This window comes from Streptomyces sp. DH10 (genome assembly GCF_029813805.1).
In the GTDB taxonomy this organism is placed as follows: Bacteria; Actinomycetota; Actinomycetes; order Streptomycetales; family Streptomycetaceae; genus Streptomyces; species Streptomyces coeruleofuscus.
Genome location: NZ_JARVKU010000006.1, coordinates 280,201 through 335,575, shown reverse-complemented (window position 1 = coordinate 335,575; position 55,375 = coordinate 280,201). Strand labels below are relative to the sequence as shown.

60 protein-coding genes, 2 pseudogenes and 1 riboswitch are annotated in these 55,375 nt (G+C 69.1%); of the genes and pseudogenes, 28 read left to right on the top strand and 34 right to left on the bottom strand.

All coding sequences use genetic code 11. The annotated features are described in order from the left end of the window. Positions 1–127: 127 nt before the first annotated feature. The 7 genes and pseudogenes from QC385_RS15955 to QC385_RS15925 all read right to left on the bottom strand — a co-directional run bounded on the left by QC385_RS15955 (position 128) and on the right by QC385_RS15925 (position 5,169). On the bottom strand, positions 128–1,669 hold the full coding sequence (locus QC385_RS15955) for a DUF2637 domain-containing protein (protein WP_279541959.1): 1,542 nt from the start codon (positions 1,667–1,669) through the stop codon (positions 128–130). Positions 1,670–2,011: 342 nt separating this feature from the next. Then, on the bottom strand, positions 2,012–2,161 hold the full coding sequence (locus tag QC385_RS15950; RefSeq protein WP_279541958.1) for a hypothetical protein: 150 nt from the start codon (positions 2,159–2,161) through the stop codon (positions 2,012–2,014). Positions 2,162–2,420: 259 nt separating this feature from the next. Further along, positions 2,421–2,609 (bottom strand): annotated as a pseudogene (locus QC385_RS15945) (DUF5999 family protein); the annotation flags it as partial. A 156-nt stretch (positions 2,610–2,765) separates the two neighbouring features. After that, on the bottom strand, positions 2,766–3,086 hold the full coding sequence (locus QC385_RS15940) for a WhiB family transcriptional regulator (protein WP_279541957.1): 321 nt from the start codon (positions 3,084–3,086) through the stop codon (positions 2,766–2,768). Positions 3,087–3,259: 173 nt separating this feature from the next. After that, positions 3,260–3,763: an ATP-binding protein gene (locus QC385_RS15935; RefSeq protein WP_279541956.1), complete on the bottom strand. Its 504-nt coding sequence runs from the start codon at positions 3,761–3,763 to the stop codon at positions 3,260–3,262. A gap of 339 nt (positions 3,764–4,102) precedes the next feature. Continuing rightward, complete coding sequence (locus QC385_RS15930; protein ID WP_279541955.1) at positions 4,103–4,543, bottom strand: hypothetical protein; 441 nt, start codon at positions 4,541–4,543, stop codon at positions 4,103–4,105. 14 nt (positions 4,544–4,557) lie between these two features. After that, on the bottom strand, positions 4,558–5,169 hold the full coding sequence (locus tag QC385_RS15925) for a hypothetical protein (protein WP_279541954.1): 612 nt from the start codon (positions 5,167–5,169) through the stop codon (positions 4,558–4,560). Positions 5,170–5,873: 704 nt separating this feature from the next. On the opposite strand from QC385_RS15925, the gene QC385_RS15920 reads away from it, so the two are divergent. From QC385_RS15920 to QC385_RS44235, 5 genes are all read left to right on the top strand, one after another. Next, the gene (locus QC385_RS15920) at positions 5,874–6,629 is read left to right on the top strand and encodes a GntR family transcriptional regulator (RefSeq protein WP_279541953.1); all 756 of its coding nucleotides are present in this window, start codon (positions 5,874–5,876) and stop codon (positions 6,627–6,629) included. A 726-nt stretch (positions 6,630–7,355) separates the two neighbouring features. After that, positions 7,356–7,955, top strand: a complete 600-nt coding sequence (locus tag QC385_RS15915) for a hypothetical protein (protein ID WP_279541952.1) — start codon at positions 7,356–7,358, stop codon at positions 7,953–7,955. 23 nt (positions 7,956–7,978) lie between these two features. After that, positions 7,979–8,542, top strand: a complete 564-nt coding sequence (locus QC385_RS15910) for an isochorismatase family cysteine hydrolase (RefSeq protein WP_279541951.1) — start codon at positions 7,979–7,981, stop codon at positions 8,540–8,542. A 68-nt stretch (positions 8,543–8,610) separates the two neighbouring features. Then, the gene (locus QC385_RS15905) at positions 8,611–9,468 is read left to right on the top strand and encodes an oxidoreductase (protein WP_443032914.1); all 858 of its coding nucleotides are present in this window, start codon (positions 8,611–8,613) and stop codon (positions 9,466–9,468) included. After that, positions 9,465–10,136: a GIY-YIG nuclease family protein gene (locus QC385_RS44235; RefSeq protein ID WP_443032913.1), complete on the top strand. Its 672-nt coding sequence runs from the start codon at positions 9,465–9,467 to the stop codon at positions 10,134–10,136. Before QC385_RS15905 ends, QC385_RS44235 begins: the two co-directional genes overlap by 4 nt. Positions 10,137–10,282: 146 nt before the next feature. On the opposite strand, the gene QC385_RS15900 is transcribed toward QC385_RS44235, so the two are convergent. Continuing rightward, positions 10,283–10,924 carry a hypothetical protein gene (locus QC385_RS15900; protein WP_279541949.1) on the bottom strand — a complete coding sequence of 214 codons (642 nt, stop codon included), beginning with the start codon at positions 10,922–10,924 and terminating at the stop codon, positions 10,283–10,285. 563 nt (positions 10,925–11,487) lie between these two features. Here QC385_RS15900 and QC385_RS15895 point away from each other — a divergent pair. After that, on the top strand, positions 11,488–14,343 hold the full coding sequence (locus QC385_RS15895; protein WP_279541948.1) for a hypothetical protein: 2,856 nt from the start codon (positions 11,488–11,490) through the stop codon (positions 14,341–14,343). Positions 14,344–14,695: 352 nt separating this feature from the next. Continuing rightward, positions 14,696–14,995 (top strand): hypothetical protein, encoded by a 300-nt coding sequence (locus tag QC385_RS15890; RefSeq protein WP_279541947.1) that lies wholly within the window; start codon positions 14,696–14,698, stop codon positions 14,993–14,995. A gap of 57 nt (positions 14,996–15,052) precedes the next feature. Here the strand turns inward: QC385_RS15890 and QC385_RS15885 are convergent. From QC385_RS15885 to QC385_RS15875, 3 genes and pseudogenes are all read right to left on the bottom strand, one after another. Further along, a pseudogene (locus QC385_RS15885) lies at positions 15,053–15,250 on the bottom strand (transcriptional regulator); the annotation flags it as partial. A 50-nt stretch (positions 15,251–15,300) separates the two neighbouring features. After that, positions 15,301–16,626: a HEPN/Toprim-associated domain-containing protein gene (locus tag QC385_RS15880; protein WP_279541946.1), complete on the bottom strand. Its 1,326-nt coding sequence runs from the start codon at positions 16,624–16,626 to the stop codon at positions 15,301–15,303. Between the two features lie 47 nt (positions 16,627–16,673). Further along, on the bottom strand, positions 16,674–16,979 hold the full coding sequence (locus QC385_RS15875; RefSeq protein WP_279542083.1) for a hypothetical protein: 306 nt from the start codon (positions 16,977–16,979) through the stop codon (positions 16,674–16,676). Positions 16,980–17,016: 37 nt separating this feature from the next. Here QC385_RS15875 and QC385_RS15870 point away from each other — a divergent pair, with 37 nt between their 5' ends. Then, entirely contained in the window at positions 17,017–17,370 is a 354-nt protein-coding gene (locus QC385_RS15870) for a hypothetical protein (protein WP_336621296.1), read from the top strand. Between the two features lie 104 nt (positions 17,371–17,474). Then, positions 17,475–18,176 (top strand): class I SAM-dependent methyltransferase, encoded by a 702-nt coding sequence (locus QC385_RS15865; protein ID WP_279541945.1) that lies wholly within the window; start codon positions 17,475–17,477, stop codon positions 18,174–18,176. Positions 18,177–18,185: 9 nt separating this feature from the next. Here the strand turns inward: QC385_RS15865 and QC385_RS15860 are convergent, their stop codons facing one another. Next, positions 18,186–19,760, bottom strand: a complete 1,575-nt coding sequence (locus QC385_RS15860; RefSeq protein WP_279541944.1) for a hypothetical protein — start codon at positions 19,758–19,760, stop codon at positions 18,186–18,188. A gap of 880 nt (positions 19,761–20,640) precedes the next feature. Between QC385_RS15860 and QC385_RS15855 the strand changes: the two genes are divergently transcribed. The 3 genes from QC385_RS15855 (at position 20,641) to QC385_RS15845 (ending at position 22,522) form a co-directional block, all read left to right on the top strand. Then, on the top strand, positions 20,641–21,225 hold the full coding sequence (locus QC385_RS15855; RefSeq protein WP_279541943.1) for an RNA polymerase sigma factor: 585 nt from the start codon (positions 20,641–20,643) through the stop codon (positions 21,223–21,225). Then, the gene (locus QC385_RS15850) at positions 21,222–22,037 is read left to right on the top strand and encodes a hypothetical protein (protein ID WP_279541942.1); all 816 of its coding nucleotides are present in this window, start codon (positions 21,222–21,224) and stop codon (positions 22,035–22,037) included. The genes QC385_RS15855 and QC385_RS15850 overlap by 4 nt, the downstream gene beginning before the upstream one ends. Before the next feature lie 101 nt (positions 22,038–22,138). After that, on the top strand, positions 22,139–22,522 hold the full coding sequence (locus QC385_RS15845) for a hypothetical protein (protein WP_279541941.1): 384 nt from the start codon (positions 22,139–22,141) through the stop codon (positions 22,520–22,522). 126 nt (positions 22,523–22,648) lie between these two features. Here QC385_RS15845 and QC385_RS15840 read toward each other — a convergent pair whose 3' ends face one another. Further along, positions 22,649–23,299 (bottom strand): uridine kinase family protein, encoded by a 651-nt coding sequence (locus QC385_RS15840; RefSeq protein ID WP_279541940.1) that lies wholly within the window; start codon positions 23,297–23,299, stop codon positions 22,649–22,651. A 473-nt stretch (positions 23,300–23,772) separates the two neighbouring features. Between QC385_RS15840 and QC385_RS15835 the strand changes: the two genes are divergently transcribed. The 5 genes from QC385_RS15835 to QC385_RS15815 all read left to right on the top strand — a co-directional run bounded on the left by QC385_RS15835 (position 23,773) and on the right by QC385_RS15815 (position 27,772). Next, positions 23,773–23,940, top strand: coding sequence for a hypothetical protein (locus tag QC385_RS15835; protein ID WP_279541939.1), 168 nt, complete (start codon positions 23,773–23,775; stop codon positions 23,938–23,940). A gap of 78 nt (positions 23,941–24,018) precedes the next feature. Further along, complete coding sequence (locus tag QC385_RS15830; RefSeq protein WP_279541938.1) at positions 24,019–24,735, top strand: RapZ C-terminal domain-containing protein; 717 nt, start codon at positions 24,019–24,021, stop codon at positions 24,733–24,735. 335 nt (positions 24,736–25,070) lie between these two features. Then, on the top strand, positions 25,071–25,925 hold the full coding sequence (locus tag QC385_RS15825; protein ID WP_279541937.1) for a hypothetical protein: 855 nt from the start codon (positions 25,071–25,073) through the stop codon (positions 25,923–25,925). 61 nt (positions 25,926–25,986) lie between these two features. Continuing rightward, positions 25,987–27,198, top strand: coding sequence for a hypothetical protein (locus QC385_RS15820; RefSeq protein WP_279541936.1), 1,212 nt, complete (start codon positions 25,987–25,989; stop codon positions 27,196–27,198). A 292-nt stretch (positions 27,199–27,490) separates the two neighbouring features. Continuing rightward, the gene (locus QC385_RS15815; RefSeq protein ID WP_279541935.1) at positions 27,491–27,772 is read left to right on the top strand and encodes a hypothetical protein; all 282 of its coding nucleotides are present in this window, start codon (positions 27,491–27,493) and stop codon (positions 27,770–27,772) included. A gap of 228 nt (positions 27,773–28,000) precedes the next feature. On the opposite strand, the gene QC385_RS15810 is transcribed toward QC385_RS15815, so the two are convergent. Beyond that, complete coding sequence (locus QC385_RS15810; RefSeq protein ID WP_279541934.1) at positions 28,001–28,996, bottom strand: XRE family transcriptional regulator; 996 nt, start codon at positions 28,994–28,996, stop codon at positions 28,001–28,003. A 511-nt stretch (positions 28,997–29,507) separates the two neighbouring features. Between QC385_RS15810 and rfbB the strand changes: the two genes are divergently transcribed. The 3 genes from rfbB to QC385_RS15795 are packed head-to-tail and all read left to right on the top strand — an operon-like array spanning position 29,508 to position 32,945. Further along, positions 29,508–30,530 (top strand): dTDP-glucose 4,6-dehydratase, encoded by a 1,023-nt coding sequence (gene rfbB, locus QC385_RS15805; protein ID WP_279541933.1) that lies wholly within the window; start codon positions 29,508–29,510, stop codon positions 30,528–30,530. After that, complete coding sequence (locus QC385_RS15800; protein WP_279541932.1) at positions 30,520–31,776, top strand: ATP-grasp domain-containing protein; 1,257 nt, start codon at positions 30,520–30,522, stop codon at positions 31,774–31,776. Before rfbB ends, QC385_RS15800 begins: the two co-directional genes overlap by 11 nt. Positions 31,777–31,808: 32 nt before the next feature. Further along, positions 31,809–32,945 (top strand): DegT/DnrJ/EryC1/StrS family aminotransferase, encoded by a 1,137-nt coding sequence (locus QC385_RS15795; RefSeq protein WP_279541931.1) that lies wholly within the window; start codon positions 31,809–31,811, stop codon positions 32,943–32,945. 13 nt (positions 32,946–32,958) lie between these two features. On the opposite strand, the gene QC385_RS15790 is transcribed toward QC385_RS15795, so the two are convergent. From QC385_RS15790 to QC385_RS15770, 5 genes are all read right to left on the bottom strand, one after another. Further along, positions 32,959–34,134: a UDP-N-acetylglucosamine--N-acetylmuramyl-(pentapeptide) pyrophosphoryl-undecaprenol N-acetylglucosamine transferase gene (locus QC385_RS15790; protein WP_279541930.1), complete on the bottom strand. Its 1,176-nt coding sequence runs from the start codon at positions 34,132–34,134 to the stop codon at positions 32,959–32,961. Between the two features lie 159 nt (positions 34,135–34,293). Then, on the bottom strand, positions 34,294–35,190 hold the full coding sequence (locus tag QC385_RS15785; protein ID WP_279541929.1) for a hypothetical protein: 897 nt from the start codon (positions 35,188–35,190) through the stop codon (positions 34,294–34,296). Between the two features lie 217 nt (positions 35,191–35,407). Continuing rightward, a complete protein-coding gene (locus QC385_RS15780) occupies positions 35,408–35,842 on the bottom strand; it encodes a hypothetical protein (RefSeq protein ID WP_279541928.1) in 435 nt (144 codons plus the stop codon). Between the two features lie 103 nt (positions 35,843–35,945). Then, complete coding sequence (locus QC385_RS15775; protein WP_279541927.1) at positions 35,946–37,160, bottom strand: hypothetical protein; 1,215 nt, start codon at positions 37,158–37,160, stop codon at positions 35,946–35,948. 114 nt (positions 37,161–37,274) lie between these two features. Continuing rightward, complete coding sequence (locus tag QC385_RS15770) at positions 37,275–37,586, bottom strand: hypothetical protein (RefSeq protein ID WP_279541926.1); 312 nt, start codon at positions 37,584–37,586, stop codon at positions 37,275–37,277. A gap of 164 nt (positions 37,587–37,750) precedes the next feature. Here QC385_RS15770 and QC385_RS15765 point away from each other — a divergent pair, with 164 nt between their 5' ends. Next, the gene (locus QC385_RS15765; protein ID WP_279541925.1) at positions 37,751–38,053 is read left to right on the top strand and encodes a hypothetical protein; all 303 of its coding nucleotides are present in this window, start codon (positions 37,751–37,753) and stop codon (positions 38,051–38,053) included. A gap of 339 nt (positions 38,054–38,392) precedes the next feature. Beyond that, positions 38,393–38,553, top strand: a riboswitch (cyclic di-AMP (ydaO/yuaA leader). Positions 38,554–38,956: 403 nt separating this feature from the next. Further along, on the top strand, positions 38,957–39,217 hold the full coding sequence (locus tag QC385_RS15760) for a hypothetical protein (RefSeq protein WP_279541924.1): 261 nt from the start codon (positions 38,957–38,959) through the stop codon (positions 39,215–39,217). Here QC385_RS15760 and QC385_RS15755 read toward each other — a convergent pair. Next, positions 39,183–40,109: a PIN domain-containing protein gene (locus QC385_RS15755; protein WP_279541923.1), complete on the bottom strand. Its 927-nt coding sequence runs from the start codon at positions 40,107–40,109 to the stop codon at positions 39,183–39,185. The genes QC385_RS15760 and QC385_RS15755 overlap by 35 nt on opposite strands. Before the next feature lie 65 nt (positions 40,110–40,174). Between QC385_RS15755 and QC385_RS15750 the strand changes: the two genes are divergently transcribed. Then, positions 40,175–40,909 carry a prepilin peptidase gene (locus QC385_RS15750; protein ID WP_279541922.1) on the top strand — a complete coding sequence of 245 codons (735 nt, stop codon included), beginning with the start codon at positions 40,175–40,177 and terminating at the stop codon, positions 40,907–40,909. A 302-nt stretch (positions 40,910–41,211) separates the two neighbouring features. Here QC385_RS15750 and QC385_RS15745 read toward each other — a convergent pair whose 3' ends face one another. Beyond that, positions 41,212–41,616 carry a GNAT family N-acetyltransferase gene (locus tag QC385_RS15745; RefSeq protein WP_279541921.1) on the bottom strand — a complete coding sequence of 135 codons (405 nt, stop codon included), beginning with the start codon at positions 41,614–41,616 and terminating at the stop codon, positions 41,212–41,214. 296 nt (positions 41,617–41,912) lie between these two features. Between QC385_RS15745 and QC385_RS15740 the strand changes: the two genes are divergently transcribed. Next, positions 41,913–42,062, top strand: a complete 150-nt coding sequence (locus QC385_RS15740) for a hypothetical protein (RefSeq protein WP_279541920.1) — start codon at positions 41,913–41,915, stop codon at positions 42,060–42,062. An 86-nt stretch (positions 42,063–42,148) separates the two neighbouring features. On the opposite strand, the gene QC385_RS15735 is transcribed toward QC385_RS15740, so the two are convergent. The 3 genes from QC385_RS15735 to QC385_RS15725 all read right to left on the bottom strand — a co-directional run bounded on the left by QC385_RS15735 (position 42,149) and on the right by QC385_RS15725 (position 44,690). After that, positions 42,149–42,757 carry a helix-turn-helix domain-containing protein gene (locus tag QC385_RS15735; RefSeq protein ID WP_279541919.1) on the bottom strand — a complete coding sequence of 203 codons (609 nt, stop codon included), beginning with the start codon at positions 42,755–42,757 and terminating at the stop codon, positions 42,149–42,151. A gap of 22 nt (positions 42,758–42,779) precedes the next feature. Beyond that, entirely contained in the window at positions 42,780–43,100 is a 321-nt protein-coding gene (locus QC385_RS15730; RefSeq protein WP_279541918.1) for a hypothetical protein, read from the bottom strand. Between the two features lie 756 nt (positions 43,101–43,856). Further along, the gene (locus tag QC385_RS15725; protein ID WP_279541917.1) at positions 43,857–44,690 is read right to left on the bottom strand and encodes a hypothetical protein; all 834 of its coding nucleotides are present in this window, start codon (positions 44,688–44,690) and stop codon (positions 43,857–43,859) included. Between the two features lie 459 nt (positions 44,691–45,149). Between QC385_RS15725 and QC385_RS15720 the strand changes: the two genes are divergently transcribed. Next, on the top strand, positions 45,150–45,680 hold the full coding sequence (locus QC385_RS15720) for a hypothetical protein (RefSeq protein WP_279541916.1): 531 nt from the start codon (positions 45,150–45,152) through the stop codon (positions 45,678–45,680). After that, positions 45,677–45,991, top strand: coding sequence for a hypothetical protein (locus tag QC385_RS15715; protein WP_279541915.1), 315 nt, complete (start codon positions 45,677–45,679; stop codon positions 45,989–45,991). Before QC385_RS15720 ends, QC385_RS15715 begins: the two co-directional genes overlap by 4 nt. Here the strand turns inward: QC385_RS15715 and QC385_RS15710 are convergent. The 7 genes from QC385_RS15710 to QC385_RS15680 form a co-directional block, all read right to left on the bottom strand. Further along, on the bottom strand, positions 45,970–46,647 hold the full coding sequence (locus QC385_RS15710; protein WP_279541914.1) for a hypothetical protein: 678 nt from the start codon (positions 46,645–46,647) through the stop codon (positions 45,970–45,972). The two genes, QC385_RS15715 and QC385_RS15710, sit on opposite strands and share 22 nt — an antisense overlap. Before the next feature lie 90 nt (positions 46,648–46,737). Continuing rightward, positions 46,738–47,547 carry a hypothetical protein gene (locus QC385_RS15705; protein WP_279541913.1) on the bottom strand — a complete coding sequence of 270 codons (810 nt, stop codon included), beginning with the start codon at positions 47,545–47,547 and terminating at the stop codon, positions 46,738–46,740. Between the two features lie 19 nt (positions 47,548–47,566). Further along, positions 47,567–48,472 (bottom strand): aldo/keto reductase, encoded by a 906-nt coding sequence (locus QC385_RS15700; RefSeq protein ID WP_279541912.1) that lies wholly within the window; start codon positions 48,470–48,472, stop codon positions 47,567–47,569. Next, entirely contained in the window at positions 48,469–49,641 is a 1,173-nt protein-coding gene (locus QC385_RS15695; protein ID WP_279541911.1) for a JmjC domain-containing protein, read from the bottom strand. Before QC385_RS15695 ends, QC385_RS15700 begins: the two co-directional genes overlap by 4 nt. A gap of 20 nt (positions 49,642–49,661) precedes the next feature. Then, a complete protein-coding gene (locus QC385_RS15690; RefSeq protein ID WP_279541910.1) occupies positions 49,662–49,802 on the bottom strand; it encodes a hypothetical protein in 141 nt (46 codons plus the stop codon). Between the two features lie 447 nt (positions 49,803–50,249). Beyond that, positions 50,250–50,489, bottom strand: coding sequence for a hypothetical protein (locus tag QC385_RS15685; protein WP_279541909.1), 240 nt, complete (start codon positions 50,487–50,489; stop codon positions 50,250–50,252). Beyond that, positions 50,486–50,899: a hypothetical protein gene (locus QC385_RS15680; RefSeq protein WP_279541908.1), complete on the bottom strand. Its 414-nt coding sequence runs from the start codon at positions 50,897–50,899 to the stop codon at positions 50,486–50,488. Before QC385_RS15680 ends, QC385_RS15685 begins: the two co-directional genes overlap by 4 nt. 244 nt (positions 50,900–51,143) lie before the next feature. Between QC385_RS15680 and QC385_RS15675 the strand changes: the two genes are divergently transcribed. Both QC385_RS15675 and QC385_RS15670 read left to right on the top strand, forming a co-directional pair. Beyond that, complete coding sequence (locus QC385_RS15675; RefSeq protein ID WP_279541907.1) at positions 51,144–52,397, top strand: hypothetical protein; 1,254 nt, start codon at positions 51,144–51,146, stop codon at positions 52,395–52,397. Next, positions 52,382–52,933 carry a GNAT family N-acetyltransferase gene (locus tag QC385_RS15670; RefSeq protein WP_443032911.1) on the top strand — a complete coding sequence of 184 codons (552 nt, stop codon included), beginning with the start codon at positions 52,382–52,384 and terminating at the stop codon, positions 52,931–52,933. Before QC385_RS15675 ends, QC385_RS15670 begins: the two co-directional genes overlap by 16 nt. 758 nt (positions 52,934–53,691) lie before the next feature. Here the strand turns inward: QC385_RS15670 and QC385_RS15665 are convergent. The 3 genes from QC385_RS15665 to QC385_RS15655 form a co-directional block, all read right to left on the bottom strand. Further along, positions 53,692–54,093, bottom strand: coding sequence for a hypothetical protein (locus QC385_RS15665; protein ID WP_279541905.1), 402 nt, complete (start codon positions 54,091–54,093; stop codon positions 53,692–53,694). A gap of 91 nt (positions 54,094–54,184) precedes the next feature. Further along, positions 54,185–54,703, bottom strand: coding sequence for a hypothetical protein (locus QC385_RS15660; RefSeq protein WP_279541904.1), 519 nt, complete (start codon positions 54,701–54,703; stop codon positions 54,185–54,187). 31 nt (positions 54,704–54,734) lie between these two features. Then, a complete protein-coding gene (locus tag QC385_RS15655) occupies positions 54,735–54,950 on the bottom strand; it encodes a hypothetical protein (RefSeq protein ID WP_279541903.1) in 216 nt (71 codons plus the stop codon). Positions 54,951–55,375: the final 425 nt, after the last annotated feature.

The following is a 55,375-nucleotide window of genomic DNA, read 5'->3' as shown; positions in this document are numbered from 1 at the left end:
ACCTTCCTGACGGGCAGGTTGGGGTGAGAGGGTGGGACCCGGCGCTTCGGCGCCTTCACCGTGTCCCCGAGGTGTTGACGTCATCTCGGGGGCCGGTGGAGCCGTCGAAGGGGCTCGTTTCCGCTGGTCAGGCGGCCTGCTGCTCGTCTCCTTCCTGCTGCTCCTGCTGCTCCTGGAGGTACTCCAGCGCCCGGGTCTTGCGCTCGTGGGCGGTCGTCTGGGAGACGCCCAACTCGCGCACGATCATCGGAAGGGTCACGGCCTTCGGGTCGCCCCCGGCCTCGACGATCATCCGGGCGACCTTGCGGGCGTCCCGCTCCGGCAGCGTGAGCCGGGCTTCCGCCTCGGCCTCGGCCGCGGCCTGGTCGTCTTCGGCCGCGCGGCGGCGGGCTTCGGCGGCCACCTGCAGGTCTTCTGCCGTACGGCGCTCGGCAGCAGCACGCTCGGCTTCCGCTTCGGCGGCCTTCCGCTCGGCTTCGACGGCGTCGCGGGTGGCTTCGGCGGCCCGGTGACGTTCTTCGGCGGCCTCCCGGTCTGCCTTCGCGGCCGCCAGCGCCGCCTCCTTGGCCTCCTGGTCGGCTCGCGCCTCACGAGCCCGCGCCTCAGCCGCCTCAGCCGACTCGAAGGCCTCGGTCTCCTGCTGCAACTGCCGCTGTCGCGCGGCCCACTTGACCTGCTCTTCCTGCCGCTCACGCTCGGCGCGCAGGCGATCGGCCTCGGTCTGGCTCTCCAGCCGCTGAATCTCGGCGTCGGCCTCCGCCCGCTGCACCCGAAGGCGCTCTTCGGATCGCCGAATCTCAAGATCGGCGGCGTTTGCGGCCTCGGCTTCAGCGGCCTTCAACCGGCCCTCGGCGGCAGCCCGCTCGGCCTTGGCGGCGATCTTCGCGGTCTCGATCCGAGACTCCGTTTCGACTTGCCGAAGCTCCGCCTCAGCCGCCCGAAGCGCCCGCGCGTCCTCGGCTTCGCGTTCCCGAAGCTCCGCCTCCTCCTCGCGGCGGCGGGCGGCTTCGGCTTCGCGTGCCGGAATCTCCAGCGCCTCGTCGACCGTGAGCCCGAAACGGGCCATCTTGATCGGAAGGAGCTCATCGGCCGGCGCCTTCCGGCGCCAGCTGCGTCCGTAACGCTTCTTCAGCAGCTGCCGGTAGATCGTGATGCCCTTCAACCGGACCACCACGTCGTCGTACGGCAGGCTCCACAGCTTCATCCGCCGGAAGATCAGCCACGTGGGCAGCGGCGCGAGCAGCCAGCGCGACAGCGGCGGGCTGCCGAGGTCCTGCCCGGCAATCAGTGCGGCCATCCGGCCGATGTAGTGGCGGGCGGCCTCCACCGCAGCAATGAACAGCACCGGGATGACGCCGTGCATCGACGCAGCGAGCGGGTCCGCGGACAGCGGCCCGTCGGGGGCGGCCGCGTTGAACGCGACCGTCGCAGCGGTCAGCCCGTGGGCCAGCCACCGCAGCACCGGCAGCGAGGCCCGCTTCCGCGTCAGGTAGAGGTCCATGGCCAGCAGGACCAGGATCCCGGCGTCGATGCCGATCGGGAACGCATACGAAAACTGGCCGAAGCCCTTGGACTCGGCCAGGTGCCGCAGCGTGTTGTACGAGCCGGTGAACCCGATCGCCGCCAGGATCGCGCCGCCGGTGCCGGCCACGATCGCCAGCGCCCTCATCGTGCGCGGGTCCGACTCGGTCTCGTCCGTCGGCGCGGCCGGGACGACGCGAGTCTCAAGGGTGTCCGGCTGACCGGGCAGCCCTGCGCGGACCGGCGGCTTGTCCAGGTCGACGCGATCGTCGACCTGCGGGGGGCTGGTCATAGCAGCTCCTTGGATACGGAGGAACAAGAACAAGGATCCGGGCCGGGTACGGGGGGATGGTCGTACCGGGCCCGGCAGCAGGAAGGCCGGCCTCCCACGGGGGAGGCCGGCCGTGGAGCGGGGGACCGGGGGAAGTCCCTGCAGCTCCCTGCCACCCCCGCCCATGTGGCCAGGCGGGGACGACAGGCAACCCAGGGGTCAGTCAGTGCTGGTAGTCCGGGGATGCTCAGCGGACCCGTCGTCGCCGAAAAACTGCCGGAAGAACGGCAGCTTCGGGTTGGCGGCCAGGACCATCGCGACGCCGACAGCCAGCACGAGGGCGAGCACGAAGGTGAGCAGGATCGGCATGGCAGAAGCCCTTCCGTGGTCGGATCTTCGGGGAGTGGCGATCAGAGCAGGGCCGCCCAGGTGCGAGCGTCTTCGTCGATCTCGTCGTCGGTGACCGCAAGGTTCACCGCGGCCGCCCTGAGGTTCACGCAGAGCTGGAGGAAGTCCTCGGGCGGCTCGACCTCGTCGCGGCCGCGCTGGTCTTCCCGCTGCCGGACGTGCCGCCAATGAGCACGCTGGTGTCCGTGAAGCGGATGGAGAGAGGAGCGGGCGTGTCCGTGGGCCGGTGCGGCGCGATGACCCGGCCGTCGGGCAGCAGTTCGCCGGTGTCCTCGAAGACAACAGACCCGTTGCACAGCAGGCTCCATCCCTGCTCCGGGTGGCTGGCGATGACGCGGGCGGCCTCGCGGTCGGGGCTGCCAGCGGTCGGGCAGAGCGGCGTGTGGTTGCACGGGGTGTTCGCGACCATCGGGGATCTCCCTGAGGGTTTCGGAGGGGTGTGGGTCCGGGAGCGGCCGCACCAAGTTCTGGCACGGCCTGGTCCCTGCGTTCTCCGCCGCCACCGGGCCGGCGAGGGCTGGTCCGGTGGCGCCCGGGCAGCGCAGGGCTGCAGGTGGCGGGACGGTCAGGCGCTGGCCTGGCGGGCGCGGTTGCGGGCAGCGCGACGCTTCATGGCGCGGCGCTCGTCCTCGCTCAGCCCACCCCACACGCCCGAGTCCTCGCCGGACTCCAGGGCCCACTGGAGGCAGCGCTCCATGACCGGGCAGCGACGGCAGACCGCTTTGGCCTCCTCGATCTGCAGCAGCGAAGGCCCTGTGTTGCCGATCGGAAAGAACAACTCGGGGTCTTCCTCGCGGCAGACCGCGTTGTGCCGCCAGTCGACGCCGGCCTCGGAGACGGGCAGGTGGACAGCGGACAGACCGACGAGGTCCTGGACGTTCTTCATGGAGCCCTCCGTTGAAATCGCAGACTCAGGCAGCCCCAGGAACGTGGAGTCCCTGGGGCTGTTGGGGGGATGGGGAGCGGGCGGGCGGTGATCTCCGGCGCCGTCGGACGCGAGGGGGCTGCGCCCGAAGGAGCTGACCTTCCTCTCGCCCGCCCTCCCGTACGGCGGCGGTGCTACTCAGCTCGGCTGACGAGGCACCTGATCATCTTTGTGAAGGACGGCTCCGTCGACGGCTCGACGGACCAGCGGTCGGTCAGCGCGTCGAGGATGCCCAGGCCCCGGCCCGACTCCGCCTCGGCACTGTCCAGCGCGGCCTCACCGCGGTTCGGCTGGCCCGGGACGGTGTCGTGGACGATCACCTCGATGCCCGGCTGAGCGGCGTGCACCTCCACGACCAGCGGAACCGCCTCGCGCGAGTCGCTCGCCCGAACCGCGTTGCCCATCAGCTCGGACACCACCAGCTCGGCGGACTCGGCAAGGTCGGTGCCGTGCATCGACCGCACCCTCCGGGTCAGCGCGCGAACACCGCTCACGGCCTCACGGGACGCCGTCAGATCGGCACGGAAGCCTCGCTCGTACTCATGCACCACCAGATCCGGCACCGGATCGGTGGGACAGGGCCTCGCGTCCACGGCCACGGCGTGCAGGGTCCCAGTGCCGTAGACGGTGGCGGTCACCGCCTCCCACCCCTCTGGTCGTTCTCCCTGGCGCGGCGCAGCGCCTCGTCCTCCTGGCTCGGGTTCCCGTCCCCCTGCGCATTGATCGGCTCGCGGGATGTCATCATGTTCTGCAACAAGGTCGTGTTCCTCTCGCGATGAACGACAAGCGACCGACAACGGCCCCGGGATGCACCCCGGGGCCGTTCCCGTTGTTCGGTTTTGGGCTGGGTTGGCCTTCCCTGGCGGAGGCCAACCCAGCAGGGCTGCTGACCTGGAGAGATCCTGCTGCCCCCTGCCATCGCCGCTCGTCGTGCGGGCGGCGATCACAGGTAACGCAGGTCGCACGGTGTGCGGAGATCAGACGAGGAGGCTCTCGCGGCGCCGGTAACGGTCCAGCGCCTGCCCGAAGTGGTACAGGATCGGTTCACCCGCCTCGCAGTACTGCTCGTTCTGGCAGGCCGCGCAGGAATCCACGTGCGTGCCGGCGACCCGGATGCAGTCCAAGTAGTCGAGGACCACCTGCTCCTCGACCGTCGGACCAGCCGTCGGGGTCAGCTCCAGCCGCGTGACCGTGAGGTCCTCGCCGGCCAGGTACTTGAGGGTCTCCTTGACGAGCCGCTCGGCCAGGGCACCCTTCTCCACCGGTTCCTTGATCGTGAGCTTGCCGGTCGCCCTACGGTGGGTGGTCCATTCAGAGTCCCTGGCCATGGAGCCCGGGAGCTTGAACAGGTCCTTCATCGGGGTCGGGAAGCTGACGCCGAAATCGAAGTCGTACGTGCCGGGTTCAACAATTTCCATGAAGCCCCTTCGGGTCAGAGCGAAACGTGGACCGGTTCCAGCGGGACGCTGGTGTGATTGTTCGGAAAGTCGGTGCCCACCGGGCGCTGCGCACGCTCACGGTCAGTACGCCGGACGGCGGACCCCACACGACGCCAGTCCGACGCCCGCCTGCGGGCGTGGCGACGGTCGCGGCCGCGCTCCCAGCTCTGCTCTTCCTGCTGCTCGCGGATCTGCTTCCGGGTCACGTCCTCGCGGGTCTGCTCCGTCCACGCTTTCCGCTCGGCCAACTCGTAGCCCAGCGGGCAGAACTGGCCCCGCCGACAGTCGTCGCAACCGACACGGTGACGGACGACCGCACGCAGAGCACGCTCCAGCGCCGCCAACCCCGCCCGGCCCGCCTCCCGTTGAGCCAGAACCACGGGCATCCGGCACTTCTTGCCACCAGAGCAGACCTTGCAGTCGACCTGGTGACGGGCGATCGCCTGCCGCGCACGCTCAAGCGGCGACGACTGGACGGTGCGAAACATGCGGTGGACCGGCTGCCCCGCAGGCGGGGCCGGCTTGCTGAACTGCTGCTTACTCCGCCGCGCACCAGCCTCAAGGTCACCCTCGACCAAGGCGGCACCCCACTCCTCGACGGTCATGTCGAAGACGAAGCGCCGCGCGCTTCCCGAGCACCGCTTCCCGGGCTCCGGGTAGTGCGGAGTCAGGACGCTACGGCGCACGGAGTGCCAGCACTCGCACTCCGGGCAGACGAGTAACCGAATCTCACCTTCGCGAAGGCTGACGTGCTGGGGCCGGAAGTCGCTGAGCCTGTACGGGGGGAGCTTGCTGACACGCAAGACGGGCTCCTTGACGCGGGGGAGGACTTGGGCTGCGTTCCCTGCCAACCAGGAGTTGCACAGCGAAAATCCGCTGGCCAGATCGTGGATGACAGGCAGCGCAACTGCTGTCTGGGCTGCCCTGCCCGCCTCGCTGGGGGACATCGTGTCGGCCTTCTGGCCGGTCACCCCAGCGCCGCATGTAAGCGATGGCGAGCAGGCTGCGCTATGTGGTTGGTCGTAATCGGGATAGGGACTCGCGTCCGTTCCCTACCGGCCCCGCCTACGGCGGCTCCGGGTGGAGGTCCGGCCACGAGACGGCGCCAACTCAGCGCGCCTAGGCGGGAGTCCGATCCTCCGCACTTCGATATCGAAGCTGCTTCCAGTAGAGGCTATGCTCACTATCGAAGTCAAGAGCTTCGATATCGAAATATGCCCAACGGGTCACAGATCAGCGGCCAGGGCCGCCCACGACGCCGGCGCTGGACATCGAGGCGCCTAGGATCGCTAGCGAGGTGAGGAGTCGTATGGCGGATGAATCGGGCGACGAGCAGCCCAAGTACCTGCAGATCGCTGACGCCCTGAAGGCGGCGATCGAGCTGGGCACATATGGCCCTGGGGCCCGATTGCCGGGGGAGAACGTCCTCGCGCCGCAGTACGGCGTGTCCCCAATGACCGCCCGACGAGCACTCCGGATGCTCACGAGCCAAGGACTCGCCGAGTCTCGGAAGGGGGCTGGCTTCTTCGTTCAGGCCTTCCAGCCCATCCGACGACGAGGCATTCAACGCCTGGCTCGCGATCAGTGGGGGAGCGGCAAATCCATCTGGGCCGCCGACGAGAACCGCCCGTTGGACGTCGACCAAGTAACCGTCGAGGAACTCATCCCACCGGCTCACATCCAGCGCATGCTGGAGCTGGGAGAGGGAGAAACCGCCTGCGCACGGTCGCGGCGCTACATGCTGGACAGGCGTCCGGCCATGGTCGCGACGTCGTACCTGCCGTACGCCCTTGTGGCAGGGTCGGCGATTACGCAGGCGGACACCGGGCCGGGCGGGGTGTACGCGCGACTTGCCGATCTTGGGCACACACCCGTGCACTTCCGCGAGGAGATTCGAGGCCTCTTGCCTACAAGCAAAGAGGCAGCCGCCCTGGAAATGTCCCTCGAACGTCCCGTCCTCAAGATCTGCAGGACGGCGTTCGCCGCGGATCGACGTGTGGTCGAGGTCAACGAGATGACACTCGACTCGGCTTCGTACGTCCTCGACTACGAGTTCGACGCCTGACGACATGGGTGCTACCGACCGATCGCTGAATGGCTGGTTCCGTCGCCAACCAGCTTCCGGTGCATGGACCGTGAGCGAGATGCCCCTGCGTAGCAGTGGTGTGGACTTAGCGTGGCAATACGGCTTCTGCTGCCTCGCCAAGGGCCTGTCTGGGGGTGTGTAGTGATCGCTGTGGATCGGTGGACAGGTGAAGAGGGGCTGCTGCTGCGGTCGGTGAAACGCCAGTCCGTCCGCGATTTCGCCGACGACCTCGGCATCAGTCCCCGGACGGTCTCTCACTGGCGGGAGGATCCAACTCGAGAGTGCCGTCCCCATATGGCACAGATTCTCGATGCAGCGCTTGCCCGGTGCACGCCGGAGGAGCAGGAAGCGTTTCGCTTCCGGCTGGCGGCGCAGCGGGGAGAACCCATTAGTGCCTCAGGAGTCGAGGTAGCCCAGCCAGCTCCGTGCACCGTTGTCTCGTACAAGTTTCTGCCGGTGTACCTGGGGGATCGACTCGGCTCTCTCTACGCTGCGGGTGCGCCCCGGCCGTCGGGCCCTGGAGGTCTCGATCAGCGGGTTCTGCCCGGTGAGCATCGGACGGCACACGGTTCCACAATCCACGTCTTCGCATGTGGGATCGCGTTGGTGCTCCTGGAAGAGCATCGACGCGTTGCCTCTCTTACTGAGTTGGCGGTGTGGCGTTACCGGTCTTACCTGACGGATCGGGCCTGGGCAGGTCAGCGCTTGACGCGCATGTTGGAGGAGTGCACCCCTGGAGCCGTTGATCCGTCACCGGATCCGGAGTACGTCCTGTCCGTTTACGAGTTGCGTGATCACTCGTGGACGAAAGCAGGGCTCGATCCCGCCTTGCAGTTGCTGACGACACCGTCGGTCCTGGTCAACCGCCAGGACCCGCAGAACATCAGGCCGCTTGGATCGGGTGTTGAAGACGCCAAGTTCCGCGACGGCTGGGAGCACCCGGAAGCGGTGGCGTTCGACGGCGGTGCTTCGCGGGGAGTGGCCGGCTGGTCTGGGGTTTCCTATCACCCGGAGCCGGATGAACGTGCCCTGACCACGAGCCAAATCGTTGCCCTGGAGCTGGACGTCCAGGCCCTGTGGGCGCTGTCGTCGCACATCTTGCGCGTGATCGAGGAAGGCCATGACCCGGTGATGCCCCCGGCGTACGGGTGGCGCTTCCTGCGCGGCGCATACGTACGGCTGACCACCGCCCGGCCGACGGAGACCGCCCAGCATCGGGTTATGCGCGAGGCGATCCTGGCCACGAGTGAACTCCCTGATCGGCTGCGAGCCGCCCAGGATGCACTACGAGACAGCAACCCATAACAAACATATGAGAGGCGGACTGGGTGGAACCTCGTTCGACAGCGCTGCTGGTCATCGACGTCCAGCAGGGCTTCGTCAACCGGCACAGCCGTGGCGTTCTCCCCGCGATCGTGCAGCTCGTTGAGGGCTGGCGCGCGGCTGGCGCACCCGTGGTGTTCACCCGGTTCCACAACACACCAGGTTCTCCGTACGAGACGATCACCGGATGGACTCGGCTGCGCTCTCCCGAGGAGCAGGCTCTCGCCACCGAGCTCGTCCCGTTCGCCGATGCCGCGGCCGCCGTCATCCACAAGGACCAGGCATCCGCTTTCACGCCCGAGGGCGCCCAGCTCATTCGGGACGCGGGATGGACCGACCTGGTGCTGTGCGGCATCGACACGGACGCGTGCGTGTACGACTCAGCCCGAGACGCCTACCACCATGGGTTCCGTCCGTGGATCGTCACTGATGCCTGCGCCTCGTCCGGAGGGCCCCAGTACCACGACGCAGCCCTGCTAATGGCAGCCCGAAACATCGGCCCAGATCACCTGGTCACCAGTGACGTCGTCCTGTCACGAATCCACGAAGCACCGGAGGCGCAGTCGTGAATACACGGTCATGCGATACCGATGTTCTCGTGGTCGGCGCCGGCCCGGCCGGGGTAGCAGCCGCGGTCATGGCGGCCAGCCTCAACCTGCGGACCATGGTCGTGGAAGTTGGCCCGGTGGGCGGCAAGCTGCACAGGATCGGAGCCCTGGAAAACGTCCTGGGCAGCTGGTCGACCGGTCCCCAGCTGGCCGAGGCCCTGTCTGCGGACCTTGAACGTCTGGAGAAGGCCGGGCGATGCACGGTCTTTCAGAGCCTTGCATCGAGGGTTAGTGGACACGACGACCGGGCCGAACTCGCCCTCGACGACGGCCGCGTGCTCACTGCCGAGTTCATCGTGGTCGCCACGGGTGTGACCGACTTGGCTCCGGCCGACGCGGAGTGGATAACCGCTTCCGCCGAGTTCTCCGCTGCACCGCTCTGGCGAGCCACTCCGCAGGACCTCACCGGGCGAACGTACGTCCTCGGTGCTGATCGTCCGCTCGGAACCTGGCTGCGCGCTCACCCGAATGTGAGGACGACACTGCACGTGCTGTGCCCACCGGCCGACGCATACAAAGCGGCCGAAGTCGAGGCCGACAGTCGCGTACGGCTCGTTCCCATCTCGCACGCCGCGATTACCAAGCCCACGTACGGCGGCGGTTGGACGGTCGAGGTGGAAGGCCACGATGGGACCAAGACCATCTACGCTGCCACGTCGGTTCTCAACAACCTCGGCAACAAGCCAGCGGCTGTGGCTGGGCTCGTGTCTGGCGAGGACGGCTACTGCCCAGCCGACAAGCAGCACCGCCGCATCCGGATCGCTGGCGACCTCCGGGCTGCCCGCTACCAGCGCATTGCCACCGCGCAAGGATCGGGAGCCGAGGCCGTGTTGGCCTACTACTACGGCACCACGCTGTCCGGTGGAAGCGGGAGTCTGCGTGAGTGACCTGCGTCCCCTTCTCGAGATTGCCGGTTCCGCAGTTGGCCGAGCTGCCATTGGGAGGAATTGTGGGTTTTAAAGGCGAAGCACTCGACTTGGTGCAGGGTTTGAGCCCCTGTATCGCCGAGGGCGATGACCGGGTATCGCAAAGCGTGTATGTGATCGGTGCGCCGCGCAGCCTGACGGTAAAGATCGGCTTTACGAATGACCTCGCTCGTCGGCGGCGCGAGATCCAGTACATGTGTCCCGTCGAGGTCCAGGTCCTGTGGAGCTGTCCTGGAGGGCCGGCACTAGAGCAAGCGTTGCACGATCGCTTCACTGAGCTCCGCTCGCACGGAGAGTGGTTCACCTTCGAAGCAGATCCGGTAGAAACCGTGCGTCGGGCAATCGAGAGCGGCCAGGTGCGGAGGCCGCATGCAGCACCTTCAGGTGCACGGCAGGCAGTTCAGCAGCCTCCGCCAGTCGATCTCGACCGCGTGGCTCACGGGTCTCTCTGGAGGACCTACGGCGCGTCTCAGTTCACCGTCGCCGATGCAGCGGAACGGCTCGGATACGGCCCTGCAACACTCCTTGAGCGCCTAGTTGCTTTGGTTGGGAAGGGACATGCGCGCCGACGACAACCGATTCGAACCGACCCCACTCGTCAGCTCTTCACTGTTCGGCCCTGCCTCTGATGACAGTGTCACGAACAGCGAAGACTTCTGGGAATCCCAGCCAAGCTACTGCGCCGTGGCCGACTCGGTACTCCTACCACACAAAGCTGCCTGGCGGAATGGGGTCCAACGACGCTCCCGAAGCGCTGGGCACCACGACGCTGCCATCAGCTCGATCGAGTAGCGAACGGGGCCACCAGATGACCCGGGGCAGTCCGGCACAGCTCCGGCTCCTGGCCGTCGTGCGCAGCAGGCCGGAGGGCGTCCAGGGCGGCCTGGAGCGTGCGCGAGTCACGGTTCCACCGTTTGGGCGCAATGAGCTTGAGCCGCGGTGCATCGGCCGGGGGCATGACCTGGCTCTTGCAGTCGATGACTGGGATGAGGCCGAGGTTGTGCGTGAAGAGCAGCACGGGCTTCTGCGCGACCACCGAGCGGAGTTCGAGACGGGCAACGGGTCCGAGGACGTGGACGCGGCTACCGAGTCGCTTCGATCGTCCGATGACGACCAGGCCGTCGAGCCGGCCTGCGAGCGTGTCCCAGTCGTAGGAGGATCCCTCGAAAGCGGAGCGGTAGTGGAGAAGTTCGACCCCGTCGGGGAGGTCTTCGGCGATGCGGTTGAGCAAGCGCTGCCAGCTCGAGTCGTTGGCCGTCTTGGGGGCGGCGCTGACGTAGACACGGACCGGCGTACCGGGGCAGCGCTCTGTGGCGATGCGGTTCATGGCCGCGGTGTAGCGGCGCTGCTGATCATGGCGAGCGAAGGTCTCCACGTCGAGGGGATCGTCATACCTGGGCTTCTGCGTCGCGTGCATACCACTCATCATGCCCGGACGGTGCCTGCGGTGTGGAGCGGGGCAGATGATGCGGTGATTCTGGCGCTCCGTCAGGAGCCTCTCACCTATTGGCGACACGACAGGTACCGGGGTGTCGTTGTGGGATCTCAGAGGGGTACCGTGTCCCTGAATAAGATCGACATAGACATGGTTAAGCCCCGCGAGGTGGAGCTCCGGGGCACGGCCGCAGACCTATCCAGGGAAGGTCTCGACGCGATGAAGGGTACCCGTACCCTCCGACAGACACACACCAAGGCACCCGCCGTGGCAGCGATGGCTCGTACGTCGCTCCGGCTGAGTGCCTTCTTTGCCTTCCCGCGCCAATCCGGCTGCGGGCGTACCTCTGCCCCGGAGGGGGGCGAGATGGAGTAGTTGCGATGGGCGGCGCCCGCTGAGCGGGTCTTCCAGCCGCCGGGACGCCCGGCCACCCAGGTGATTAGCGGTCACCTCGGCTACGGCGTCCCATCTGCCACCGGGTGGGCTTAGCGGGCCCTCCCGAAGGACCTGTCCTTCCGGTTAGCAGCCGGTCGAACAGTTCGATCTTGGTTCTGGCGAACCAGCGCCAAAGGCGCCTTTTTCATGCCCTCCTCCCTGAAGAAGAGAGGCACGACTATGTTGCAGCATCACGCTGCCCTTTGTCAGCCCATCCATGCCCGGATGGCGCATTTTGCGTCGTATTCCCGGTCACACTTTCCCCATTACTCGGCCGCTCCGCCATGCGAGCGGATCAGGACGGCGTCCCGTGCGCGGTTCTCCGGGATGTCGACGTGAGCGCCATTGCGGCGTCGGCAGGGCTGCCGGCGGCGTTCGTCGACGATGCCGTGGTCGACGCCTCGAGGCTTCCCGTGCGGCGGGATGGTCTGCGGTCGTTGCCGGGTGGGGGCCAGCCGGGCGACGGGAGCCTGGATGACGCGCTGCGGCTGGGTCGGGGTATGCGGCTGCGGTTGCTGGCTGCGATCCGGGCGCTGTTGGCGGATCCTTCTCTGGCTGGGCTCGGGGACGCTGCGCGGTTGGCGGCGGTGGTGTTGTACGCGAAGTCGCGGGCGCCGGAGGGCCGGAAGGACGACCTGCAGTCGTACATCTGGGGTCCGGAGCTGGGCCGGTGGCTGGGCATGTCGGAGTCGACGGTCCATCACGACGTGCTGCCTGTATTGCGGGAGGCCGATGCTCTGCACACCCGGATGGTCACGAACGATGAGGGGCACCCGGTCGGGCTGGACTGCCTGGTCATGCCGCTGTGGCGGGCGCACCAGGGCGGGGGAGCGGCGCATCCGCTGGCGCTGTCGAAGGTGGAGCTGTCGGTGCTGCTGCGCCTGCTGGAGGCGCTGTTCGGTCCCGGTTGGGCGCCGGAGGGCAAGGAGCCGACGCCGCCGGGGCTTCTGGCCGACCGTACGGGCAAGGGGGCGGCGACCGACCGGCTCGGGCTGCTGTTGATGGTGTTGAACACGCGGGCGTCGGGCTGGCTGCAGCTGTGCGGCGGCTCGGTGCGGAAGAAGGAGGGGCGTGGGGCGGCGATGCTGGCCCGGCTGCTGGGCTGCTCGCCGTCGGGGGCGCGGAAGGTGCTGGCCAGGTTGACGAAGGCCGGTGTGGTCTCCCGGGGGCGGAAGGCGACGGTGACGCGGATGCGAGGCCGTGGCCGGGTCATGCTGCTGCCGGTCGCTCGTGCGTACGGCCGTGTTCTGGCCCCTGTGGAGGCTGTCCAGGGCTCTGGTTCGGTGTTTTCGCAGCGTCCCGATGATGCAGTCGGAGATCATGCTCCCAGCCAGGATGCCGACTCCCTTGGGACGTCTGGGGTTTGTGGTGTTGAGACGGCCGTGGAGTCGGAGGATCGGGAGCGTCCCGATGGTGCAGAGTTCCACGCAGACCACGCTTCTGGCGTTACTTCCGTCTCTTCTCCGCAGCTCTCTGGTGGTTTTTCCGGCGAAGGCCGTGGGGGTGAGGGCCGTCGGCCGGAGCGCGTGTGCGCGCGCGAGGACCAGGCCGTCGACAGCGAATACGTCGCTGCTGAGCCTGCGTCCCCGGTGGCGGAGGTCGACCCGCTCCGCGGGGAAAAGCCTGGCAAGTCCGCAGTCGATGAGCAGGGTGGACAGCGTGCAGCCGGAATCGAGGCTGGTAGCCGACCGAAGGCCGTGTGTGGTGGAAAGAGGCGGCAGCAGGGGAGGGTGGACCTTCCCGAGGATCTTGGTCTGCGGGTAGCGCTGGGGCCGGTCGCGTGGCTGTGGGCGGGGCTGAACCGCTGGCAGCAGGACCAGGTCGTGGAGGCCGTGAACGCTGAGCTGGAGCGGCTGAAGAACCTGCTGATGCAGCCGGAAGGCGCGCCGCGGCTGCTGGCCGACCGGCTCTCCGACCGGCTGGAGGAGACCGGTGGCGAGGCCCGGGTGAGGAGCCCGTTCGGCTGGATCACCCGGCGGGGCCTGGTTCAGCGGCCGGCCTGCTCGGACATGCGCTGCGACGACGGGATCCGGCTGGACACCGGCGGCGACTGCGCAAACTGCGGCAACGTGATCCACATCCGCCGTGCCCGCCGCGTGCGGATCGCGGCCGACATCGACCGGGAGCTGCCCGGCATCGGCCAGGCGGAGCGTCGCCAGGTCCTCGAGGACCGGCTGCGTGAGCACGCCGCAGCGGAGGCGGAGGACTTCGTGGGGCGCCGTGAGCAGGCGCTGGCGGAGCAGGCACGGCGGGATGAGGCCCATGCGGCTGCCCGGAAGCGGGCGGAGCGCGAGCGCCAGGAGGCGGCGGCCGCCGACGCGGTGCGGCAGGCGCTGCCGTGCGAGGACTGCGGGCAGCAGCGGTCGGCCGGGCTGTGCGAGACGTGCGGTCTCCGGCGCCGGACCGAGGCGGCGATCACCGAGGCCGGTCTGGTCGCGGCGACCTGGGCGGCCGACCTGGACGACGCCGCCGACGTCGCTGCGGTGGCCGCCCACGTGCGCGCGACGCTGGAAGCCGACATCGAGGCCACCCACCAGCAGTTCCTGGAGTTGATGGAGCCGGGCGAGCTGGAGGCGAACCCGGTCGCGGCGGCGTCCGTGCTGGCCTTCAACGCCCTCCAGGTCGTGCAGCAGGCCCTCCCGGAGTACCGCAGCAGCGCCCTCGGGCGGCTGGGCCGCACTCCGGAGGCCGAGGAGGAGGCCCGCCGGGCGTACAAGACCGAGCAGAACCGCAGGTGGTTCCGCGCGAACCCGAACGGTGCGGACGCGGTCGCCGCCGCGACGAAGGCCGCCGCCGCTGCCCGGGAACGCACTGCCGAGTACCTGCTCACGGTGCGGCTGGAGCAGCTGCGCGAGCGGATGGCGGAGCGCACCGAGACTGCCGTTCCCGCGCCGTGGTCGGCCCGGCTGACCGAGTTGGCCGCGCGGCCGCTGGACGGCGAGACGGCCGGGGCGGTGATCGCGTGACCGGCGAGGTGAGGACTTGGACGCGGTCGGCGAGCGTCATGCGGGGCACGGCGGAGCGAAGTTACGGTGGGTCCACCGGCTTTCAGGTCACAGCTTGCCGGCGTGTGTTCTGTCGGAGGCGCAAGGTTGCCGCCTCTCCGAGGCCACAAAGGAGGCATCGCGGGGTGGGACGCAAGAAGGCACGGCGGAAGAACCGTTCACACGGCGGGACGCGCTCAGAGCAGGTCATCGAGGTCTACATGAGCGCCGTCCAGCAGGCAGTGTTGGTCAGCAATCAGATTGAGCGGCTGCAGTCCGACACGGTCATGGCGATCGTCGACCAGCTCACCCCTACAGCAATGGGGGACTGGCGGTGTACGGCGACTTCATCGACCGTGAGCGTCTGTCGCGCATCGCCGCGGAGTATGGCATGGGCTATGCCAGGTTTGTCCTGCTCACAGCCCTGTTCTTCGCTCAAGATCACGGTGGGTATCCCGCCCAGGCCAGGATGATTCACGACATCGCCGGAAGTCCCCGATTTCCCGGCGAACCTCCGCAGCTCTCATCCGACCTGGACAAGCTGGTGGACAGCACTAAGGACCCCGAGGGCGCTGGTCTTGCCGAAGTGTTCATTCCACAGATCGGTGCTGCGTTCCGCGCAGGACAGGCCTGACGCCCAATACATCCGTGGTGAGGGCACCTGGTGGAGGATCGGGTCCGAGAGGATGAGTCAGCTGCTGATCGAAGTCACGGCGAGGTGTAGTTCGCGCACGCCGATTGTGCGCGGGTGCCGTTCGGCCAGTTCGTTGACGATGCTGCGGATTGCGGGCCGGTCGCGGACCTCGCCGGGGCTGGCCCGGTAGGCGTCGAGCAAAGCTTTGGCGGTCTGCTCGGGCCGCTGCCACGCCCACCAGGCGCGTGCCATGTTGTGGCTATGGTTTGGAGCTGACCGTTGACCGCTGGCAGTGCCGGATGCGACTACCGGCTCTGGGCAGCATCGATGAGGATCTGCGCGATCTCTCGAAGGGGATCCCAGCGCTCGTCCAGTGGCACCTGTCCAGCTTCCGCAGCGTCAAGCAGAGCATCGATCCTCTCTTCGACGTAGCGCTTGTTCTGCAGCTCTCCCTGCCATGTGTTTACCGATTTGTTCAGCGATGTCCACTGGATAGGAACGGGATTTCCGTCAGGGCCGATGAGGCAGTCCAGGCCGAAGTAGAACTCGACGGAGCATGCTCGACCGTTGACGTCGTCCTGGCTTGGGCCCGAAGGTCCGTGGGTTGGATAAGCGCGCGCGTAGTCCAGATCGGGCAGATTGCGAGCGATGTAGTTCTTGGGAAGAGCCGGGTTGGCCAAGGTCTTCAGTGCAGCCAGTCCAGCGGCATCGTTGTCGACGAGGGCGATGACACGGTTCATCACACCTGCGGCTGCGAAGCTCCTGAGGTTGGCGACCACCCGATCCGTCCCGCCCGCAGCCTTGGTTTCCTCAAGGTTCCAGAAGGCGAAGTAGCCGGCGATGTCGGGCCTGACGATACGTAGCGCCCGGCCTAGGACACGGGAGTCGTACTTCCCCTCGGTGATGACGATGACAGGTCCACTACTCGCCATCTCATCTCGCAGCTGCTGGAGGGCCTCGGTCGAGACTGCCTCACTGCTCTCGAAGTAGCCAGCGATAAGCAGGTCACTCAGGTCGAGTTGTAGGATCTCTTCCGGAGCTTGAGAACTAAGGATCAGGACAAGGAAGAGCCTCGGATCGACTGCGAGGTCATCAAAGAAGAAGTCCAGCTGCGAGACACAAATTTCTTCCAGCTCGGCCAGCTCTGGGTGATCGTCCCCCACTTTCCAGTTCCCGAAGGCCTCCGCTCGCTTGAGATAGGCCGCGATCCCCGTGGCAAGGACCTCGGCGGCAGAGACCCGGTAGTAGATCTCCTGCTTGCGCTCTCGCGTGGGACGACGGCGCAACACCAGAAGACCGTCCTGCATGTCATCCTCGTTGACGCCTTCGAGATCCTTGATCATCTCTTGGCTGCATCGATCGGGATCGAAGCCCATCAGCTTGAGGCGAGTCATGATCGTCTCGACTGTGGTCCGGTAACCGAAGAGCTCACGACGGTCGAAGTCCTCGAAATCATCGAGCTCGTCCCACGCTGCCTCACCACGCGCGTTGGCCTCGTCGACGCGCCGAGCCCATTCGAGGTGCTGGTACTTGTCTTCCTCACGGAAGACCGTCATGAGCTTGGCGGGCGTCTCGTTCTTCCCGCCCCTGATGTCCCTGCCGCCCAGCAGGAGGGTCCAGATGTCCCCCATGCGCCTCTCCGATCGGTGTGCTGCGAGATCATTTGGTGCTCATAGTTTCAAACGTTGACCTTCCAGGGTCGTGGTTGCCGAGCTGTGCCGATGCGGGTGACCTTGGCGGATGCTTCCAGTGCTTGTCGAAGCTGTGCGCTCTCAGAAGCGAGGCGTTGGATCTGGGCCGCAGCAAGCTTCAGATGTCCTTTGAGGGTTCGATTGGTGATCTTGAGTTTGGCGTTTCTCGCGACGACCGTGTCGAGGCGGCTTTGACGCTCCTCGCCGGAGGAGGAGCCGCCTGGCGTGGATCGGCTCTCGGTGATCTCGCGAGCGATGTGGGGGAAGTGGCGGCGGAACGTCGTGTTGCTCAAGCCGAGCTTCCTGGCCAGGGCGAGGACGCTGGGGGCCTTGCCTTCTTCGGCTGCCTGTCGGCGGCTGGCGGCCCGGGTCCTGGACCAGGGGTACGCATACCTGCTGACCGCGATGAAGCACCGGGGCGAGTCGCTGGGACTCGCCCCGAGCAAACTCGTTGATATTGGTGTCCACACGGTCATCCTGGACACCGTGGCGTACGCCGAGCTGTGCGAGCGGTTCAACGGCGGGGTGTTCCTGCACCACGTGCCCAAGGTCGGCATGAAGAACGACGGGTCCGTGATGAAGACGGCGCACATCGTCGCCGCCGACGGCTGGCAGGTCGACCTGTCGCTGTGGGTCGACGCCGCCGAGTGCGGACCGTGCCACCCGGGCAACGACTCGCACTGACAGCGCGGGCGCCTGGGGGCTCTGGCCGGGCGGCCGGGGCCCCCAGGCATGTGGCCGGGTGACTTTTCGCCGAAGTCGCCCGTCGGCGGGTCGCGGCCGCCAGGATGAGGCGGGTGACCACCAGCACCGCAGATCTCTGGCACCACTACGGACGTGCCCGCGCCACCAGTGACCGTGCTGTTCCCGACTGCTTCTACTGGGCCTGGGGACAGGACGCGGGGCCCGGCGCAGAGGTCCTGGGCGACCTGGTCGGCCGCTGTGTGGGCGACCTCGGTGCCGGGGCGGCCCGGCACGCCGCGCACCTGGCTGTTCATCACCAGCCGGCCCGGGTCACCGCGGTCGACGCCTCGCCAGCCCAGTACGCCATGGCGACCGACCTGTACGGCGATCTCGCGCCGCGCCTGCGCATCGTGCACTCGGACGTGGGGTCTCACCTGCGTACGATGCGCGGCGGGTACGACGTGCTGTACAGCGTCTTCGGTGCCATCGACTTCACGGACCCGCGTGAGCTGCTGCCGGTGGCGGCCGCCGCGCTGCGGCCGGGCGGGCGGCTGGTGTTCGCGACGCTCGCCCACTACCTGAGCGGGGCGCCTGCCCAGCCGGATGTGGTCGCGGCCGAGGTGCCGGCCAAGACGCCGGACGGCGCGGAGGCCACGATGCGCCGCTGGGTGCTGCAGGAGCACGTGTGGACCAAGCTGCTCGACGAGGCCGGGTTCACCGGGACCACCACCATCGTGCTCCCCGCCACGGCCGAAGGAGCACGCACCGCCGACACGCTGCTGGTGAGTGCGCACCGCCCGTCCTGATGAGCGGAGCTAGCGGCGGTGCCAGTAGCTATGGACTTGCTGCACGTCAGCGTCGACGACGTCACGTAGGTCGTCGTCATCCGAAGGGGCCTCCAGGCCCAGTGCGCCTGCGACCTTGCGGTAGGACGTCGTCATGTCGGGATCTCCCGCAGCAACCAGACTGGACAGCAGTGCCTGGTCGGCGGGCGTGGCCTGGTCGACGAGGGCGAGGATCTGGACGCGGTCGGCGAGTGTCGTGCGGGGCAGCGCGGACCCGAGCTGCCGCTCCAGTTGCCCCCAACTGGTGGTGATCTGGGCCCGGGCGGCCTTTTTGAGGGCGCCGCGCACCGCCGAGGCCGCTGATTCCAGCACCTCGGGTTCAAGCTCCCGGCGGTGAGACGGTCGTGCGGGGGGCTTCTTCTTCTGCGCGCGAGGGGAGTCCTTGTGTGTCGGGGGCGGCTGCTTTTCGATCCAGGCATTGGCCTTGCGCCGCTCACTGCCCGAGAGCGAGCTGCCGGCTGCGCTGGCAGCTGCAGTCAGCTGTGTGATCAGTCGGCGTTCCTCTGCGACGGATATGTCGGCTGCGCCGCTGAGCTGGAGGAGGATGCTGCGGACTTCCCGTAGCGCCGCTCGGCGTTGACGGCGCTCCTGGCGTGCACCGTTGAGGTGTCGCTCCAGTGTCTCCTTCGGGGATTGCTGCCTGCCCGGGGGCTGCGGCTTGGGGGCCTCGCGTGAGGGGCTGGGCCGCTTGGGTTGGGGGCGACGACGCAAGGGAGGGGGATAGAGGACAGTGCGGCCCTCGCCGGCGGCAGGGAGGTGGTCTTGCTTGCGGAGAAAGGCGCGGGCTGCGGCCAGGACACGCTGCTCGGAGGCGCTGGCGCCACGCCGGGTGAGGGTCGTGGCAGTCTGCAGCTGGGAGCGGACGTCCCAGGCCCGCCTCTCGGAGACGGCTCTGGCAAGGTCGGCGAAGACGCGTTGCTGGTAGTCCTCGTGTCCGGTGAGCCAGTCGCGGGCTTCGTCGAGGGCATGCTGCGCTTCGGTGCGGGCCGGGCCGGTCAGGGTTTCGAGGAAGGGGCCGCTGCCGGCGTACAGGCGGCGTACGTGTTCGACCGTGCCGGAGCGCTGGGCTGCCTCGAGGCCGCGGATGAACAGACTGACGTTCTCCGGCAGGGCTCCCGTGCCCTCTGCCGCCACGCCGACCTGTGAAGGTCCGGGCATAGAGGGGTGCTGTCGCAGGATCTCGGTGGCGGCCGGGGTGATCAGGCCGTCGCCGGTCCAGGAGCAGTCGGCGAGGGGGACCCATTCGGTGGGGTGGGCCAGACTCTGCGTGCCGATCCACACCTGGCGGCTGGATCCGTCGCTCTCACACCGCACCCGGTACACGTACGGGCAACGGGAGAGCACCCCGGGTTCCGGCACCACGCCGGGTCCCAGAACAGGTATGCGGCCGTTGTCCCAGTCGGGGGGCACCGCGCCGTCCATATGGACACGCAGGAGGACGCCGTCCTCCAGGTCCACGTCCAGCAACGAGCCGATCGGCTGCGGGAAGGCGAAGGAGCCGGTTCGGCCGTGCTCCAGCAGGGACCGGTTCATCGCCGACTTCACATACAGATGGTCGGCGCTGGATTCGCCGACCTTCGGCCTCCGGCAGGTGTGCGGGGCGCCGTTGCCTGCGGAAAGTGTTGGAAGTGGCACTGCCTGTCGACGTAAAGCTTGTGGGCGAGCCGGGCTCCGCATCCGCCGAGCAGGAGCCCGCACCAGAACGTGTCGTGGGCGTGAGAGCGGCGGAACCCGTCCAGCTCGATGGCCTCGGTCGGCGGCACGACGGGCACGTCTGAGTGCTCATCCCCGATCACTGCCGTCTGTACCAGCCGCGTGTCCCGCACTACGACGACCCCCAATCGCCCATGGTCAACGATAGATGCCGCCGCATCGCGGGACAGGAGCATCGCGGAGGCCGACGACGCCAGCCGGGATCCCACCGATGGCGGCCGCGGCTGCGGATCGCCGTGGGCAAGCTGCTACGCACGTGCTGGGAGCATCGGTTCCCCGAGCTGGCGGCCGCCGCTGCGGCATGAGACAAAGCAGGCCGACTGCTGCTTCCGGCGCGCAGCCAGTCGGGGGGCGCACGCGTGACTGAGTGCATACGGTACGTAAGAATTCCTGGGTCGGCGTGCACACTTGCCTCCTCGATTCGCTTGGCTGATGGGTGAGGGCGCTACCGCTCTTCCGTGTCGACGGTGGGGGTCGGCAACGGCCGCCGAACGGGAAGGGTTTCGAGGCAAGTGGATCTCGATATGGCTGCTCGCCTGCTGACGGGGGTGGTCACGGTGCGGGTTTTCGCAGGTGACGTCCGCGCGGTAGGCAGGCGCCTGCTGAGTGCTGGTGTACGGGTCGGGGCGGCGCAGCTTGCCGCCCAGTACCGGCGGGGGGAGACCGTGAGCCGGCGGAGCGGCGCCGGTGACGAGCGTCCGGGGGAGGCCCGGTGAGTGGTCAGCAGCCCGATCCGTGGGCGGATCAGGCGGTGCGCGATGACCTGGCCGCTGTACTGCCGACCACGTTCGTCGCGTTCTACAGCAGGCAGCACAGGGCGTATCTGCGGTACGCGCATGTGCAGCTGGACAGCCGTGAGGGGGCCGAGAAGGTCGTCGAAGACGTCTTCGTTCAGCTGGCGCGGGCGTGGACGCATGTGCTGCAGCAGCCCAATGTCGATGCGTACGCGTGGGCTGCCCTGAAAGAGGAAGTCGTCCGCCGTCTGGAGATACAGGGACGGACCCTGGCCTTGGTGGAGACGGCCGCGTTCGCCGCCGTGCGTCATGCCTCCCGGTCCCGGTTCACCGTCCTGGAGTCCAAGCTGGGGCTGTACGCAGCGATCGCCCGGTTGCCGGAACGTCAGTACGACGTGATTCTGCTGTGCTTCGTGCTCGGCCACCCCATGCGGCGGGTGGCGGAGCTGATGGGCATCTCCTACGGGACGGTCCGAAGCCACCTGCGCGGAGCGCGGCGGCGTCTGTCCCGCGAACTGGGGATCGACTGGGCAGCGGAAGACATGGAAGAGGAGGAAGGATGAGCCGGGGGAGTACCAGGCACTCGCGTATCGATGAGGTCCTGGCCAACGCCGAGGTCCTGGCCGACGAGTACGAAGACTTCGACGAACGCGCCGCGCTGGACCGGATCGCCCGTCGCGTGGTGTGGGACAGCGCCACCGACCTCGAAGACCGTGCCCGATGGATCCGTACAGCCAACGGCCCGGCCGGCCGCGCCTCGGACGGCATTCGCTGTGCTGTGCCGGCAGCCCTGCATGAGCGGGCCGCACACGAACTGCAGGCCCTGTGCTCGCATGTCGTCCGCGATCCGGCTGCGATCGCCGCGATGGCCCTGCTGGTCGACGACCGGGCCACCATCGAACCCGGCGGCGCTCTGGCATTTGCCTGCCTGCTGTACCTCGCCGACCGGCACGAGGCCGCACAGTTCTGGTGGCAGTTCGCCGCCGGCGCCGACTCATCCACCGCCGCCCACTGCCTGTACTTGCACCACCTGCAGCACAGTGAACTCCGCGACGCCGGGCTCTGGTACGACCAGACGCGGGAGTTGCGCCGGCTGGACGAGAACCCGATGTTGCAGCTCACGCCGTCGCAGCAGGGGGACAACGTGTGGCCGTGGTCCCCGAGGACCGTGACCTTCCTGACCGTGTACGAAGTCGACGACTCGGCGGACCTTGATGACGCCGGCACGCCGCTGCTGGTGGTGCCGCTATCCGACTCCCTTGCCCAGGCCGTACGGCGGCTGGAGGTCGACAGCGATGTCGACTACGGCACCATCCCCAAACCGGATCCCGATCTAGCAGCAGAACTGGAGGACTGCGTCGTCTCAGGAACCTGACGAGCGCACGCGCCAGCGTGGCGGACCCAGGGGAGAGGGCGTTGCTTCGCTACGCTGCTGTGCGATGGCCGCTGCTGCGTCGGCCCGTGTGAGCCTCTGACTTGGCCGTGGTCGAGGTCTGGCGCACGTACAACGACGGCACGACGAAGCCGCTGCTGAAGGTGGAGTTGCCCTACGAGCTGGCGCGGCGGTCGGCCGCCTTTCACGAGGCCGGTCACGCCGTCGTCGCCGCCGCGTACGGGGCGCACATCAAGGTGACCGGCGTCGTCGACGTGCCGACCGGGGGAGTCCAGTGGTCGCTGACCGGGCGTACGGAGTTCGACGGGCCGCCGATCCCGTTCTGGCGGTTCGCCGCCCAGTGCGCCGCCGGCGAGCGCGCGCAGGCCCGCTACCTCAAGTCCGCGGGCCTCTGGTCTGCGGACAGCCAGGCCGTGTGCACCCACCATGTGGCTTTGCATCTCAGTGCGGGAGTCGCTTCAAGGTGACTGTGGGAGTCACCCTCTGACCGAGTTTGCGATGCCGGTTTGTTTTGACGTCAGTTGGGGGCTTGCGTGGGAGCGAGAGATGTGTTGCTGCCGCAGGGGGCCATATGGGGAACTGGGTCGGCCGACCTAAGGGCTGGTCGGCGGGGCGACGACCAACTCGGTGTCCGGGTCGTGGTCGATCTGCGGAGGGCCGGCGACGATCATGGTGGCTCGGGCCCATGGCTGCTCTCGCAACATGAACGGCAGTTCCTCCAGCAGCCAGTTCGCCACGTGCTCCAGCTGCTCGGGGGAGTCACCGTCGCGGACGACCAACAACCGCTCTTGTCCATCGAGGTCACCCTGCATCCACACCGAGGCGTCCAACCACGGGGCAAGCTCTTCGCGGATGATGCCGGTGCCCTCGACCCAGATGACGTCGGCACCGGCAGGGATGTTGATCGATCCGGGCCGGTCGTGGGTGACCCAGGCATCAGGGCGGAAGTCCACCGCCTCACCCCGGTGCAGGGGTTGCAGGATGTTCTCGACGAGCACGGCGCCCCAGTCGAAGTAGGCGTGATTCCAGGCGACGTCGTCGGTGTGCACGATGGCGGAGTTGGGCACCACCTTGCGCAGCCGCTCGGCCAGGGTCGTCTTGCCGGCGCCGCCCCGGCCGTCGATCGCGATCACCCGCGGACGTCCAGTGACATCGGGTGATGCATCGCGCAGCTGCCGGACAGCATCGAGCACGGTCACCACCCGCCAGCCAACGGCCTCGGTCTCGCCTGGATGAAGATGCATCGACAACCCGTCTCCGCAGGTAAGGACACGCGTCCGGCCAGCCCGGACGGTCCGCCGGTCGCCTGACCTTATCGACGTCATGGTCGAGAGGCCACGTCGGTGTCGGGCGGCGACACTCGATCCATTTCGCCGGCCCCTGTGTCGGCCGCGGGATTGGTGGCGAGTGCGTGGAGTGGTGCTGGAGACCACCAGTCGGGCGATCCAGCGGCTGGTGTCGCCACGTCAGATCCCAAGCCGGGGGCGCCATCCACACGATCAGGCAGGTTGAAAAGAGGTCACTGAGTGACGTCACTTCTCACTGACTTTGATCGTGCAGGTGCGGCCTGGGTGACTCCCGAACTTACGTCGAAACGACATCCACGGAAAGTGACACAGCCAACCATGACGACTTCGAGTTCACCACCGCCTGGTTCGAGACGGCCGGCCATGTCCTCACCCGTGATGAGGACCTTCCAGACGACGCCCCCTCCGGCATGTCGTGGACCACGGCCTGCCGGATCGCCGACCTGATGCTGTCGATGCTGTGGCCACAGGTGGAAGCGGTTGCCACTGGCATCGACGCCCACGGACTACTGACCGGGGACCAGGCCGCCGAACTCGCCGGCGCCACCAACCCGCCGCCTTATGCGGGCCCCGACTGACCACATCCCGAACCAGAAACCCCCGCCCAGCCCCAGCGCCGAGCGGGAACCACACCGACGAGGAAGGGAAAACCCCACGTGAGCAGCCACATCGACGCGACGGCCACCGACGGCGATGACGCCGAATGGATCGCCCGTCAGATCGGGCCCCAGCAGATTGGCGGCCGGTACTACAACGGGTACTGGGGCCAGGAGTACGAGGTCCTCAAGATCGACGACAAGCCGGACAGTTGGGGTCCGTGGGAGATTTCCATCCGCTGGGCCGACGGACGCGAGGACACCCACTGCACGGCGTGGGACTACGAGCGCGACCGCGTCATCGCCCAGCCGCCCGCCCCCGATGTGACGATCGTGTCCACCGGGCGCCTGCACGACGCCGAGGAGTCCGAGTACGCCGACATCCTGTCGCGCGCCACGATCGCGGTGGACCTCCGCTTCCACTTCAAGGACCCCCATGTCAGCGCCGACCTGCGCGAGCTGACCGCGAACGACCAGGTCGTGCGCGACACCGTGATGGGCACTCCGGGCGTGCGCGAGCTCCTCGCGGCGACCTCGCTGCAGATCCTGGCGTACCTGGCTGGCCCCTCCAAGGCGCCGATCACCGTGGTCACCCAGTGCGCCGGCGGACGCCACCGTGCCGCGGCTACGGCCATGGCGCTACACGCCGTCGTCTCCGGCGACGTCGGGGAGGCCGCCACGTACGGGCTCGCCGAGGAGGCGAAGGCGTTCGCCGACAGGGGCCTGGTCGTGAAGCTCGTCCATCGCGACCTCGAGCGGGCCGTCGTTCACCGCTGACCCGCAACACCAGCTCTCCGCTGCGGTCGCACGCCAGTCCCCGGGTGACCTCCGCCAGGGGACTGGCTTTGCGGGCCGTGTCAGGACGGATCCTCCTTCCTGATCGCGGTGGGCTACGTACCCGCTGCCGCCACCTCGCAGGCGTCACAACGGGCTTCGAGAGCCGCTCCTTTCGGGTACGGGCGTCGATCCTGCGATGGGCTGCGGCGGTGCTGTGCCCGTTCTTAGCTGGTTCCTCGTCTGGGCAACCGGATACGCCAAGTCAGCTCGTGAATCGGCCAGTTGTCTCCCATACTCTTCCGTGGGTCAAAATTAGCCCGGTACATTCCTGACCCATGGAAGCACGTTCCCCGAAAGAGGCGGCCCTCGCTGCGTTGCGCACCTGGCGCAGCTTCATGGACGACCGGGATCCGCTGGTCATCGCAGCCGCCCGGGCAGGCGCGTCACAGGCCGAGATCATCGAGGCGAGCGCCCTGGCCAAGGGGACGGTCCGAACGATCCTCATCTCCCGCCAGGAGGACACACAGGTGACCACCACGACCACCGATCCGCTCACCGGCCTGCATCATCCGCACTACCTGCGGACCGACCACGAGGGCGCCTTCCGCAAGTTCGTCTTCCGGCCGTTCACGGGCGAGGAGCCGGAGCCGACCAGCGGCGACAAGATCTACGCCACCCACCGCGCGGCCCTCGGTGCCGACCTCGCCCAGGAGCTGACCGACGAGTACCGCCTCGCCCACCAGCAGTGGCAGATCGCGCGCTTCAAGACGGCGCTGCGCCCGCTCGCCAAGGAGGCGCCCCCGCTGTGGAACGCCTACGTGACGGCCAAGGCCGCCATGGAGGAGACGTTCGCGGCGTTCGACACGACCCCGGACACCATGTGGAAGTCGCAGATCCTGAAGTTGTCCCGCGCGCACGACGCCGCCTGGGAAGCCGCAGTGAACTGGGACGACCACGCCGAGCGCATGGCCGCCCTGGCCGACGAGCACCTCAAGGGAGTCTCCGTCACCAACGTCCTCATCCAGGAGGCCGCCGCCGAGGCCGGGGTCGACTCCAGGGACTGGGTGATCGAGTACTCCGCCGAGGTGTACCGCGACTCGTCCATGGCCGGTGTCCACGACCGCGTACGCCGCCTCATCGACCGCCACAAGACGGAGCTGAAGGCCGGCGGCATGCTCCGCACGGACTGACCCGGCCCACGCTCGCAACCGACCGACCCCATCACAGGGAAAAAGAGAGAGGACGATCCAGATGACGCACGAGGGCATGACGGTGCCGGAGGTCACGGTGGACCGCTACGCGGCACCGCGCGTCCGCGCCTTACCGGTGACCGAAGTGATCACGGCCAAGCCGCTCGACGGTCGACGCCCGGGGCACTACCAGCAGGTGCTGCTGAACACCCGCAGCGGTGAGCTGCGCTTCCACGAGATCCCGGAGCGCTGGGAGCCGTGGAACCCGGCCTGGACGTCGATCAGCGACGTACCGCGCGAGACGTACAACCGGTGGCACCCCGGAAAGTTCTTCTCCGGCGTCGGGCCCGACCTGTGGTTCAAGCCGGTGCCCGAGCTGCTGTCCTGGACCATCGACTCCGGCGTGGAAGAACTGCCCTACCTGGTCGTCGACGACGCCAACGCGCTGCTCCAGGAGCTGACGCCGTACGCGCAGGCCCTGCTGGACGGCCTGTTCGACGCCGGCGGTGACCTCGACTGGTCCGCCGACTCCGGCCACGCGGGCCGCAACATCACGCGCCTGTGCAAGCGGGACCGGAAGGCCGCCGGCCCAGAGGCGGACGCCGACCTGGTCGACTACGGCACGATCGTGGCCCGCTTCCCGCAGGTGTACCGGCCGAACCTGCTGCGCAGGTCGCTGGACGAACTCGCCGACGGTTGCGAGTCGATCACGCGGTACCTCGGTGCCAACGAACACTGGCACGAGGAGATCAAAAAGATCTTCGGCGTCCCGTATCGGGACGGGAGCGGCATCGACCTGGACGTCCTGGGCGTACGCGCCTGGTACCGGACCCTCCTCATGGACGGTGACCCCCGTCCGCTCAAGGAATTCACTGACTGGGACGGCGAACACGGCCGCCTGGCCGCCGGCGAAATCACCTCCAACTCCACGGACACTGAACTCGACCGCTGGGCCGACCGCGAGGAGGAAAACGCTGCACGGCAGGGGTGGCGCCTGCTGGGAGTACGGGAGGCCGCCTCCACCCACCGGGAGCAACTGCGCGCCCGGGAATGGGACCGTCTGGCGGTCCTCGGGGCCGACATCGCCTGGATGGAAGACTCGACGGACGCCGTGGACAAGAAGCTGGAGCCGACGCGAGCTGAACGCCAGCAGCTGGTCACCGCTGCGATCGGCTGGGGCCGCAGTGACAGCGAGATCGCCATCCGCGCCAGGGTGCCCCGGCGGACGGTGTACGAGCTCCGCGACACCGCGGCCGCAGGGCAGCAGAACTAGAGCGTGCCCGGGACTGCCGTTAACAGCCCCGGACACCGGATCATCATCACATCCGGAGCCCCGCCGCGTGCGGGGCTCCGGCCGTTGCCCGGCTCGTTCCGCCCGAGCCGTGAACAACGCGGCAGTTCCGAAGGCCGCGTCCCAGCGTGTCGTCCTTGAGTACCGGGGAGTTGAGCGGGACACATGATCACATCGAGGCCGCGCCGTTGAGTCGTTCTCCTTCACGGACTCGTACGGGCGAACTCCGGCTCCTTCGTACCGGGCGGCAATCGCCCTTCCTTACGCTGTCGGCATGCCCGATCTGACCGAGCAGCAGGCGAATGACCTGGCTTTTGCCGCAGAGACCGCCGCTGTGTTGCCCTCACAGCGTGCCGTGGTCCCGACGCTGTGCCGGATGGCGAGCGTGGACCCGGCGACCGGCCGGAAGTCCAACACCGCACTCCTGCTGGGCCTGCTACGCGGCGACGAAGGAGAGCTGCGTGCCGCCTTCGAGGTGGCCGGCCGGATGCTGGCCGGCGACACCCGCCCGACGGGCAGGTCATCTCCGTTGGCAACGCCGCCCACGACCCGATGATGAAGCTGGCGCACGACATCATCCAGCTGAGCATGCGCGGCGAACCAGAGCGAGCCTGGGCTCAAGTCAGGCAGCATCCCCCCGGCCGACAGGCAGCCGTCCTCTCTATCCTGGCCTCGTTCCTCAACTACCACTTCGCCGGCCTGGACCCGATCGCCCTCGCGGCCACGGAGCAGCGCACGACAGCGCAGCGTTAAACGGAACAGTGGCGGACGGGTGAGACGGCGCTCAGCAGGACCGCAGACGTTCCAGGAACTCCGGCACCCCGTCGAGCGACTTGTACGGCCGGAACGCAGGTCCCAGGTCCCGGACCAGCTTCACGCATCGGTCAGCACCGATCCGTTGTGCCACGTCCAGCGACTCGTTGGAGACCACGAGGGCCTGTTCGACCTCCCGGGCCTGGAGCAGGGACCGCGCCTCGTACGTACGGAACACTCCCCGTGTCTTGTCCCGCGAGCGCGGGAGCAGCGACAGTCCTTCTTCGATCCGAGCCCGTGCCTCTTGGGTCCGGCCGAGATCGAGCATGCACTGACCGGAGTCCACGGCCAGATCTGCGGTGCTCATCCACCGGCACCAGGACGGCGCCGGGTCTGGGGTATCCGTCAGCAGCGCCGCCTCGGCCGCGCTCAGGTCCTGGTGGCATGCGCCGGCGTTTCCCATCGCTGCGTGTGCGCGGGCCCGGCGCAGATGGAGCGCGGACCGTGCCGTGGGGTGCCGGGTGTGGATGAGGGCCTGGCTCAGCGGCTCGACGGCCGACTCCGGCTTCCCAAGCCAGATCGCCTGGTAGGCGAAGTCCGACAGGACCCCCGCGCCTTGATCCCGGTCCCGGGCGGTGTGCGCATTGGACAGCGCCGCGTTCCACAGCTTCCCGGCCGCGTAGTGCTGGCCCTGGTCGAACCGGTACCAGCCGCAGGTGCTCGCCAGCGACGATGCCAGCAGATGCAGACGGTGCCCCGTTGGTTCGCTGAAACGGCCGCCTTCCAACAGGTCCGTGACCGTGTCCAGGTGCGCCTGGGCCATCTTGATCATGTACTGGCGTTTCTCCGTCGGTAGTGCCGACAGCTTCGTGCCGGTCTCCTCGAGCCAGCACATCAGCTCCTCGTCAACGTGAGTGCCGTCGGCGGCAGCTGTGAGGCGGTCGGGTTCCAGTTCGGCCCACTGCGAGGCGAGCCCCGCCAGAGCGAGCGCACTGTAGGTCAGGAATGTTCGGCGTTCGCGGTCCATCACAGCTCTCTGTGCATCTCGAAGGGCGTGGACGGTGTACGCCGGCCCGAGTGGCACCGGCTCCTCGTGGCCGGGTAGCCAGTGAGGCCACGGATAGAGCTCAAGGTCGGAGACCGGCACGTCGAAAGCGTCAGCGATGAGGAGCTGCGAATCGGCATCGGGTTTCTTCCGGCCGTGCTCCCACCGGCTGACGGCGGCCTTGTCCACGCCGCACCGCAGTCCCCGCATTCGTGCGGCCCTGTGCATCCGGGCCACCAGATCGCTTTGAGACCAGCCGCGTAGGAAGCGCGCGTACGCGAGGGGATGCCGGATCGGTTCGTCCACGGAATCAACCCCATCATCGACAGCTACCCCGAGGGTAGCGAGTGGACGCCCGGGACAACCCCGGGACAACGCCCAACGCCTGTTCGGTGAAAGGCAGTTGGGCTGTACTCGTTCATCCCCGGAAGCGTTCGACGCACATCCGGGCACCTCCCGCACACAAAGCGACGCACACTCTTCGGAGGCTTCGATGGACAAACTGCTTGTCACGGGTGGGGCCGGGTTCATCGGCTCGCACTTCGTCAAGCGCATGCTGCGGGCCGACGACATTGGCCATGTGACGGTGCTCGACGCCCTCACGTACGCGGGGCACATCGAGAACCTCGGCGAGGCGTTCCTCAGCCCCAAGCTGACGTTCGTCCACGGCAACATCCTCGACGCCGACCTGGTCGACACTCTCGTACGCCAGCACACGGCGATCGTTCACTTCGCCGCCGAGTCCCACGTCGACCGTTCCTTCGACGACGCCGGCCCCTTCCTGTTGACGAACCTGCTCGGCACTCAGACCCTCGCAGATGCGGCGATGCGGCACGGCATCGACAAGTTCGTGCACGTCTCGACGGACGAGGTCTACGGGCCACTGCCGCAGGGCTCCGCCACCGAGGCAGACCCGCTGCGCCCGACGGTCCCGTACGCCGCGTCGAAGGCGGCCAGCGACCTGGTCGCGCTGAGCTACCACCACACTTACGGCGTCCCGGTGTGCGTGACGCGCAGCTCGAACAACTACGGCCCCTACCAGCACCCCGAGAAGATCATCCCCCTGTTCGCGACCCGGCTCCTGCGAGGCCAGCAGGTCACCCTCCACGACCGGGGCCAGCACGTGCGGAACTGGCTGCACGTCGAGGACAACTGCGCCGGCGTCGAGCTTGTCCTGCGCGGCGGCACGCCGGGCGAGGTCTACAACATCGGCGGCGGCACCGACTTCACGAGCAAGGAGCTGACCGGCCACCTCCTGCGCCTGTGCGGCGCCGACTGGGACTCGGTCGTCTACGTGCCGGACCGGCGCTCGAACGACGTCCGCTACTCCGTGACCTGGGACAAGCTCGCCGACCTCGGCTACCGGCCGGTGCGCGACTTCGAGGAAGGTCTCGCCGAGACCGTCGACTGGTACCGGCGCAACCCCGACCGTTGGGCGCCGCTGATGCGCAACCCTCACGCGGCCCACACCACGGTCGCCCTCACACCCGCCAAGGAGGAAGCCCATGCCCACTGACCAGATGCCCCCGTGCCGCATCCAATGGCCACAGAACGCGCTGGTCGTACTGGGCGCGTCAGAGGAACAGATCCCGCTCTACCGGGAGGCACAGCGTCGCGGAATTCCGACCATCGGGGTGGACATGCGGCCGGATGCTCCCGCGTTTCGGCTCGCCAATGCGGCCCTGAAGGTCTCCACCCGGGACGCCGACGCCATCGCCAGCGCGCTGGGTGACACACGCCCCGCCGGGATCGTGTGCGGCGCGAGCGACGCCGCACTGCCCAGTTGGCACACCCTGGGCCGTCGATACGGCTTCCCTTACGTGTATCCCAAGAGCGCACTCGCGGCTGGTGACAAGGCCGCCTTCCATGAGATCGCCGCGTCCTGCGGCGTCGCCGGATACGGGTGGGTCGCGTCGGACGACCCGGACGAGGTCGTCGCGAAGGCGGCGGCGGAGCTGCGCTTCCCGCTCGCGGTCAAGCCTGTGGACGGTTCGGGCAGCAAGGGCGTCGTCCGCGTCACCCGGCCTGATGACCTGTCCGCCGCTGTTGCCCACGCCCGCAGCTTCTCCGCCTCTCAGGCTGTGATCGCCGAGGAGTTCTGCCAGGGTCGTCCACTGGTCATCGACATCTTCATGCAGGGGGGCCGATCGAAGCTCACCTGTATCCACGACGTGGAGTTCTCCGCCACGAGTTTTGCGATCAAACGGCTGCGCTCTCCGGCGCAGTTGCCCTTGGCGGTGCGCGACCGGCTGGAGGCAACCGCCGAACGCCTGTGTCTGGCGCTCGGCGTCACCGATGGTCCAGCAGACTTCGACGTCATCCTCGGCACAGACGGCCGAGAACGCGTCATCGAGGCCAACCCGCGTGTCGGAGGCGACGGCATCACGAAACTGATTGCCGCCGCCTACGGCGTGGACAACGTGCGTGCGCTCATCTCGCTTGCGCTCGGCGAGCCGTTCGATGTCCACCTGAAGCCGACGCGCACCGCGCATGCAGCAGTGGAGGTGATCAGCTCACCACTCAATGTGGATGGTGAGCTGGTCAGGTGGGAGGGTGTCGCCGAGGCCCGTGCCGTTCCCGGGATCACCGATCTCGACCTTCAGGCCAAGCCGGGCGACTCCGTACGGCCGCACAGCCAGTCCGCCCACAAGATCGGCCTTCTCGTCGCCGCTGGCTCGTCGGCCGAGGACGCGTCCGCATCCCTGGAGAAGGCCAGCGCGCTGATTCGGCCGCTCGTCCGGCCGATCAAGGGGGCGAAGTGATCGCGCCCAGGTCCGCAACGAAGGGGGGAGTCGTGACCAACCCGCCGAAGCCGGATGCCCGGCGCAACGCCAGTCCGTACCTGTACGGGCAGGAGGCCGCGGCAGTGGCCCGGGTGCTGGAGGCCGGGCAGTACGGACACAGCAGTGTCACTGAGGAGTTCGAGCACCGCATCGCCGACTTCCTCGGCGTTCCCGACGCCGTGGCCGTCGCCTCCGGTACCGCGGCCCTCCACGCCGCCCTGCTCGCCGCCGGCGTCGGCCCCGGCAACGAGGTGATCGTGCCGTCCATGACGTTCTGCGCGACCGTCCAGGCGATCCTGGCCGTCGGCGCCACCGTGCGCTTCGTCGACATCGACCCCGCCACGATGTGCGTGAACGACCAGCTCGTCATGGAGGCGGTCAGTGACACCACCGCCGCCGTCGTTCCGGTCCTGTTCGGGGGCCGGGCAGTCGACCTCACCCCCGTCCAGGGGGAGCTGGACGAGCGGGGAGTCGTCGTCATCGAGGACGCCGCGCACGCTTTCGGCTCCCGCCACGGCGCACGGCGCGTGGGCGCGACCGGGGCCCTGACCTGCTTCTCGTTCGGTCCGATCAAGAACCTCACCTGCGGCCAGGGCGGCATGGTCATCCCCCGCACACCTGCGGAAGCCGACACGATCCGGCGGCTCCGGCTCCTGGGCGTCGCCCAGTCCCAGAGCGAGCGCGCCAACACCACCACCTACCGCGTGGACTCCTTCGGCCTGCGCTACCAGCTCTCGGGTATCAACGCGGCCATCGGCCTAGCCCAGCTCGACCGCTTCGCCACCACAGAGGACACCCGCCGCAGCCTGTGGCGCACCTACCGCGAGGCCCTCGCCCCGCTCGACGGCGTGACGCTCGTCGACGTCGACGTCGACCACACGGTGCCGCACCTGTGCCAAGTCCGCCTGCCACACCGGGACCAGGTGTTCGCCGAGCTGCGCGCCCGGGGCATCGGTGTGGGCGTCCACTACCCGCCCAACCACCTCCAGCCCGCCTTTGCCGCCTGGCGTCGCACGCTGCCGGCCACCGAGCAGGCCGGGGTGGAAATCCTGAGCCTGCCCTTCCACCAGCACCTCACCGAGACGGACATCGAGCACGTGGCCTCCGCTCTCGGCACGGCCCTGCACATCGGCCAGCGACTCCCGTAACTCCCCGCGCCAGTCAGCCGGATGCGGCAGACAGGATCACGTCCACGAGCCTGTCCGCCGCATCCGGCCTCCCGTGTGCCCGGGCTCGCTCCGCCATCGACACCCGCCGCGCGGGGTCGGTGAGCAGCGGGCCGACCGCCTCCTTGAGCCGGTCGGCTGTGACGTCACCGAGCAGGGCGACGGCGGCCCCGGCCTCCTCCAGGTGGCGGGCGTTGTGCGCCTGCTCGTTCCCTGCCGAGGAGGCGAGCGGGATGAACACGGCCGGCTTGCCGAGCGCGGTGAGCTCGGCCAGGGTCCCGGCCCCGCTCCTCGATACCACGACGTCCGCGAGCGCGAGGACGTCGGGCAGCTCCGGGCCGACGAACCCGGCCAGGTAGTACCGGTCAGCCAGCGTGGCCGGCAGGGGTGCCGCGTACTGCCGCAGCTCCTCGACGTTGTCCGGACCGCACTGGTGGATCACGTTCGCCCGTTCCAGCAGCCAGGGCAGAGCGTCCCGCACGACTCCGTTGATCTGCTGGGAGCCCTGCGCGCCGCCGGTGACGTACACGGTCGGCAGCCGCCGGTCGAAGCCGTGCAGGCCCAGGGCGCCCACCGCCTTGTCCGGGTGCCCTGCCAGCACCTCCGGCCGGATCGGGTTGCCGGTGACGACCGCAGCGCCCCGTACTGCCACCGGCAGAAGGGGCAACGTCGACTCGGAGGACACCGCAATCCGCGACGCCGAACCGGCCAGCTTCCGGTTAGCCAGACCCAGGCGCACCGTCTGCTCATGCAGCACCAGCGGACGCCGGCACATTCGCGCGGCCAGCCCCGCGGGGACGGCGACGTAGCCGCCGGTGGCCAGTACCACGTCCGGCCGGAAGTCCGCGACCAGCTTCCTTGCCTGGGCCACGCCAAGCGGCACCCGCGCCATGTCCCGCACGTTCGCCGCCGACATCATCATGAGGGGGTTGCTTGAGCGGCGGATCTTCCCCGTGGCCACGGTGGCGAACGCGATCCCTTCGGCGGGCGCGACACGCGCCTCCAGGCCATCGGCAGTGCCGATCCACAGCACCTCCAGGACCCTCCCCTCGGCCGCCAGTCGATTCTGCAGCGTACGGATCGCAGTGAGCGCCGGGTAAGTGTGGCCGCCGGTGCCTCCTCCCGTGACGATGAGGCGGAAACTGTTGACGCGACAGGGTTCACTCTTCACCCGGCGCAGCCTACTGGGCCCCAATGGCTCTTCTCCGGCCTCCGGACCGGAACCGATGACTCGGTCCACCTTCGAACTCGGGGTTGAGGTTTCCCTACAGGTCGATGTTCGGGGCGACGGCGTCGAGGACTAGCGGCTCAACTAGGTGGGAGCACGGAGCTACTCGCCTTGATCGTTCTCTATAGTCGACTCGACCCTACCGATCTTCTTCACCACACCGTGCAGTTCGCGCAGCAGCTCCCGCTCGGCGTCTTCCGTTCTGAACTCGATGTTCCACTGCCGGACGTCGTTGACCATGCCCTCGATCGCCTCGTCGAGCCGTTGCCGCAGCAGTCCGGGGCGGAGGGCTTCGACCTCGACGGCGGTGTGCGGGTCGATGCCTTCGCGCAGGCACTCCTCGCGGTAGCGGGCGAAGTTGACGTCGCGGGTGTTGACATCGTGGGTGGTGAGCCGGCCGGAGCGGACGTCATCGGCGGTGATGGCGATCTGCCGGAACTCCAGGTCGAGTTCGCCATTGCCGTAACGCTCCATCCGCTCGACCACGGAACGAGGGACACATCTGCCGGTAGGGTCCCAGTCGCCGCAGAAGATCACCGTCACTCCCTTGCCCTGATGCGCGTACTGCTGCACCGCCTCGTAGACGAAGGTCTTGGAGGACTGGCCACGGCAGGAGTACAGGCCCACGCCCCAGGCCGAGGTGGTCGGACGGAGCACGCCACCGACCGAGTCGCTCTCGCACCAGACCTCGACGCGGCGGGACTGCGAGGCCCACAGGTTGCGTCGGTAGGTCTCCGTGTTGCGCCGCATGGCGTCGTCGAGCGAATCGTACTGGGTCTCCTGCCGGACCATGCGGGTTCCGTCAGTGATCCACTCCCAGGGCAGCCGCCCGGTCTCCCTCAGGTAGCCGACCTCGCGGACGACCACTGAGTAGTTCCGGCGGGAACGGCCGGTGTCCTTGTCCCACAGGCTCCCGACGCCGAGGTAGTAGACGTGGCGGACGCTGCACGGTTGCGCTGCTTCCGTGACCTCGCAGATCGCCGCCCGTAGGGCCTCCACCTGCGCTCTTGTGCGGCGGGTCCGTCTTACGGAGCTCTAGCGTCGTAACTCGCCATACCTCCAGTGAACGCCCGACGTGGTGTCGCCGTCACCGCCTCGGGCGCACACTCCGCTGGCCCCCCGGCCGAGCGGGGAACGCGCTGCGCGTGGGTCGAGTCACGCGGTACATGTACCCCTGCCCGTGCGTACCGGCCGAGGCCTGCGGACCGCGGGCGGGTCAGACGCTCGCCTCAGCGACAGCTGCGCGGAACTCCTGCGTCATCAGGGCCACCGAGCCGCGCTGGACGGGAGTAGCGTCCGGCTCCGCCGACACTCTGGCCACCGCGGCGCTCATCCGCTCGTACCTCGCCGCCTCGACGACAGCGCGATACGCCTCGGGGACCTCCCTGGTGTCCTGAATGGCGACCATCGTGCCGAAGCGGGTGCCGATCTGCCCGATCGTCTCGGCCTTCCAGCCCAGCTGCCGGGCTGCCTTGCGCATCGCGGCCCTGATCAGATCGACTCCGCCGAGCCCGACGGCCTCCTCGTCGTCCAGGCGCACCTCGTAGGTGCCGCCGTAGCCGCCGGCCCCCTCGGGACAGGAGCGCCGCAGTAACGGGACCAGGGCCTCGGTCATGGCCGTGCAGCGCGGGTCCTTCGCGTAGGAAGCCATCTGCGCATCGTAGAGCTGCGAGATGGCGCGCACCCTGGTTCGGCGGGGGCGCTCACTCGAAGTGGGCCGCGGCGTACGGCGTCGCGCCGCGCGTGCCTGCCGGTCAGACAGGTTCGAGGAGGTCGACGACGGAGAGCCCAGTCTCGCCGTTGACGAGTTTGAGGGCGACTTCGGCACGGGCCGCGAGATCGAGGGGGTCGAGGTCTTCGGCGTACGTGGCGTGCACGATGCGGTCCAGGCCCGCGCCGACCAGCGGTGCGGCGGTGCGCAGCGAGGCCTCCAGGGCGACGCCCTGGGTGGCGCCGCCGTGCAGGACGATGTTCCGCATGCGGTACAGCCTGCGCAGCGCGATCCGGAAGGCGCCGGCGACGTCCCCCAGCACCGGGCGCGGGTTCTTGACCAGGTCGGCCATACGCTGGGCAGCCGGCCGGTCGCTGTACTTCGTGGACGCGCCGGTGAAGTCCAGGGCGGAGGCACCGCTCGTGTGCAGGGCCTCGGCGACCAGGCGGGCTCGCTCCTGATTCGTGACGCCCGCCGTGACGGCTCGGGCGAGGGCGTCCTTCGTGCGGGGCTTGTGGCGGTGCGCGAGGGCGGTGAGCTCGGCGCGGGGCCACGAGCAGGCGATGATGGCCGCCATCCGGTCGGCCGCCACTGCCTTGCCGGACCGCTCGTGTTCCCCCTTGGGATCGTCCGGGTGCATCAGCAGCGATTCGACGGCGGCCCACGCGCCGGCGACGGCCGGGGCCATCGGGCCGCGGTTAACCGCGGCCGCAAGTTCGAGGGCGTCGTCGATGCGGCTGCGGGTGCCCGCGACCTGGTAGAGGTGCCCTTCATTGACCAGGGTCAGGACATCGGCGCCCCGTGCCGGGGGATCGAGCGGGATGGGCCGCGCGTGACCGGCGACCCAGAGATAGGGGAATGGCTCGACCCCGCCGCGGTCCTTCCGCAGGAACTGAGAGCGTGCGGTCATCCGCTCCACCATCTGGCGCGCCTGCTCGGCGGCGCTGAACGGATCCAGTGCCGTGAACCGGTAGACGAACCCGCCGCCCGGCCGGACGCCCGCCGTGGCGTGGCCGTGTTCGCGCAGCCAGGCGACGACCTTGCCCTTGTCGTACCAGTGCTCCAGCGGCTCGGCGAGCTGCCGCTGGGGCACCTTCTCCAGCGCCACCAGCACCTCGTACGAGCGGGCCGGCGTCCGGGCGAGCCCGGCGGCACTATCCGCTATGTCCGCCGTGGTGGCGCGCGTGTCGTAGAGATCTTTCGCCCAGGCCTTGAGGTAGCTGGCGCTATAGCCCAGGTCAAGGAGGTGGGAGGCCACCGTGCGGGAGTACCGTTCCGGCTTGACCCGCTCCTCGACGGGAACGTTGACCGCCGCCGCCCACCGCTCCAGATAGCCGACCCGGACGTGCCCGATGATCTCCTTGAGACGGCGTCACGCAGGGCTGGGATCCGGCAGCGAGTTCTTCAGCAGTCCAGTGAGTTCTTTGCGCAGGTCCCGGTCTCCGAGACCGCGGTCGGGGCCGATCAGAGCGTTGAGCTCGTTGCTCTGCCAGTCGCACGCGGTCGGCGAGAGCACCCCTTGAGCCTGCCAGGAGCCGGCCTCCCAGAGTTCCTCGAGCGCGAGCACGGAACCTATGTCCCACAGACGGCGCGCCCACGGCGTGCCTTCGTCGGTGAAGAAGTCCGACATACGGGCCAGCACGTGCCGCGCGTAGGAATCCGAAACAGCAGGAGCTGTGACCATCGCAGCACCCTAGCCGAGGTGATCGCCCACACCGTGCGCGGCAGTGATCACGTGGTATGGTCGTCACAGACTTAAAGGGGCACCCGCCGTCTAACGGCCGCTGCCCCTTTCTTCTTGTCCGAACGGCTTCGGCAGGGGCCGGACCCGCTGGTACCGTCGCTCGTATGGACCAGAACGGACCCCAGGTGCCGTCCTTCGAGCCGGAGGAGTACGAGCGCGTCACAGCGGCTGCTCACCTCCTCGGAAAGTCCCCCGAGGACTTCGTCCGCGACGCGGCGCTTGCGGCCGCCGCCGACCCGTTCCTCAAGGCCCTCGGCAAGACCCGCGACCGCATTCCGCAGCTCGCCGACGTCTTCGCCACCCAGGACACCCGCGCCGCCGACACCGGTACGGCCACCTGGCCCGACCCGGCGCCCATGGGCAGCCGCGGCCTGCCACAGAGCCAGCAGCACGGTCACGCCGCGTGACCCGGTTCCTCACCCCCAGCTCGATGCCGTGCAGGCTCGCGCATCAACCATGGTCCACCTCGGCCTGCCCAGCTTCAGCCAAGTTGCGGTCCGGACCACGGATGCAGACGGCCCCCGCCCCTGATCACCAGTCGCGGTTTGCTGCCTGACTCCAGGCACCTAGGTGCCGGGACCTTCTGGCCTACACCGAAACGCCTGGGGCACCGCCGAACTCAGCGTGATGTCTTGCACTTTGCAGCGATGTGCCTCATGACGCCGCCACCGGCCAACGTCCGTGCATGCTACTTTCGAGGAGGGGCTGCCACGTCTAGCCGAATCTCGCCACGTGGTCAGCTCGGAAATGTCTACCGACCGCATGGAAGGAGCGGTGGGCGAGAGCGGAGGACCCAAGACGACGGGCTCTCTACGGAGTTGCCCTTGGGATGAAGCCGCCCATTAGCGGCCGGGGAAACAGACCCCCGAATCCGACAGCTCACTTCGCAGGCCATCAGACCGGCCGAAAGGCCATGTGATCGCTGTTTGTCTAGCGGTCCGTCTGGTGCTGCCTTGCTGACGGACCGCGGATTCGTGAAGGGACTACCCGATGACGCGTCGGGATCTGAAGCTGTGGGTTGCGATCTCCGTTCTCACATCCTGCTTGATCGGCTCAATTACCTGGTCCATTTCCAGAGAGTGTGACGCAGGCGTCCTTGAGAGCCTCGCTTACGGCGGTGGCGCAACAGTTGCCGTGATGACCATCTGGCTGGGGCTGATTGCCCTCTTCCAGCGCTCCTAGCGCTCACAGGTCGAAGCGGGGTCTGGGGCCGCCCATGAGTTGCCACGCAGCTCGTGGGCGGCCCCTTCGTCTTGTGAGACCCCAGTCGGTAGTTCAGAGAAGCGAGCGACTGGCTCAAGGCCGCGGCCATGCTGGAAAGCATCGCGCTGCACGAGCCGCTGGAGGCGAAGAACGAGTTCTTCGCCTGGCTGGTCGCCGAGACGTTCCTCAGCACCAACGGCGTCGCGCTGGACTACGAGCCGGAGGAAGCCCTCGCGCTCGTCATGCGCGCCAAGCACGGGGCGCCCGCGTCCAGGAGGTCGCCGCGCAGTTGCGCGCCTGGTCCACCGGCTGAGACCCCGGCCAGAACCCCGTCTATCCGTCTCCGTCGGCGGGCACCTCGAAGGTGATGGCCTGCTCGTTGGCGGCCTTCTCCGCTGCACTCAGTCGCTCGATCTTGTACTTCTCGTCCAGAACCTTGGCCTTCAGCCCCCAGGACAGTGCGCGGGCCCGCATTCCGTTGTCCCCGGTGACCACCGTGACCGGTGCCGGTGCGATGGCCTGCTGCAGATAGCAGGCGCGCGCGACGATCTCATCGTCGTTGTTCGGCAGCCGCACGTGCCCGGGCTCGTCCAGGAGGACGTCAACGACGGTGTCCTCGTGCACCACCGCGTGGCCTTCAGCCTCGATCTGGGCCAGAGTCTGCTCCAGGAGCGCGAAGACGGCGCGCGCCCGTTTCCGGACGCCGGTGTCGCGGGTGTCGTACGACTTCTTGTCGATCTCGTCGATCACGACGTGCGGGATCATCACGGACGTGCCGGGGCCGAAGAGCCGCTGCCACGGAATCTTGTCGAAGCGCATGTAGTGCAGCAGGTCGTTGGTGTCCAACACCACCGTCCGCATCCCGTGGTAAGTGAACCGCTCGTGCATCCGGCGCAGTTCATTGGCCAGCTCCATGAAGTACGTACGCACTTCCTGCAGTTCGGTGTTGAGCAGGAACGTCCACCGGTCCGGTGTGAACTGGCCGTGCACGATCGCGTTGTAGCGCTCGCCCCGCAGCCTGGCGGCCACCGACCGGTCGACGAAGGCCTCCAGCAGATCGGTCGTGGCCTGGAGCGTCCACCGGTCGTACTGGCCCACCACCCTGTTGGCGGCCTGCTCCCAGTTCTCGGTCACGCCGTCCGCGGTGCGGGCGATGAAATGGTGGGGTGCGGCGTTCTGGAGGTCGGTGAGCCCCTGATCGGTTAGGCGGTCCAGCAGCGCGATTGCATCAGAGCAGGTCGTTCCGGGCCTCAACAGCATGCACGTGCTCCTCACGGTACGGGCCGTCCGCATCACCGGACCGGGCTGAGCTTAGGCTCCATCCGGTGGAAACGTTCTGGATCACCGCGGTGGCGGTCCTGTGGGGTGCCGGCACCGGCCTGCTCATACCGCGCGCCGCGTACCGGCTTTCCGTGCAGCCCGAGGAACCGTGGCGGGAAGCGTGTCCCGCCGGACACCCCTTCGCCGGCGCCGGGAACGGATGGCTGGGGCGGGCCCGCTGCGCCGACTGCGCCTCTTACGGCCCCAGCACGCCCGTCCTCACCGCCAGCACTGCCGCGGTCTGCGCGGTCCTGGCGGCCGCCACCGGTGCCCGCCCCGAACTGGTGGTCTGGCTGCTGATAGCCCCGGTCGGCGTGTTGCTCGCCATCGTGGACTTCACAGTGGAGCGGTTGCCCGATGTGGTCACGCTGCCGCTCGTCGTGATCACGCTGAGTCTGCTCGGGGTAGCGGCGCTGATGCCCGGTGCTCGCGGCAGCTGGAGGACCGCGCTGCTCGGCTCCCTCGCGCTCGGCGCTTTCTGCCTCGTGCTCTTCCTGATGAACCCCACGGGGTTCGGCTTCGGAGACGTGAAACTCGCCCTGACCCTCGGTGCCGTCACTGGCTGGTTCGGGTGGGTCATCCTGATCGTCGGCACCTTCGCCTGGTTCCTGTTCTTCGCGCTGTACGGGCTCAGCCTCATCGTCGCTCGCCGTGCCGGACGCAAGACGGCCCACCCGATGGGCCCCTTCCTGCTCGCTGGAGCCTGCGTTGGCGTGCTCCTGGGGTCCTTCGGCCGCTGAACGAGGCGAGTTCGCACCTGGTCAGGCTTCGTTGCGCACGACTTTGACTAGCAATTCGGCATCCCGTAAATCGGGGAGGACCGCCTCTGCGCCGACGTCGCGGAGCGCGGCTTCGTCGCTGCGTCCCGGGCCACAACGATCACGCGCATTCCGTCAACCGGGAGCTGTCCATCGCGCGCAAGGCGATTGGCTGGTGGCAGCGCCAGGGCTGGATCGACGGCGATCCGACGATCGGCGTCGACCGGTGGTTGGCACCGCCGGACCAGACAAAGGCGCTCGCCGAGAACAGGATCGCCGCCCTGTTAGAGATCCTTGCGAAGGGCTCGGTTGATGTCGGGGTCCCTGTCGGGCTGGTATGAGGTGATCGGCAGGTATCCCTGTGCGCGGTAGAGCGCCAGGGCTGCGGTGTTGGCGACGCCGGTCTCCAGTTGAGTGCACGTCGCCCCCCTGAGCTTCGCGTCGGCTTCCAGGTGCAGCAGGATCTCCCGCCCCAAGGACTGGGCACGGGCTTCGGGGCGGACGTACATCCGTTTGATCTCTGCGGTGTGTGTGTCCAGGAAGCACCATCCGCCGCACCCGAGCGCGTTCCCTTGTTCGTCTTGTACCAGCAGGAACAGCCCATGCGGGGGCGTGAACTGGGAGACGGGGGTGTCGGCAGGGTTGTCAGCGAAGCCGTATATCGAGCGCTGTTCGTGGTGAAGTTCCATCAGAAGCTCTTGGACTCCCGGATCGTCGTACGGAGCGGGAGTCATCGTCCACGCGGACTGGAGACCTGGACGGGTGGTGTGTGTCATAAGCCAGATAATGCCTGGTCGACGGTGTCGAGGACATCACTTCGTCCGGCGGATCGCAGGGGTCGGGCCGCGCGGCGGCGGACATTGCGCAGGAGAGCACGGCATCTCAACGACTCGACGCCTTGTAGGTGTTCGACTACGGCGGTCAGGGTGTGAGCAGTTGTGTCGATGTCCCTGGTGAGGAGTCCGGTGCGTGCGAGGTGGATGCCGTGCAGGACGGCGGAACGCTAGCACCGCCGACCTCGACCAGGCCGACACCGTGGTCCACCTGGCCGCGCACGATCCGGACCGTGGACGACAGGGAGTTCCGGCTGATCCTGCGGGCGATGGAGGAGAGCGCGTACGGCGAAGCGGCCTGATCCGAGTCGGCGAATGCCGACACAGACGTGCACCCCCGGCAGTGGTTCGCCGGGGGTGCACGTCTACGACCGCAGTCGCGCGAGGGTCAGTTCTTCTTCGCCTCCTGCAGCTTCGTCAGCCGGCACCAGGTGAAGGTCCACGCGTCCAGGTCCTGGATGCCGCACGCCTCGAGGTAGGCGCGGTAGCGCGGATAGGGCGGAATGGGCACCCGTCCGTTGAGCATCTCGCTCAGGGAGCTGCGCGTGAGCACACCCCGGCCGCGGGCCTCCAGCTCCCGCAGGGTGGGCTTGAGGGCCCAGACGCGCACTTCACGCAGCGCGGGCACGAGCTCCTCGACCTTCTCGATGAGCATCGGGTCGGGCGCCCCCACATCGGGCGGGTCGCCCACGGGCGGGCCGTTGCGGTAGTTCCAGCCGGAGCGCCGAGCGGTGGCGGCCCGCCGTCGGCGCTCGGCGGGCATGCCGACGAACACTCCGTCGCGGACCTCCTCGGGGCTGGCCAACGCCCGGACGAGCGCCAGCAGCTGGGGCTGGTTCGGCTCGAAGAAGCCGACCTTGATCCCGGCCAGCAGGTCCGCCGGGATGCCGGTCCGCTCGGCCAGCTCCTGCAGGTACAGCCCGGACTCTTCGATCATCGCGGCCACCTGGCGGATCACCAGGGTGCGCACGACGCCGGTGTTCGCGCGCGACGCCACGATCGGCTCGAGCCGAAGCGAATCAGAGACGCCCACGGCCTTCACCCCGCTTCGCCCGCCAGATGGCGGCCAGCGCCTCGTACGCGGCCTTGGACAGCTCGGTGGCCGCATAGAGAAGGATGGCCGCCAGCACGCCGACCTCGACCTCGACCGGGTGTGTGGCCCAGATGGCGGCCAGGCCGTATGCGGCGACCGAGAGGCCACCCAGCTGCGCGGCGGGCCGAGCGAAGCCGAAGCCGCGCGGGATGTCGGGTGCGCCCTGCACGCAGCCCGGCACGGAGGCCGGCGTGGGCAGCACATACCGCCGCCAGCGCCTCCAGCCCTTGATGATCCAGCGATTCATGACGCGTTCCTTCTGCCTGTGTTCCGGACGTGCAACGGGGGTCGGAGGCCCCGTACGCGCCGTATGCGCGATAAGCGAAGGGTGCTGGGGACCGACGATCGACGCAACGTCAGGGAAGCGTCATGCAGAGGGAGTTCGGGCGCTGGAACGGCCTTGAACGGGGGCAGTTTCGCCTCATCGTTGGATGATCTGAGCTGTCCGAAGCTGTCCGAAGATCAAGACGGATCGCCACGGTCGGGTTTGAGAAGATGAAGGTCAGTGCGCTCCACCCGTCCAGTACAGTCCGGAGTTGTCCGAAGAAGATGCGCGCGGTGGCCGACCACTCTGTGATTGCCGGAGAAGAAAGCCTGTGTTCCGGTAACCGCAGGTGAGCAGGGGTGTCGGAGCCCCGCCCGCCAGCACGCAAGTGCCGGATTGAGTGTCACGGCCTGTGCCGAAACGGCGCAGGCCGTACGCATTACTTGGCACCGGATGATGGAGACCCGTCACCGCCACCGGTCGCACCCGATCTACGCCTCCAGAGCTCCCGCCCGTAGTCGATCTCGGCGTACCCGCGCACCGTCTCTGCCCGCCAAAGCGCACGGAGGTTGGCTGCGTACGTGGTCGGGTGCCCGGGTTCGGCTGCCGCGCCGGGCCCGTGTCGGTTGTCGGTTGTCGGTGAGTGAACACCACGGTGTGGCAATGCCGTTCCCGGCTGGATACGGCGTGACTACGGGCGTGAGCAGGCGATATCCACCTGTATCCACTCTGGAAACATCACGCCGGGCGGCGCTGGCGACGGGCGTGACGCTCGACCTGGCGGCCGACGGCCGGGTCGGCGATGGTAAGCGGCCGTACGCGCAGGAGTCCGCCGGTGCCCGGGTCAGGCCCTCCGGGCGGGAGCAGCCCGGCCTCCTGGGCGACGCCGTCGACCCACCGCCCGTCCGGCCCGGGGCGGCCCTGCAGCTGACGTACGACCGGTTCGGTGCCCAAGTACGCCACCGGACGCCGGGCCTGCCCGTACGCGCGCAAGATCGCCCGCAGCGCGGCCCGGGGCTTGGGCGTCAGCTTCACCTCGACCGCGACCAGGCGCCCGTCGGCGAGCACCATGACCAGGTCCGGCCAGTGCACCGCGCGGGCGCCGGCCGGAACGGCGAGCAGCTGCCCGCGCCGGGCCCCTTCGGGCACATTGGGTACGCCGAGGTCCGCCAGGAGCTCCGCCGCCCGCCCGGATGCCTCGGCGGCGCGCACCTCCCGTTCGGTGAGCATCATGTGCCCGTCCGCCTCCATGGAGAGCCCGACGTCCGCGAGGACCAGGCGGTGCAGCAGCCGCTCGCCCGGCGGGTGCGGAGCACCCAAACCCACCCCGGCGACCCGGGCGCCGCGCTCGGTGGTCCACACGACGGTGCCCGTCCACCGCACGTCCGCGGAGCGGTGGAGCAGCCCGGCCTCGGTCATCAGGCGCACCCGCCGCCGCGCGGCCTCGATCCGGCCTCCCCAGCAGGCGTAGGCGGCTTGGTGGAGCGTCAGCGTGCTGTACCGGGTGGCCAGCCGCAGCAGCTTCTCGTCCTCCTCGGTGCGCTGCCAGCCGTCGCCGCGGGCCTCGCCCATCCCCTGCGTCCGCCGCCGGCGTTCCGCCCGCTCCCGGTAGACCCCGTCGCCCTCGTCTCCACTGCCTTTCCCTCTCCCTGTAGTTGGCGCGCGGCCGCGTACATCACCACGGCGCGCAAGGGAGCCTGACCTGCAAAGCGGACACTGGGCGGAACAGGTTTCGTCCACCAGCAGGCGGAGGACCTGGTGGAGGACGCGGCGGCGCAGATGGCGGCGGTTTCAGTCGGTGCGGTGCACGTCCTTGTGACGGGGGACGCGTGGTTCGGCTTCGGAAAGTCGCACCGGACCATCTACGGGCCCGGCTCGTTGACCAGCGCAGACGGCGACCGTTCACGGATGCCGGCGAGAACAGGGAGTGGGAGATGACGGTAGCGGTCGCCCCCCGAGGTCCGGGCCGCGCAGCGGCGGGTCGTCAGCACGGTCAACGCGTCCGGGAAGCTGAACAAAGACGGGCTCGCCATGTGGCGGGAGGTCAATTGCGGCGAGTGGAAGGCCACCGCGGCCGACATCGGCCGCGACCTGGACCTGCTTCAGGTCCCGCACTCGATCGTGACGGCGTTCCGTTTCCCTCTCGCCAGCTCCTACAGCAAGGCCATGCGCGAAGGCGAGGAGGTCCGCATCCTGCGCAAGGACCTGACCCACCTGGTCCGCTGGATGCCCTCGCTGGAGCAGACCGTCGCCGACATCCCCGAGGACGCCCCGGGCTGGGACTTCACGCTGTTCCAGCCCCGCGCCGAGGGCATGGCCATCGCCAAGCTGGCCCTGTCGGCGGAGTGGCCCGCCTGGTCGAAGAAGCAGGCCCGTGCCGCTCGGCTGGTCTGCGCGGAGTGCGACTACGACCTACGCGAGTACACCGACGAGACTCGGCTGCCGTACGACATCCGGCTGCCCGAGCGGCCCAAGGCACGGCGGCTGGTGTGCGGGCAGTGCTGCAACGACGGCCTGGACGAGTTGGAGCGCCTGGCCGCGCTCGCCGGGAAGCCGTCGTGACCGCCGAGCCGCAGGCGGACAGGCTGCTGGTCGCGGAGCTAGTGGGTGTGCTCAACGACGCCGAGCACTACGTCGGCCCCGGATCCGGCGTCGACAGCCGTCTTGCCTACCTCGACCGCCGCGCTGCGCTGCTGCACCGGATCGTCGATGCCCTCGGTGACGAAGCCTCCCGCTACCTCGCCCAGGACGCCGAGGACCGCGCCCAGGACGCGCGGTCCAGGGCCGAAATCATGGCGCAGGAGTGCGGCGACCCGGCGCCCGCGCCGACCGCGGTGACGCGGCGCACCGGTCAGGCGCCGAGGAAGAGTTGAGGGAGTTCGGCCAGCATCTGAAGGGCCGCCGCGTAGTTGGCCCGGGCCTGCTTGGCCAAGGCGACGTCCGCGACCAGCTCCGGATACAGCTCGCGGGCGCCCTTGCCCCGCCGCTCGTACAGGGCCCTCAGCTCCTTCTCGGCCTCCTCGACGCTGGTGTGGCCCGGCCATCTCTCCTTGGCGGCCCGGAGCCTGTTGGCTTCGTTCGAGCAGCTCAGGCAGACCTTGATGCCCTCGATGGTCGTGGTCAGCTCGCCCTCGGGGACCAGGCTGAAGACTTTGCCCTGGAAGAAGTCGGTGCATCCCAGGTGGGTCTCCAGCAGGCACGCGTCCAGGAACGCCGTTCCCGCCTTCGAGCGCGGTACGTACACGTCATCTCGCAGGTGCCACGGCGCATCCTGGAGGCGCTTGGCCGCCACCCACACGAACAACTGGCCCTCGTACTCGTGCACGACGTGCCAATGCGGGTTGTGGCGGGCGCTGTGACAGCACTTCTGATCCACCACGTAGCCCCAGGGCCTGCCCTCCATCGCACAGTCGCCGTCGGCCAGCAGACTTCGCCGGGGCAACTGGCTGTAGATCCCCTTGGACATCCGCTTGCCGTTCACCGACAGCGTCTTGATCGTGACGGTGGACTCCGCGATTCCCAGCTCCATGACCGGAAGAACGCCTCCGCCCCCGTGGACGACGCGGCCGCCGGTGCCGGTTCGCGCGTTTGGCCCAGACAGGTGACTCAGCGCCGCGCGTCACTCGGCGGCGCGGCCGCGCAACTCCTTGGCCCACTCCTGGAGCGGACGTTCGAGGGGGAGGTTGTCGCCTCGGTCGACGGTCTGGAGCAGCATGGCGCACGCGGTGGCCTCGGCGGCGAGGCCGGCCGGGCTGCCCAGGATTGGGAAGGTCGCCCGGATCCGGGCCGCGGTGCCCGGCTGCAGCAGCGAGTAGGCGTAGAGCATCGCGCAGTCGAAGCCCTCCGGAGCCGTGCCCCACCCCTCCCAGTCGAGGACCCGCAGGGGGGAGGTGAGGTTGGCCCAGTGCAGGTCACCGTGGGCGGTGCGGGTGCTCCAGCTGGACGCGTCCGGTGCCGGGATGCCCACGAACTGGGGGATGGCCCGCTCCATGTACTGCGTGCGTACGGCGACGCGGTCGGTGGCGGCCGCCGACAGCTTCTCCAGCGCGTGCGTCAGGTCCGTCCACCAGGTGTCAGGAAGGGCAGGGTCGTGCCGGAGGATCGGGGTGTCGGAAAGGACCGGTTCGCTCACCCGGGCCGACAGTTCCGCCCGGTAGGCGGTCCCGGCCTCTACTTCGTCGTGGATGCCGAGCAGGGCCGGGCGGTGCCCGTCGAGGTCCCCCAGCGCCTTCTGTGCGGCCACCGCGCCGTCCCACAGCTTCCCGGATGCCTTGTCGGTCCGCTCTGCCACGAGGCGGAGCCACGCCGGTTCGCCGGAGGCGGTGCGGGCCGGGGCACCCAGGGTGCGCCCGGCCCATCCCCAGAACTCGCCGCCCGGTTCCACGTCCACGGCCAGAGCCTGCGCCGCGCGCCGGTGGTGGGCGCGCATGCGCTGCTCAGCGGCCGGGTCAGACGGAAGCGAGTACACCAGCGATCTCCCGCAAACGGGCGGTTTCCAACGGAGGTTGGGCGACCGCGTCGGCCGCCTGCCGCCAGTGTGGCGCACTGGAGGCGGCGACGAGGACCTGCGTCACTCCTGGGCATGACGCTGCCGTGAGGATGCACACCTGTGCGGGGGTGAGGCCGGGCCGGATCAGGTCGACGAGCTCCTGGTCGACCATCTCCAGCAGTTCCCCGCCGTGCAGTGGCGCCGAGGCCATCACCCGCAGCCCGGCGCCGGCGGCGTCCCGGACGGGACCGTGTCCGTTCAGCGCCTGCTCGATCGGCGCCATCATGACCAGGCTGACCGGCAGTTGGATCGCGGCCAGGTGGTGCTGTCCGCCCGCCGCTTCGGTGGCCAGGGCCCGCAGCAGCGGCACGGAGAAGGCCTCCTCCAGGAAACCACGCCAGGTGGCCACCCCGTACCCGGCGATGTGTCCGGCCGCCGTCTCCTCCTCCAGGACGGTGAACGCCTCCCGGATCGCCCGGTACCGGGCCGCCCGGTCCCCGTTGTGGGCCCGCTCGGGGTTGTGTAGCAGCACCAGGTCCAGCCGGTCCCGCCCGAGTTCGGCTCGGTTGCGGCGTAGCTGCCAGCGCACGTACTCGGGCGCGAGGCTGTGCCCGGCCGTGGCCTCGTCGGGGGTGAGGACACCGGCGTCCGCTGCGGCGGCGCCGGTCGCCGCGGTGAAGTAGCCGACCTTGGTGGAGACGTGCACCGTGGGGCGGGCGGCTAGGACCCCGGCGAGGTCCCTCTGGGCCTGTCCTGCGCCGTAGTTGGGGGCGGTGTCGATCCACCGCGCGCCGGAGGCGGCCGCACGGGCAGCCGCCTCCGGGACGTCCTGGCACCGGTAGGTGCCCAGGGCGAGTTCCGTCACGGCAGGCTCCCCACCACGGCGGCCTGCCCGGCGACGAGCTCCTGGACGAGCCCGGCGACGGATTCCACGTCCAGGCCGGCGGCCGCGGCGAGCGTGGCCAGGGCCACGGTCTCCCCGTCGACCAGCGGGCGCAGGACCGCCTCGGCGGCCGGGGCGAACTCGTACGCGCTGCCGGCGGCGGCCAGCGTGACCGCGTCGTCGTCGACTTCCAGCACGGCGCGGGCGGTTGTCAGCCGGACCCGCAGGTCGCCGTCGGCCGGGACGGCGTCGACGTACGGCAGGCTCGGCGCCATCCGGCCCGGGTCCCGCCCGTCCATCGCCGCGGTGTACCGGGCGATCAGGCGGGGGTCCTCGAGCTGTTCGCCGAGCAGCTTGCGCAGCCCGTGCAGGAACTCGGCCTGTTCAGCGGGCTCGGCGAGCCGGGGCAGGTCGCGGCGCCAGTCCTCGTGTTCGAGCAGCTGCTCGGCGACCCACGTCACCAGGTCGGTGGCGGTGTGGGTCTGCAGTCCGTAGGTGACGTGCAGAGAGCGGGTGCCCTGGTCGGCGGCGACCGTGTGCCAGATGCCGCGCGGCACGTAGAGCACGTCTCCGGCGTGCAGGACCAGGTCGGCGATCGGCTCCTCGGGCGGCTCCTCGGGGGTGGCCACGTCGCGGTGCAGCGGGAACGGCCTGGTGGTCCCGTACAGCCGCCACCGCTTGCTGCCGTCGAGCTGGACGACGACGGTGTCGTGGTCGTCCCAGTGGACGCCGAAGCCTTCGGTGCCGGTCCAGGAGGCGTACAGGTTGGCCTGGACGCGGGTGCGAAGAACGCGCTCGATGTCCTCGGCGAGCCGGGTGAGCGGGCGGTGCATCTCGTCGATGGAGTCCAGGACGAGGGAGGCGCCGTCGGCGAGGCGGGCGTGCAGCTCGGTGGGCTGGAGCTGGCGCCAGATCGTGTGACGGCGGGTGGTCACGGCCTGGGTGTAGGAGGCCACCTGCAGCGGTGCGCCGTCGCGGTGCAGCCGCATCCGGGGCGGCTCCAGCCTCTGGGTGGCCAGGAGTTTGTTGAGGTCGTCCCAGGTCATCAGCCCGGCGACGTCCACGGCGTCGGCTATGTGGCGGTGTTCGCGGTGCAGTGCCTGGGCGAGGAAGGCCTCGCCCAGGCATGCCGCGATCGACTTGGTCGTCATCGCGTGTGGGTCACCCCATGTCAGTCGTTGCTGTCGGAGACGCCGCTGCTGCCGCCGTCCGAGGGGGCGTTGGTACGCGACCGGGCGGCGGTGATCAGCTGCCGGGAGCGCACCAGGCCGCCGGACCTGGCCGGGGCCGCGGGCTGCGTGGGTGCGGGCATGGAGTCCTCCTCCACTGGTAGGACGGCCGGGCCGGGATGGCTACGGCCGGTGGTGCTGACCGGCGGGATCGGGGGGTTGTGACGTCCCGACCCGACCCCGCCGGGGTCTATGGGGCGCGGCGCACGGTGAGCGCCAGGACCACGAGCGCGCCGCCGAGCCACCAGGTTTGCCACCAGGCCCACCAGGGCCGCCTGCTGGGACGGCGGGGCTTGCGGCGGCGGCCGGTCACGGTCGGGACTGCCGTACGAGCTGAGGGCGTGCGCCGTACCGGTCGGGGTGCTGCTCGGTGTGGTGGTCGGATCGGCCGGCCTCAGCCTCCGGCGCCGACGCGGGCGTTGCGGTGGCGACGGCCCGGGGGCCCAGCACGGCCGCGGGCGGAGTGAGGGCCAGCGCGGCGAGGGCGAGCACTGCGCGGCCCGGACGCGACGGACGCGCGTGCGCGCCGCTCACTGGTCTTGCCCGGGGTGCGTGTCCGGCGTGACCGGTGCGGGGTTGTCGAGCGAGTCCGGGTCCGTGGTCCACTCCGTCCCGCCGCCCTCCGGGGTCAGCCAGGCCACCGGGCGGGGCTTGTCGCCGTCCGGGGCGATGGCCCGCAGGGTTCCGCGGCGGCCGGTCGCGGTGTCCTCGACCTGCCGGCCGATCCAGGGGTGGTCACGGTGCAGCAGACTGCGGCGTTTGGTGCTCACTCGTCCTCACCGCCGTCCGTCGCGACCAGCGGCTCCCAGGTGTAGCGCACCCGTACGCCGTGCTCGCGGAGCCACCGGGTCTCGCGGTACCGCAGCTCCGACGAGGCTTCCGGGGCGATGCTGGACGGCCACCGGACGATCACCGTGGCGACCTCGCCGGCCTCCGCCAGCTCCCGCACCCGCAGCCAGCCCGTCCGGCGGCACGGATCCGGTTCGCCGTACTCGTCCTTGACCACCTCGGTGATCGTCAGCCCGCGCTCCTGCGCGAAGGACTGGCCTTCCTCCTCGGCGCGCTCCGCCGCCAGGCCGGGCGTCAGCTTGCCTCGCCGGGCGCACACGTACAGCACCGCCGCAGCAGGGTCCGGGACGGCTGACGTGGCCTTTTCCTGAGTGGTTCCTGCACTGGTCATCGCTGCCTCAGCAGGTGGATCGGGTCGGCGCCCCGCCGCGCCTACGGGGGATGAGGCGCGGTGGGGCCGTACGCGACACCTAACAGTCCGTCACCGTGCAGTGGACATGACGAAGTTGTCCGGGCCTCTCACACTCGGACTGACGAATTGAACTGCCCTTTACCTGTCGTGGGTCGCGCGCAACCCCTACCGTGCTGTCGTGGGGGAGACCAGAAGCCCAGGAAACCCAGCCTTAGCCGACTGGATGACGGCACATCAGATGTCGGCGCCGGAGCTTGCCGACGCGGTGAACGACGCCATCGGCGACTTCACCGGCAAGACCGGCACCACATCGGAGCGCACCGTGTTCCGATGGCTGTCCGGCGAGAACCAGTGGCCCCAGGAACGGCAGCGACGGGCCTTGGAGGCGGTCACCGGCCTCGACGCCACGGCCTTAGGGTTCCTGCCTCGGGGGAAACGCAACACAGTCCCACCAGCGCTACCAAAGGACCCCGACGTGCGCCGTCGTAAGTTCTGCAGCGCGGCCACCGGCACCGCGGCCGCCGCCGTGATACCCCTCAGCACCCCCTCCTCCCGCCCCTCGCGTGTCGGCACCTCCGACGTGATCAGGCTCCGTGACGACGTCGAGAGACTGGTGGCGCTCGACGCCGACCGCGGCGGGCACGGTCGCCTCGAGAGGGCCGCCCTCGCCGGAGCCGACGAGGCCCTCGGCCTGCAGAAGCAATCCACCACACAGCGCGTGCGCCAACGACTGTTCGCCCTCGCCTCGGACTTCACCGCGACGGCCGCCTGGTCCTTGATCGACGCCGGGCAGCTCGACGGTGCCGGCAGGCATCTCGACCGTGCCCTGACCCTCGCGGGCCTCGCGCAGGACCCCGAGATGACCATGCAGGTGTGGAACCTGCGGGCCATGCTCGCGCGCCAACGCAAGCAGTACGCCGAAGCGGTGGCCGCCTCGCAGGCCGCGCAGGCGACGACCATCGTGCGGCGCAGTCCACTGCACGCCTCCCTCGCCCACGCCCGGAACGCCGTCGGGCTCGCCCACAACGGCGACAAGCGCGCGGCACTGCGCTGCCTGGGCCGTGCCGAGGATGCTCTGGCGAAGGCCGACCTGGCACAGCCCAGGTCGACATGGATCGCCTTCTACGGATCTGCCGAGCTGCACTCCCTGACCGCGATCGTGCGTGACGTCGTGGGAGACCCGGCGGAGGCGGAGGCCGCCTCCCACCGCGCGCTGGCAGCACTGCCGGAGTCCTACCGGCGCAACCGTGCACACACCACAGCCCGGCTCGCCCTCGCGCAGCTGCACCAGGGCGACATCGAGCAGGCATGCGCCACCAGCGGCGACGTCTTCGCCATCATGGCCGGCGCCCCGCTTCCCGGGCGGATGCGGCAGCTCCTCGGCGACTTCCAGCGCGACCTGATCGCCCGTGCACCCTCCGCGCACATCGCGCACGAGTGGACCGACCGCTACCGGACTGAATGGAGCCCCTCTTGACCACCACAGCCGTCGAACTCCGCCGCTTCGGCCACGAGGACCTGCAGGACATCCGGCAGACCCTCCTGGATGTGCACGCGGACGCGTACGCCGACGAGATGGAAGACGAGTTCAACCAGCGGTTCCCGTGGTTCGTCGACCACTGGGGCGGACACCCCGGGTTCTCCTGCGTCATCGGCTACGACGGTCAAGGCGAACCGGTCGGCTTCGCGTACGGCGCCCCGGCCACCCCCGGCCGCGAGTGGTGGCGCGAGCACCTGAGCGAGCCGCCGGCGGACGACTCGACGTTCTCTGTGTCCGAGCTGATGGTGCGGCCGCAGTGGCGCAAGACCGGGACGGCCGAACGGCTGCACGCCGCCCTGATCGAGGACCGGCCCGAGGCCCTGGCCGTGCTCCTGGTCGACCCCGACCACCCGAAGGTGCAGGCGCTGTACGAGGCGTGGGGGTACCGCACGGTCGGCAACCGCCAGCCGTTCCCGGACTCCCCGAACTTCGCGGTCATGCTCCGGGACCTGCGTGTCCCGACAGCCTCCTGACCCACCCCACGGACGTACAGAGGCCCCGGCGTGCCTGCCGGGGCCTCTTCGCTGCTGCTCACCCGCCATTGCCCCCATTGGACCCAACAGGTCTTACCGGGGCGCGGTCGGCCCCCTGCGGCCCTGCGAGTGAGGGTCGTGGCGGTAGGGGCGGCGCCAGGTGCCTGCTGGCCGCCCTGGACTGCGCTACGGCCTCGCGCTTCTGCTGGACGGCGTACGCCGCGCGGGCCTTGGCCTCCATGTCGTGGAGCTCGGGGTACTTCCTGGCGATCTCGGCGCGGCGGGTCTGCTCGGTCCGGACCGCCTCGATCGTCTTCCGGTTCTTCGCGGCCGCCGCCTCGAACTTGGCGGCCTCGCCCTGCAGGCCGGTCAGCGTCTGCGCGTCGCGCCAGTCGATCCGCAGCTCGATGTCGGCAGCTGCTCGCGCATCTCCTTCAACCGCTCGCGCACCGTCTCGACGTCGGCCGGGGCGGACTCCTTGGCGCCGACGTCGCGGAAGTGGTCGGCGAACTTGCTTCATCGGCAACGCGCTGACGCCGCCTCGTGGCGACCGCGCCGCACGGCGGGCGTACGGCGGGCGGGACCCAGGGGGAGCACCCGCACGTTCGAGTTCTCCGGCACCGGGAAGCGGCTCTCCCGCCGGCACCCGATCCTGGTGCACCGCGTCGGCCGCGACGCTGTGCCGAGGCACGGACAAGACGGCGATCGCCTCCCGGGCCCGCCATCGGCGGCGCCGCGGCGGGGGTTGGCCTGCGTGCTCACGAGGCCACCGCCTCACACGTCGCGGGTCGGCCGACCAGGCCCTCGTACAGCTGCCGGGGGTCGAGAGCGCCGGCGGACACCAACGCGCGGAGGGAATCGGGCCGGAGACCGGCGCTCGTCCCGTCCTCACCCTCGTCATCGCCATGGGTGAGCTGCGGGGGAGGCAGGCTCAGCCACGCAGCGGCGTAGGACCCGGCGCCGCCCGGAGCGGGCACAACGACCCACCCCCCGTACGGCACGACACGGACGTCCGGCACGAACTCCCACAGCTGTGCCCAGCCGCTGGCCACGACCGCGAGCAGCTTGCCATGCAGGTAGTCGGCGATGAGCGAGTGGCCGTCCGCGATCGGTACCTGTACCGCGTCGAGTGCCGCCAGTCCGGGCGCGAGCGGTAGCACGATGACGTCCTGGCCGCCGTCGTGCTGCAGGAGGCGCGAGGACCAGGTGCTCGCGGCGAGTAGATCGTCACGGCCGGGGCTCGGCGAGCGGTCACCGGGGAGCCACCTTGGTGTTGGCTCCGGTGGACATCTTGAACACCTCTCCCAGGTGTCGGCCGACGTCCTGGCCGTTCAGGAGCTCGTGCGGGATGTGGGTGGACTCCACCCAGGGCGGGGTGTCCCACCGGGCCCCGTTACTCGGGGGCAGGGCGATCCAGCCGTCCGGACCGGTGCGTACCTCGACCTTCGGGTGGACGGCCGCGTACCGGCCGGTGGCTGGCAGCACGAGCAGAGTCGCCGTCGTGCCGTGGGTCACGAGACAGGGGACGGGACTGATGCGGTCGAGCCGCAGCATGACCGCCATGGCGATCGGGTACGGCACGAGCACCGCGTCGAAGGGGATCGTCGGCGCGATGAGGGAGCCTCCGGGGGCTTCCTGCAGCGCCTCCTCGATCGAGTCCTCGACGAGCCGGGGACCCGGAGGGGTCAGTGGATGCGCGCCCAGAGTCGGGCAGTTGGTGTTGCCGCAAGTGCAGCCCGCACGAGGCCGGAGCCGGTGCCCTACGGCCACTGACCATCCCAGCTGGACGGACGAAGCAGGTTCAGCGGCTGACGTGGATGCGGACCTGGACCGTTCCGCCAGTGGCGGCCGCCGCGGCTCCGAGTCCGATCACGGGGGCTAGGTAGTCGCTGTTGCCGCTAAGGGTGAGCACGATGACGGCGATGATCGTGCCCAGCACGGATAACGCGCTGATCCAGGTGAGCGCCTTCGCCGTGGTCGACGAAGGCGCCGAGGGACTACGGTCGGTCTGAGTCACGGGACGTACTCCTCCAGTTCCGGGGGTTTTCTGTGACCCGGGGAGAAGCCGGCCGGATCGGCGCGACGGGCTGTCCAGCCCGGCTTCCCCTCGGGAGATCGTGTGGTTCAGGTTCCGTGCCGGTTGGCGCATCGACAGGGCCTTGGTTGATCGAAGCCGAGCAGAGGGCGCGCCAACAGACCTTCAGGCACGGAAAGTTGATGCACGTGGTGCAAGATCGACTGGTATGCCGTCATCGAAGCACAGCCGTATCGGGCATGCGGCAGCTCGCCTAAGGTGGCCGCGCTTTGGCCGCGCTTCGCCGAGATGGCAGCGAGATGGCCGTGGAATGGCAGCGCGCTTTGGCCTTGACATGGCGCGTACGGATCGCCGCAGGCGTCTCGGAGAACAGGCCCGGAGACGCGACCGGTGAGAACTCGTGATCC

Excerpts from the sequence above, each read along its gene's own strand:
- QC385_RS15955 (WP_279541959.1), bottom strand. The coding sequence starts at position 1,669 with ATGAGGGCGCTGGCGATCGTGGCCGGCACCGGCGGCGCGATCCTGGCG.
- QC385_RS15950 (WP_279541958.1), bottom strand. The coding sequence starts at position 2,161 with ATGCCGATCCTGCTCACCTTCGTGCTCGCCCTCGTGCTGGCTGTCGGC.
- QC385_RS15940 (WP_279541957.1), bottom strand. The coding sequence starts at position 3,086 with ATGAAGAACGTCCAGGACCTCGTCGGTCTGTCCGCTGTCCACCTGCCC.
- QC385_RS15930 (WP_279541955.1), bottom strand. The coding sequence starts at position 4,543 with ATGGAAATTGTTGAACCCGGCACGTACGACTTCGATTTCGGCGTCAGC.
- QC385_RS15925 (WP_279541954.1), bottom strand. The coding sequence starts at position 5,169 with ATGACCGTCGAGGAGTGGGGTGCCGCCTTGGTCGAGGGTGACCTTGAG.
- QC385_RS15920 (WP_279541953.1), top strand. The coding sequence starts at position 5,874 with ATGGCGGATGAATCGGGCGACGAGCAGCCCAAGTACCTGCAGATCGCT.
- QC385_RS15905 (WP_443032914.1), top strand. The coding sequence starts at position 8,611 with ATGGCGGCCAGCCTCAACCTGCGGACCATGGTCGTGGAAGTTGGCCCG.
- QC385_RS15900 (WP_279541949.1), bottom strand. The coding sequence starts at position 10,924 with ATGCACGCGACGCAGAAGCCCAGGTATGACGATCCCCTCGACGTGGAG.
- QC385_RS15880 (WP_279541946.1), bottom strand. The coding sequence starts at position 16,626 with ATGGGGGACATCTGGACCCTCCTGCTGGGCGGCAGGGACATCAGGGGC.
- QC385_RS15865 (WP_279541945.1), top strand. The coding sequence starts at position 17,475 with ATGAGGCGGGTGACCACCAGCACCGCAGATCTCTGGCACCACTACGGA.
- QC385_RS15850 (WP_279541942.1), top strand. The coding sequence starts at position 21,222 with ATGAGCCGGGGGAGTACCAGGCACTCGCGTATCGATGAGGTCCTGGCC.
- QC385_RS15840 (WP_279541940.1), bottom strand. The coding sequence starts at position 23,299 with ATGCATCTTCATCCAGGCGAGACCGAGGCCGTTGGCTGGCGGGTGGTG.
- QC385_RS15835 (WP_279541939.1), top strand. The coding sequence starts at position 23,773 with ATGTCGTGGACCACGGCCTGCCGGATCGCCGACCTGATGCTGTCGATG.
- QC385_RS15825 (WP_279541937.1), top strand. The coding sequence starts at position 25,071 with ATGGAAGCACGTTCCCCGAAAGAGGCGGCCCTCGCTGCGTTGCGCACC.
- QC385_RS15820 (WP_279541936.1), top strand. The coding sequence starts at position 25,987 with ATGACGCACGAGGGCATGACGGTGCCGGAGGTCACGGTGGACCGCTAC.
- QC385_RS15815 (WP_279541935.1), top strand. The coding sequence starts at position 27,491 with ATGCCCGATCTGACCGAGCAGCAGGCGAATGACCTGGCTTTTGCCGCA.
- QC385_RS15810 (WP_279541934.1), bottom strand. The coding sequence starts at position 28,996 with ATGGACCGCGAACGCCGAACATTCCTGACCTACAGTGCGCTCGCTCTG.
- rfbB (WP_279541933.1), top strand. The coding sequence starts at position 29,508 with ATGGACAAACTGCTTGTCACGGGTGGGGCCGGGTTCATCGGCTCGCAC.
- QC385_RS15800 (WP_279541932.1), top strand. The coding sequence starts at position 30,520 with ATGCCCACTGACCAGATGCCCCCGTGCCGCATCCAATGGCCACAGAAC.
- QC385_RS15780 (WP_279541928.1), bottom strand. The coding sequence starts at position 35,842 with ATGGCTTCCTACGCGAAGGACCCGCGCTGCACGGCCATGACCGAGGCC.
- QC385_RS15770 (WP_279541926.1), bottom strand. The coding sequence starts at position 37,586 with ATGGTCACAGCTCCTGCTGTTTCGGATTCCTACGCGCGGCACGTGCTG.
- QC385_RS15765 (WP_279541925.1), top strand. The coding sequence starts at position 37,751 with ATGGACCAGAACGGACCCCAGGTGCCGTCCTTCGAGCCGGAGGAGTAC.
- QC385_RS15760 (WP_279541924.1), top strand. The coding sequence starts at position 38,957 with ATGCTGGAAAGCATCGCGCTGCACGAGCCGCTGGAGGCGAAGAACGAG.
- QC385_RS15755 (WP_279541923.1), bottom strand. The coding sequence starts at position 40,109 with ATGCTGTTGAGGCCCGGAACGACCTGCTCTGATGCAATCGCGCTGCTG.
- QC385_RS15745 (WP_279541921.1), bottom strand. The coding sequence starts at position 41,616 with ATGGAACTTCACCACGAACAGCGCTCGATATACGGCTTCGCTGACAAC.
- QC385_RS15730 (WP_279541918.1), bottom strand. The coding sequence starts at position 43,100 with ATGAATCGCTGGATCATCAAGGGCTGGAGGCGCTGGCGGCGGTATGTG.
- QC385_RS15725 (WP_279541917.1), bottom strand. The coding sequence starts at position 44,690 with ATGGGCGAGGCCCGCGGCGACGGCTGGCAGCGCACCGAGGAGGACGAG.
- QC385_RS15720 (WP_279541916.1), top strand. The coding sequence starts at position 45,150 with ATGTGGCGGGAGGTCAATTGCGGCGAGTGGAAGGCCACCGCGGCCGAC.
- QC385_RS15710 (WP_279541914.1), bottom strand. The coding sequence starts at position 46,647 with ATGGAGCTGGGAATCGCGGAGTCCACCGTCACGATCAAGACGCTGTCG.
- QC385_RS15705 (WP_279541913.1), bottom strand. The coding sequence starts at position 47,547 with ATGCGCGCCCACCACCGGCGCGCGGCGCAGGCTCTGGCCGTGGACGTG.
- QC385_RS15695 (WP_279541911.1), bottom strand. The coding sequence starts at position 49,641 with ATGACGACCAAGTCGATCGCGGCATGCCTGGGCGAGGCCTTCCTCGCC.
- QC385_RS15690 (WP_279541910.1), bottom strand. The coding sequence starts at position 49,802 with ATGCCCGCACCCACGCAGCCCGCGGCCCCGGCCAGGTCCGGCGGCCTG.
- QC385_RS15680 (WP_279541908.1), bottom strand. The coding sequence starts at position 50,899 with ATGACCAGTGCAGGAACCACTCAGGAAAAGGCCACGTCAGCCGTCCCG.
- QC385_RS15675 (WP_279541907.1), top strand. The coding sequence starts at position 51,144 with ATGACGGCACATCAGATGTCGGCGCCGGAGCTTGCCGACGCGGTGAAC.
- QC385_RS15670 (WP_443032911.1), top strand. The coding sequence starts at position 52,382 with ATGGAGCCCCTCTTGACCACCACAGCCGTCGAACTCCGCCGCTTCGGC.